The 57671-nt window shown below is 41.4% G+C and carries 34 protein-coding genes; 25 read left to right on the top strand and 9 right to left on the bottom strand.

The annotated features are described in order from the left end of the window. Nucleotides 1–142: 142 nt before the first annotated feature. The 4 genes from ACFEL9_RS09150 to ACFEL9_RS09135 all read right to left on the bottom strand — a co-directional run bounded on the left by ACFEL9_RS09150 (nt 143) and on the right by ACFEL9_RS09135 (nt 7352). Nucleotides 143–3670, bottom strand: a complete 3528-nt coding sequence (locus tag ACFEL9_RS09150) for a DUF2723 domain-containing protein (RefSeq protein ID WP_385888720.1) — start codon at nt 3668–3670, stop codon at nt 143–145. 188 nt (nt 3671–3858) lie between these two features. Then, the gene (locus ACFEL9_RS09145; RefSeq protein WP_385888718.1) at nt 3859–4686 is read right to left on the bottom strand and encodes an SAM hydrolase/SAM-dependent halogenase family protein; all 828 of its coding nucleotides are present in this window, start codon (nt 4684–4686) and stop codon (nt 3859–3861) included. Nucleotides 4687–4803: 117 nt separating this feature from the next. Beyond that, nucleotides 4804–5613 carry an SDR family oxidoreductase gene (locus ACFEL9_RS09140; protein WP_385888715.1) on the bottom strand — a complete coding sequence of 270 codons (810 nt, stop codon included), beginning with the start codon at nt 5611–5613 and terminating at the stop codon, nt 4804–4806. Nucleotides 5614–5819: 206 nt separating this feature from the next. Further along, on the bottom strand, nt 5820–7352 hold the full coding sequence (locus tag ACFEL9_RS09135; RefSeq protein WP_385888713.1) for a PAS domain-containing sensor histidine kinase: 1533 nt from the start codon (nt 7350–7352) through the stop codon (nt 5820–5822). Between the two features lie 1060 nt (nt 7353–8412). On the opposite strand from ACFEL9_RS09135, the gene ACFEL9_RS09130 reads away from it, so the two are divergent. The 22 genes from ACFEL9_RS09130 to ACFEL9_RS09025 all read left to right on the top strand — a co-directional run bounded on the left by ACFEL9_RS09130 (nt 8413) and on the right by ACFEL9_RS09025 (nt 46111). Beyond that, entirely contained in the window at nt 8413–11496 is a 3084-nt protein-coding gene (locus ACFEL9_RS09130) for a SusC/RagA family TonB-linked outer membrane protein (protein WP_385888711.1), read from the top strand. An 11-nt stretch (nt 11497–11507) separates the two neighbouring features. Continuing rightward, the gene (locus ACFEL9_RS09125) at nt 11508–13058 is read left to right on the top strand and encodes a RagB/SusD family nutrient uptake outer membrane protein (protein ID WP_385888708.1); all 1551 of its coding nucleotides are present in this window, start codon (nt 11508–11510) and stop codon (nt 13056–13058) included. Nucleotides 13059–13120: 62 nt separating this feature from the next. Next, nucleotides 13121–13843, top strand: coding sequence for a fasciclin domain-containing protein (locus ACFEL9_RS09120; RefSeq protein WP_385888705.1), 723 nt, complete (start codon nt 13121–13123; stop codon nt 13841–13843). Between the two features lie 20 nt (nt 13844–13863). Then, nucleotides 13864–14955 carry a hypothetical protein gene (locus ACFEL9_RS09115; RefSeq protein ID WP_385888702.1) on the top strand — a complete coding sequence of 364 codons (1092 nt, stop codon included), beginning with the start codon at nt 13864–13866 and terminating at the stop codon, nt 14953–14955. Nucleotides 14956–15104: 149 nt separating this feature from the next. Further along, nucleotides 15105–17672, top strand: a complete 2568-nt coding sequence (locus ACFEL9_RS09110; protein ID WP_385888699.1) for a glycoside hydrolase family 95 protein — start codon at nt 15105–15107, stop codon at nt 17670–17672. Between the two features lie 66 nt (nt 17673–17738). Then, nucleotides 17739–19907 (top strand): glycoside hydrolase family 31 protein, encoded by a 2169-nt coding sequence (locus ACFEL9_RS09105; protein WP_385888696.1) that lies wholly within the window; start codon nt 17739–17741, stop codon nt 19905–19907. Nucleotides 19908–19913: 6 nt separating this feature from the next. Then, on the top strand, nt 19914–21098 hold the full coding sequence (locus ACFEL9_RS09100) for an alginate lyase family protein (protein ID WP_385888694.1): 1185 nt from the start codon (nt 19914–19916) through the stop codon (nt 21096–21098). Nucleotides 21099–21374: 276 nt separating this feature from the next. Further along, nucleotides 21375–22577 (top strand): glycoside hydrolase family 88 protein, encoded by a 1203-nt coding sequence (locus ACFEL9_RS09095; protein ID WP_385888691.1) that lies wholly within the window; start codon nt 21375–21377, stop codon nt 22575–22577. 41 nt (nt 22578–22618) lie between these two features. Then, the gene (locus tag ACFEL9_RS09090) at nt 22619–23995 is read left to right on the top strand and encodes a polysaccharide lyase 6 family protein (protein WP_385888689.1); all 1377 of its coding nucleotides are present in this window, start codon (nt 22619–22621) and stop codon (nt 23993–23995) included. Between the two features lie 250 nt (nt 23996–24245). Next, a complete protein-coding gene (locus ACFEL9_RS09085; protein WP_385888688.1) occupies nt 24246–25670 on the top strand; it encodes an alpha-L-fucosidase in 1425 nt (474 codons plus the stop codon). A gap of 20 nt (nt 25671–25690) precedes the next feature. Next, complete coding sequence (locus tag ACFEL9_RS09080) at nt 25691–27289, top strand: glycoside hydrolase family 28 protein (protein ID WP_385888686.1); 1599 nt, start codon at nt 25691–25693, stop codon at nt 27287–27289. A gap of 136 nt (nt 27290–27425) precedes the next feature. Beyond that, entirely contained in the window at nt 27426–28574 is a 1149-nt protein-coding gene (locus tag ACFEL9_RS09075) for a glycoside hydrolase family 88/105 protein (protein ID WP_385888683.1), read from the top strand. 464 nt (nt 28575–29038) lie between these two features. Further along, on the top strand, nt 29039–32059 hold the full coding sequence (locus ACFEL9_RS09070; protein ID WP_385888681.1) for a SusC/RagA family TonB-linked outer membrane protein: 3021 nt from the start codon (nt 29039–29041) through the stop codon (nt 32057–32059). 111 nt (nt 32060–32170) lie between these two features. Further along, nucleotides 32171–33814 carry a RagB/SusD family nutrient uptake outer membrane protein gene (locus tag ACFEL9_RS09065; protein ID WP_385888678.1) on the top strand — a complete coding sequence of 548 codons (1644 nt, stop codon included), beginning with the start codon at nt 32171–32173 and terminating at the stop codon, nt 33812–33814. A gap of 88 nt (nt 33815–33902) precedes the next feature. Next, nucleotides 33903–35276 carry a 3-keto-disaccharide hydrolase gene (locus ACFEL9_RS09060; RefSeq protein ID WP_385888675.1) on the top strand — a complete coding sequence of 458 codons (1374 nt, stop codon included), beginning with the start codon at nt 33903–33905 and terminating at the stop codon, nt 35274–35276. Nucleotides 35277–35556: 280 nt separating this feature from the next. After that, nucleotides 35557–36912, top strand: coding sequence for a Gfo/Idh/MocA family protein (locus tag ACFEL9_RS09055; RefSeq protein WP_385888672.1), 1356 nt, complete (start codon nt 35557–35559; stop codon nt 36910–36912). An 88-nt stretch (nt 36913–37000) separates the two neighbouring features. Continuing rightward, the gene (locus tag ACFEL9_RS09050; protein ID WP_385888670.1) at nt 37001–38035 is read left to right on the top strand and encodes a DUF6807 domain-containing protein; all 1035 of its coding nucleotides are present in this window, start codon (nt 37001–37003) and stop codon (nt 38033–38035) included. Between the two features lie 110 nt (nt 38036–38145). Further along, nucleotides 38146–38811 (top strand): 3-keto-disaccharide hydrolase, encoded by a 666-nt coding sequence (locus tag ACFEL9_RS09045; protein WP_385888667.1) that lies wholly within the window; start codon nt 38146–38148, stop codon nt 38809–38811. 502 nt (nt 38812–39313) lie between these two features. After that, nucleotides 39314–42415: a SusC/RagA family TonB-linked outer membrane protein gene (locus ACFEL9_RS09040; RefSeq protein WP_385888664.1), complete on the top strand. Its 3102-nt coding sequence runs from the start codon at nt 39314–39316 to the stop codon at nt 42413–42415. A gap of 20 nt (nt 42416–42435) precedes the next feature. After that, nucleotides 42436–44163 carry a RagB/SusD family nutrient uptake outer membrane protein gene (locus tag ACFEL9_RS09035; protein ID WP_385888661.1) on the top strand — a complete coding sequence of 576 codons (1728 nt, stop codon included), beginning with the start codon at nt 42436–42438 and terminating at the stop codon, nt 44161–44163. 284 nt (nt 44164–44447) lie between these two features. Next, the gene (locus ACFEL9_RS09030; RefSeq protein ID WP_385888659.1) at nt 44448–44873 is read left to right on the top strand and encodes a globin domain-containing protein; all 426 of its coding nucleotides are present in this window, start codon (nt 44448–44450) and stop codon (nt 44871–44873) included. 422 nt (nt 44874–45295) lie between these two features. Beyond that, the gene (locus ACFEL9_RS09025) at nt 45296–46111 is read left to right on the top strand and encodes an ATP-grasp domain-containing protein (protein WP_385888656.1); all 816 of its coding nucleotides are present in this window, start codon (nt 45296–45298) and stop codon (nt 46109–46111) included. Nucleotides 46112–46140: 29 nt separating this feature from the next. On the opposite strand, the gene ACFEL9_RS09020 is transcribed toward ACFEL9_RS09025, so the two are convergent. The 5 genes from ACFEL9_RS09020 to ACFEL9_RS09000 form a co-directional block, all read right to left on the bottom strand. Beyond that, a complete protein-coding gene (locus tag ACFEL9_RS09020) occupies nt 46141–47829 on the bottom strand; it encodes a glycoside hydrolase family 28 protein (protein WP_385888654.1) in 1689 nt (562 codons plus the stop codon). A gap of 207 nt (nt 47830–48036) precedes the next feature. Continuing rightward, nucleotides 48037–49614, bottom strand: a complete 1578-nt coding sequence (locus ACFEL9_RS09015; RefSeq protein ID WP_385888652.1) for a hypothetical protein — start codon at nt 49612–49614, stop codon at nt 48037–48039. Nucleotides 49615–49792: 178 nt separating this feature from the next. After that, complete coding sequence (locus tag ACFEL9_RS09010) at nt 49793–52738, bottom strand: endopygalactorunase (RefSeq protein WP_385888650.1); 2946 nt, start codon at nt 52736–52738, stop codon at nt 49793–49795. A gap of 304 nt (nt 52739–53042) precedes the next feature. Continuing rightward, on the bottom strand, nt 53043–53924 hold the full coding sequence (locus ACFEL9_RS09005) for an AraC family transcriptional regulator (protein ID WP_385888649.1): 882 nt from the start codon (nt 53922–53924) through the stop codon (nt 53043–53045). 468 nt (nt 53925–54392) lie between these two features. Continuing rightward, on the bottom strand, nt 54393–55400 hold the full coding sequence (locus ACFEL9_RS09000; protein ID WP_385888646.1) for a LacI family DNA-binding transcriptional regulator: 1008 nt from the start codon (nt 55398–55400) through the stop codon (nt 54393–54395). Nucleotides 55401–55522: 122 nt separating this feature from the next. On the opposite strand from ACFEL9_RS09000, the gene ACFEL9_RS08995 reads away from it, so the two are divergent. The 3 genes from ACFEL9_RS08995 to ACFEL9_RS08985 are packed head-to-tail and all read left to right on the top strand — an operon-like array spanning nt 55523 to nt 57394. Then, the gene (locus ACFEL9_RS08995; protein ID WP_385888643.1) at nt 55523–55663 is read left to right on the top strand and encodes a hypothetical protein; all 141 of its coding nucleotides are present in this window, start codon (nt 55523–55525) and stop codon (nt 55661–55663) included. A 17-nt stretch (nt 55664–55680) separates the two neighbouring features. Next, nucleotides 55681–56964 (top strand): PQQ-dependent sugar dehydrogenase, encoded by a 1284-nt coding sequence (locus ACFEL9_RS08990; protein ID WP_385888638.1) that lies wholly within the window; start codon nt 55681–55683, stop codon nt 56962–56964. A 16-nt stretch (nt 56965–56980) separates the two neighbouring features. Continuing rightward, complete coding sequence (locus tag ACFEL9_RS08985) at nt 56981–57394, top strand: c-type cytochrome (protein ID WP_385888635.1); 414 nt, start codon at nt 56981–56983, stop codon at nt 57392–57394. Nucleotides 57395–57671: the final 277 nt, after the last annotated feature.

Below are 57671 nucleotides of genomic sequence, written 5' to 3'. Positions count from 1 at the left end.
GTCAGCTTCAGTAAAGAAAGTTAAACCCGGATTTTGCAGCCTGCTGCAAAATTTGGGTTAAAAACCCGATAGATCAATGACCCTCAAAAAATAAATCCCGCCGGGGAGCGGGATCTATTTCTAAATGATAGCAATCTTATTTTTATTTGGTACTGTCTTTCCCGGTTGCACTGTCTTTTGCGGTATTGATAATAGTGCCGCCACTTTCGTTAGGTGTTTGCGTTTGTCCCTGGGTGGCGTATTTCTTTTCTATCGCATCCAGTGCCAGCAACATCGCTTCGTTGAAATAAACTTCGGTTCCTTCCAGCGTGCCACCAAACAATTCCGGCCGGTTATTTTTCAAATAGTCGTAATATTTCTTCTGTTGTTCCAAATCCTTGCGCATCGTTGCTCGCACTTTTTCGGCCAGGTCAGTTTTGCCAGCTTTATAAGCCGATTCAAGATATAATAAACCTGTTTGGTTATGGCTGCTGAAACGGCTCACCATTGCATAAGGCAGATTGTCGGTATCAATTCCTTTTTCAACCCTGTCCAATAACTTCTGCGCTTCATCTTTCTTGCCCTCATCGGCCAGGTTACCGGCAGCTTCTGCGTACACTGCGCGGATGTTTAATAAATGACGACGGTTTTCTTCATCGAAATAGACTCCTTTTTTATCTGCATTGCCAAAGCCAAATTTCTCCATCAGGTTTTTGTACATGACGCCGCTGTTATTATCCCGCACCTGCGCTCCGCCCAACTGCATTTGGCGAAGTGCTTGCTCCAAAGCCCAGTTTCCTTGCGGGAATTTATTCCTGATCGGAACGAGGCGATAAGACAATCCATCTTTACGCAGGTATTGCGAAAAGCCCAGCTCGCCATAGGGAGAGGTGAAATAAATTGGTCGGTTCCATTTATTGGCCGCAATGATATTTAACACCATTAAATCACTGCGTGAAAGCCCCGCATCCAATTTATTTTTTGGTATTTCAAAAATCATCGGCGATACAATGCTGTCTTCAGGATTTACTGTCATATTTGCTCTTACAATGGCAGCATCTACCGGCACGCCCAGGCGGGATACAGGGAACACTGATTCGCCAACATCCCTGCCGGTTTCAGGGTCCAGCGCTTTTCTACCCAGTTCCTGTTTCATGATGCTATACAGGTCATAGAAAGTGCTTTGATCACCTTTGGCACGATAACGAACATATTCGCGGTTGTGTCCTTCAATTTGCTCGGGTGTCCAGATCACATCAACAGAATCTGCCTCATTTACTTTACGACGAAGCTGGTTGATGTACCAGTCGATGCCTAGCAGGCTTGTATTAATGATGCGGATATCAGGACGCACATTTTCCACTTCCTGCGCATACCATAGGGGATAAGTATCATTATCACCAAATGTGAAGATGATTGCCTTTGGTGCACAACTTTCCAGGTAATCTTTTGCCAGGTCCGGAGCCAGCAATTTGCTGCTGCGATCATGATCATCCCATTCCTGCTGTGCCATCATTAACGGAACAAGCAGGCAAAGAATAGACGTGGATATATTCGCAATATTCCAATTGCTACCACCCGATGAAATCGCCCTGACGAGATAGGTTATACCCATCATTAATACTGCGTACAATGCGGTAATAAAAATGCAGGTGAGCAAAGTAGTGCTGAATGATCCGCGCAGCGAACTCATCAGAATGATAAAGAATGTCAGCGCAGAACCGTACACCAACATATTCTGAAAAGTTATTTTATCTGCTTTTTCTCTTGCCAGTCTTACAAAAGCAACAACTGCCAATCCTATCCAGATAGCAAAAGCATAGAATGATCCTACATAAGCATAGTCACGTTCCCTTGGCTGGTTGCCCGGTTGATTGAGGTAAAGCACAACAGCGATGCCAGTAAAAAAGAATAGCAGGAAGCTAACGATCCAATCTTTCCTGTTTTTGAGATACTGGTACACACAACCAATTATGCCAAGGATAAATGGCAACATATAAAGCTTGTTATGTGCTTTATTGTTTTTAATGCTGTCGGGCATTTGAGATTGGTCACCCAGGCGTTTATTGTCAATAAAAGAAATACCGCTGATCCAGTTACCATCTCTCACACTTCCCATTCCCTGGATATCATTTTGTTTGCCGGCAAAATTCCACATGAAATAACGCCAGTACATTAATCCATTTTGGTAAGTAAAGAACCATTCCAGGTTGTCGGCATAAGTTGGCGCCTCAAATTTCCCGGTTTGCTGATCCTGTCCCAGTCCCAACCATTGCGCATAGAAATAGGCATGGTTTTGATCATTGCTTGGATCCCATACACGGGGGAATAATTGTTTGTCAGAGCTTTCATAATCATATTCACGGGCAGGGCCAACGGGGATATAGCTGTCGTTTCCTTTTACATACTTCATTTCGCCTTCTTTGATCACCGGGTAACCCGAATCATCTCTTGCAACTTCGGCGGCAAAATGAGGACCATATACCAGCGGAGCACTACCATATTGTTCACGGCTCAGATAGTAAACAAGGTTGATAGGATTATCAACATTGTTCATATCGATGACTGGATTGGCGTTAGAGCGAATGAGGGCGGTGAAATAAACAAAATAACCCAGCATCATGAACGCATAACACCACAAACTCAATTTCAACACCCGCAAGCCGCCGGGTTTCAGGAAGTAGCCTATGGTAGCTGCTGCGGCAGCCAGCAATAAGAACTTGGCGAACTTGGCGCCACCTGATCCTGTGGCCATAAAAAATGGAAGAGCAGAAAGACCCAGGAACAGGATAAAAAATAGGATCACCTTATTCTTGATAGTTTTTTCGGTAAAGGTCAACGCCCATGCGATCACGGCAGCCAGGGCAATAAAATAAATGGCAAAGCCTGAGAAGAACGGAAGTTTAAATGAATTGACAAAGAATACATCAAATAAACCGGCAGCCTTCATCGAGTATTGAATAACGCCCACCATCACCAGGCCGGTGATGACACAACCAACCAGGAAAGCGTAAATAGCGCTTTTAGTGGTGGCCTTATAGCGGCGGTAATAATAGATCATTACAATGGCGGGAATGGTCAACAGGTTCAACAAGTGAACGCCGATAGACAAGCCCATCATGAAAAACAGGAAAATGATCCAGCGATCAGATCTTGCTTTCGCATGCAGATCATTTCCGGCATGTTCATCAGCATGTTCCCATTTCAGCATGGCCCAAAAAACAATAGCCGTGAAGAAAGAAGACAAGGCGTATACCTCACCCTCTACAGCACTGTACCAAAATGAATCGCTGAAAGTATAAGCTAATGCACCTACCACGCCGGCAGCCATGGTTGTAAATAATTGCTGGCTGCTCAATGCCTCGCCAACACCTACAAACATTTTGCGGGCAAAGTGGGTAATGCTCCAGAAAAGAAATAATATAGTGGCGGCGCTGGCAAGGGCACTCATGAAATTCACCGCATTGGCAGCAGTCATTGGATTATCGCCAAACAGAATGATGAAAAAGCGGCCAAGCAATACGAAAACGGGTGCGCCGGGAGGGTGGGGAAGTTGCATTTTGGCTGCACTCGCAACAAATTCACCGCAATCCCACAAACTGCCTCTTGCTTCGCGGGTCAGCATGTAGGTAGCCATTGCAACAAGAAACACGGCCCATCCGGTAAGATTATTAACTTTTCTAAAGTTCATAAGAGTTTTGATTTTTATTCTTTCGTCATCCCGGGCAAAGCGAGGGATTGAAGGAGGCAAAAATAGGGGGAAAAAGGTTAAAAGAGGTTTAACAAGTTCAAGAGGTTCAAAAGGTTTAAGAGGTTGGGGAAATCTGAAAACGTCCTTCCTGATTTATTAAACCTTTTGAACATTTTAAACTGCTGGAACTATTCAAAGAACACCCTCACAGTCTGGTAAAAAAGCTGGTTTTGCAATATTCCATCTGCCTTACTGGCTTTCTCTGAAAAACCTTTCAACCCAAAAAGGCCGGCAGCGTTTCCTTTGTTAATAGCGATTTCCAGGTAGCCGGCACTGTTAAAGAGGGCCAGTTTTTCACCCGGATGAACGTCGGCATAGGATTCGCTGATGCGATCGATCACCTCGTCTCTTTTAAAAACGATCCGGAAACTTCTTCCTTTACGCTGCTGTTCAAATTGCTCACGGGTGATGTTGACGATGACGTTTTCAAAATTGTCGATAAAGATGATCTGCCCTTCGATCCAATTGTTGTCAAGCAGGGGTCTCAAATGATTTTTTTCGATATAGTTAATATCGGGAGTTCCGATGTTGACTATCGATTCGCCCTGCGCCAACTGGTTGATCACTTTTCCCATGACGCCGGCACAGTAAGTCGTGTTTTTATTGGCCGCTTTTTCCAGCGGAATACCCATGATCATTTCCGGTTTTTCTTCGAGGATCATATTTAGCAGCCCGTTGTCGGCACACAAATAATATTGATTGTTGTGAAAGGCCAGTAATAGCTGTTCTGGTTTTTTCTCAAAAAGGTTTACTAAAATGATATGATAGGTGTAGTCCGGGAAGTTTTTAAAAGCACTGCGACAGATATAGGCGGTTTGCGGATAATTAAATGGAGCAATGCTATGGGAGATATCGACAATAGTAAAACCCGGGTCTATTTGCAATAGCTGTGCCTTTATTGCAGCTACAAGATAATCCTGGTGGCCGATATCAGAAGTAAGCGTAAGTAAAGGCATGAGTTAGAAATCAGAAGTCAGAAGTCGGAGGTCAGAAGTTGAAAGCATGAAGTCCGAAGTCAGAAATCAGATTTTGAAATTTAACTCTTTCTGATATCGGGCCCCAGACCTCTGGCTTCATTTAACAAGTTCTCCGTCTTTAAAGAAAAATTTATAGGTTAATATATCAGCTAATTTGGGAAAAAATTTATTCAGAAAAACGGTTTGCTTTCCCTGGAAGGTCATGACCAGCGAACGTTTCTTTTTACTCACGGCTGATAAAATTCTTTTCGCACAATCCTCAGCACTCATCAGTTTGCCTTCATCCAGCGGCGTATCGCCATGCGACTGGGCATCTTTATTCAATGCTGCATTGCGAATGTTCGAAGTAGTAAAGCCCGGGCTGACCCACATGACATGCACACCGTCATGCAACAATTCTGTTTTGATCGCTTCTAACCAGCCTTGCAGTGCATATTTGCTGGCTGAGTAAGCGCTCCGGCCTGGTAAACCCCTGTAGCCGGCTATCGATGAGATACCAACGATAATTCCTTTTCTTTCAATAATGGAACTCAACGCATATTTGGTGCAATAGACAGCGCCGAAGAAATTTATATCCATTACTTTTCTCGTTACTTCCGTTGAAGCGTCTTTCAGTAAGGCTCTCATCGAAATACCTGCATTATTGATCAGCACGTCAATGCCACCGTATACTTTGATAGTGGTTTCGATAAAACGGCGACAATCATTTTCACTGCTGACATCAGCCACCATTGTATGCAAAAAAGAGGATGGATAACTGGATTGCAGCCGGTATAATTTATCATGATCCCGACCACAGGTCGCCACTTTGGCGCCTGATTGCAAAAGCTCGTCAACCAAAGCCTTTCCAATGCCATCTGTTCCACCCGTCACAACTACGACCTTATCTTTAAAAAAGGAAAACATATCCACGTTGAATTTGCGGCAAACCTACTTCAAATTTTTAGTATAGTGAGTATTAAGACATTAAAAAAGCCCGGGCAATGTCAAGGCTTAAGAAGCGGACCCTTGGGAGCAAACAAGGATGGCATACAAGGAGTGGCAAGATTCGGGATATCCGGTTTTTCTTTTGATTCCTATGCACAGGCGTTAGAGGGCAGACACCTCCAATCTTATGATAAAGGGAAATAGACATAAAAATCAGCGCCTTTCCCTAATTCGCTTTCAGCCCTGATAAACCCATGATGGTTTTCCATAATTTTTTTGCAAAGAGCCAGGCCAATTCCGGTACCTGAATATTCATGCCTTCCATGAAGTCGCTGAAAAAGAAAAAATATTTTCTTTTCATATTGAGGTTCAAACCCCAATCCGTTATCTGAAAAAAGAATTTGCAAATAGCGGCCGTCGCTGACATATTCCGGGATTTCTTTCATTTCCTCCTGGGTACATATGGCGGATGAAATTTTTATCAGGGGCTCGTTAGCTGAGAACTTCAGGGCATTACTAATCAAGTTGGCGAACAATTGATTGATCTGGACGGGAATAGCCCTAATTGTTGGCAGTGGTTCGCTTTGTATTACAGCTTTTTTTTCCTGGATAACCAGTTCAAAATCGATGCAGATATCGCTCAGTACCCGATTGAGATCAACTTCCATAAATTCTTCAGTGAGTGATAAGCGGCTGTAATCTAAAATGGAATTAATTTGGTCACTCATTCTTTTGGCACAAGAGTTTATTTTTTCAAAATACATTTTAACGAAGTCCTCATTCCCAAGGTTCCTTTCAATTAGATCTGTGAACGTTCTTATTTTGCGGAGGGGCTCTTGTAAATCATGAGAAGCGATGTAGGCAAATTGTTCCAGCTCTTTGTTCCGGTTCTCCATTTCCCGGAGATATTCCTGCATTTTATTTTCAGCCTGTTTTTTTTCGGTCAAATCGCGGGTGACCTTTGAAAATCCTATAATAGTTCCGTCCTTATCGTGCAGTGCTGTTATAACTATACTTCCCCAAAAGGTAGACCCATCTTTGCGGACCCGTAAGCCTTCATGAGTAGCTTTTCCTTCTTTAATCGCGGTGGCTATTAGCTTTTCGGGAAGGCCGTTTTCCCGGTCTGCGGGCAAATAAAAAATTCTGAAATTTTTCCCGATGATTTCCTCTGCGGAATAGCCTTTGATTTTTTCGGCACCTTTATTCCAATTCTGAATATCTCCCTGTTCATTTAGTAATATAATTGCATAATCCTGGACTTCTTCGATCATCTTATGATACTTCTCTTCGTTTTTCCGCAGTGCTTCATTACTTAACCGCAATTCGTCCGTAAAACTCTTCGCCTGATCGTCTGCTATTTTTCTTTCTGTCAGGTCCCGGGTAACCTTGGAATAGCCCATGATTTCTCCATTGGCCGTATGCAATGCTGTTAGGGTAATACTTCCCCAGAATTTTGTTCCGTTTTTACGCAAACGCCAGCCTTCATGGCTTGCCTTTCCCTTATCAGTCGCTTTTTTTAATAATTTTTCGGGCAGATTATTTACACGGTCTTCCGGCAAATAGAATATTCTAAAATGCTTGCCCACTATTTCGGATTCTGAGTAGCCCTTTATTTTTTCAGCCCCTTTATTCCAGTTTTGAACAATACCTTCCCGGCTTAGAAGAATGATGGCATAGTCCTCCACTTCATCTATCATCTTGTGGTATATGTCTGTCACTTCGGATTTTATACCGGGATCAAAAAGGAACGGGGTGTGGCTTTTATTACTCATTTCAGACTATCCTTCAATAATATTTAATGCTTCAATTAGCAAGCCAAAACTGGCTGGCTTTTTCAGGAAATGGCTGGCTCCAGGTTCTTCCTAATACTTAACGGGGTGTTCCCCGAAGGAAGTTGAAAACATGGTCACCTGTGTATCTTTTAAATGTGCCAATTTTTTGATTGCGAATCGTCATCGATAAGAAAACAGACTGTTCGGCTGTGATTTTTGACTGCTGACATTTTTACTACAAAAAATTTTATTGTGCTATTAGAGTGACCTCGTCCATCATATCCGCCTATCCATTAATCGACGAGCTATATTGGGTAACCGACTTGTTTATGTAAACCTGCCAGATGCATCACAGGTATTAAATAATAAAATGGACACTTACGGTTAAATGTGGTTTCATTTCTATTAACTGAAGCTGAAAAATCAAATGGGTTTGGAAGAGTCATTTGATTCAGAAATTCCAATTGCAGAAAGTTCAAACCGGCAGGATAAAGCCAACTATGGATAAAGATAACTGATTTTTAGCTTTTGCATATGGAAGAGCCCGTCCCTTAGCTATTCAAGGAAAATGAAATTCACCAATCTTGTAAGTTGCCGCAATTACTTGCTTTAAGATTGTATCGCAGCATATGCGTATACTAATAAAAATTCCCAACCCCCAAACTGGTTTGCTGGAGAAAAGAGATGGCAAATATCTTTTTCATGAAAAACCCAAAGGGTAGAATATGCGATTCATGGAAGATGAGACGTGCTGCAAATGGATGGCAAAATAGCTTATGATTATGATAATTTTTCAAATTCCGCATGAAAGGAAAGTTTGTTAATTGCATTGCATAGTTATTATGACCCGGATACGAACTGCAGTATCTCAGAAACCAAAACGGTCATGCTGGTTTTGATAAAATCGAAAAACGATTGCTTTATGAAAAAAAAAGTTTTCTTAACGGACCGCCGTCCTGGCAAGGTCCAATGCATCAGGTATTTGCTTTTTTCAATATTTCTTTTTTTGGCGTTTTGTTTTCAGGGATTGGCACAAACGAGCCGGATCACGGGTGTCGTTCGGGATGCAAAAGGCATCCCTCTTGAAGGAGTAAGTGTAAATCTGAAAGGCTCCGGTGCCGGCAATGTAACGGACGACAAAGGCGAATTCTCGTTAGAAGTACCGCGTACAACAGGTACATTGGTTTTTTCATTTGTGGGATATGCTGAGAAAGAAGAAGCTATCAAAGGAAGAAGCAAAATCGATGTGAATCTTGTATCCAGTATTGCAAACCTGGATGAGGTGGTGGTGATTGGCTATGCTACTCAGAAAAAACGTGATGTAACCGGCGCCATTAGCTCCATATCAGCAAAAAATATTGAAGAGAAACAGCCTGTCTCAGTTTTCGATGCTATCCAGGGAGCAGCGCCGGGAGTACGGGTTATGAGTGGGTCAGGAGCTCCGGGCGAAGAAGCTGATATTACCATACGTGGGCTATCTACTTTGTCAGATGCAGGTGTAAGGCCATTGTATATTGTTGACGGAGTTCCGCTGAAAAATATCAATAACATTAATCCCAAAGACATACAGTCGATGGAAATCCTGAAAGATGCCGCTTCGGCGGCTATCTACGGTTCCCGTTCTGCCAATGGTGTTATTATCATTACTACGAAACGCGGAGCGGAAGGAAAGCCACAGATTAATGTAGATTACCTGAGAAGTTATAGCAAACTGTCGAATAGGATTTCACAGGCCAATCGCCTGCAAAGGCAGATGTTTGATCGCAGAGGCAATTTAGGGCTTGATCCAAAGCCCGATGATTCAACTTCCTTTTCCAGGAATTCGGATAATGATTACCAGGCGCTGATTACCCAGGTTGCTGTCCGTGAACAGGTAGATGCAAGTATAAGAGGCGGCAACAAGCAATTAAACTTTTATAATAGTTTGCAATATTTAAATGAAGAAGGAATTGTTATCAACAGTTATAATAAACGGTTTACACTTCGTACTAATGTAGAATATTCGCCTTCCAAAAGAATAACTATGTTGACCCGTCTCAACTTTAGTTATCAAACTAAAAATAATATCAATGAAGGAAATGTAATTCAGCAGTCCTTGCAGCGGCCACCGGGTATGGCCCTTTATTTTCCTAATGGTGAATATATTTATTTTAATGGTGGACGCAGAAACCCATTGGCAGAAGCATACCTGCGAAAAGATATTTCGAAAATTTATAAAGGCGTGCTTTACCAGGGAATTGATTTTAAAATTTTTAACCCGCTTACCGTCCACGTTGATGGATCTGCGGACATAGAATTGCTGAAACGATCTGTATTCGCTTCCCGGTTTCTCAGTAGCAGTAATCCTCCAATAAGCGAAGGCAGGGATCTGACTGAAATTCCGATAAGGCTGCAGGGGAATGCTTACTTAAGCTATAGGCAAACCTTTAAAGAGGTACATAATGTAACTGCATTGGCTGGAATGAACTATGAAAAAAACCGGAAGGATGATGCAAATCTTGAGGGAAGATTTTTTGTAACAGAAGTTGTAACTACGCTTAACGCAGCCGGTCAATATACGCTTAGCAATTTATATTCCAGGGGAGGTGCGTCCACGTTGCTTGGTTTTTATGGAAGGTTGGGATATGATTACGAAGGCAAATATTTACTGAATGCTACAGTAAGAAGAGATGGGTCCTCTGTGTTTGGTCCGAATGATCGTTGGGGAACCTTTCCTTCTGTTTCCATAGGGTGGAGATTCAGTGATGAAAGTTTTATGGACAAGTTTAAAGGCGTATTAACGGATGGAAAGATCCGCGCAAGCTGGGGAGTTACAGGTAACCAGGAGATAGGCGATTATGATGCCGTACAGCAATTTGTCTTCGGACCCTATATTTATAATGGAGTGAGCGGGGTGCGTACCAACCCAAGAATGGGAAATAACTTACTTAAATGGGAAGAGACAACGCAAAGCAATATAGGGCTGGACCTTACTTTTCTTAATGGAAGAATAAGTTTTATCGGAGATTATTATGTTAAGGAAACCAGTGATCTTTTGTATGATGATCCGCTTCCGTTAGAAAGCGGCTTCCCTGAAAAAGTACGGATCAATGCGGGTTCCATTCAGAACAAGGGACTGGAATTAATGGTCACGGCATATCCTGTCCGTACAAAAAATCTTAGCTGGCAAACTTCTGTGAATTGGTCGATGGTGAGAAATGAAATTACCAGTCTTCCCAGCGATTACATCGATGATATATGGAGCGTAGAAGAAGGTAAAGAGGCCGGCAACTTTTTCGGTTATAAATACCTGGGAATTTATGAATATGATGAATCCAACGCCTATACCGGAGATTATAAGACAAGATTAATTCCGCAATTTCAAAAGGATGCGCAGGGTAATATTATAATTGAAAAAAACATGAAACCTGTTTTGACAGGTTATACATTGCCGGATGGTACGCCTTATACAGGTACTGTTAAGCAGTTAACGGCTGCGGGTGTTGTTTTAAAAGGCGGAGATGTTATCTGGGACAATCGTCCGGATTCAAAAGGAATTCTCAATGGAGACATCGGAAATGAAGACAGGCAGTTTTTAGGACATGGACAACCAAGATGGAGTCTTGGATGGAGTAATAGTATTGCCTATAAGAATTTTGCATTTTCATTTAACTTATACGGAAACATTGGTGGTAAGGTATACAATGAGAATAGAAGAAATTTGGCTTCTTTCTCTAATAGCAACACAACGCCGGATGCCTATTTTATAGAAAATATGTGGAAATACCCGGGACAAATCACAGACACTTACAGGGGCGGTGACAGAGCTGCTGATAACATGCGTCGCGGCGGCAGCCAGTATTTGGAAAATGGTTCATTTGTCCGTTTGCAAAGTGTACGGTTGAACTATTTACTTCCCGAAAGATTGAGTAAAAAAGCTGCTATGCGAAGCCTGGGTATCTATGTGTATGGAACCAACTTGTTAACATGGACAGAGTACACTGGTTTTGATCCGGAGGTAGGTCAACGAAGTGTTATAAAACCTGGTGATGACCCCGGAAGATATCCCCGCAGACGGGAAATAGGAATGGGACTTAATATATCATTTTAATTAAACTATTTATGAAAATAAAACTTGCTGCAATACTATTGGGCTTCGCAGGGATCATTGTTGGTGGTTGTGACAAAGCGCTGGATGAAACTCCTATATCTACTATTGCACCTGACAAATTCTGGAAAGATAAAAATGATGCCATTAACTGGGTGGCGGGCATCTATAATTCGATGCAATCAACTTTAAGAACAAACTGGTTCGATTGGGGTGAAGTTCGTTCTGACAATGTAAGAGTAGGTGGTACAGGAAACGCACAGCTCACTATGATCACGAATACATTGTCTGCCAATGATGCTGATATAAATGGCACTACCCGCTGGACAGATATGTATACAACCATATCCCTTTGTAATTATGCGATAAAATATTTGCCTCCAATGATTGATCAGAACCTGGATGGGGGCGCATCTGTATACCGGGAGCTTTTAGGTCAATGTTATGCAATACGGGCACTCATGTATTTTTATGGACTTCGGGTATGGGGCAAATTGCCTATTCATACCATACCCATTGAATCAATCAGTCAGCCCAATGAATTGCCCCGGTCTCCTATAGCTGATGTAAAGCAGCGTATAATGGAGGATATTACTGAATCGCTAAAGACGATCGGGAGTTCTACTTCTCTTAAGTATAATATTCAAAAAGCTGCTGTATACGCCTTGAAAACCGACGTGCATATGTGGTTCCAGGAATATGACGAAGCATTGACCGCTTCACAAAGTTGTATAACTGCAAGTAAGTGTACATGGGTAACCTCGATAGCAGACTGGAAAAAAATTTTCCTCGAGCCGCTGACGTCTACCGAAACAATATTTAATCTTTATTGGTCAAGCGTCGAAAGAGGGAATGGTGTAGGTGTTTGCCAAAAACTGGGATCAAGTTCCAATACAAACCAGTATGAGATAGTAACTCCTATCTGGCAGGAATTGAAGGACAGGGTTGACCCGGTAACCGGCACCTCTATTGACGGACGCTATTGGGCTCTTTGGGATACGCTTACCTATAATAATCCAACTACCTATGATGATGCGGTAGTTCAGCTGGGAAAATTTTATCCATGGAAACCTAACGCCCCGCTGGGTACTGGTTTTGTTTTGGAAGGAAATAATGATTGCAGTGCGAAGCTTCCTATTTATCGTTTTGCGGATGTTATGTTGCTCAGGGCCGAGGCATTGAATCGGAAGGGAAATCATCAGCAGGCGTTGGATATCGTAAATGCGGTAAGAAGCCGGGTTGGCTATACCGTGCAGGCCTTGTTAACTGATTACACGGGTGATATAATGACAGGAATTGAGCGTACTATTCTCAAAGAACGTCAACTTGAATTGCTGGGAGAAGGAAAAAGATGGTTTGATATGTGCCGGATAGGAACGATATACAATTACACTTCAGGGTATGAATATCTCCGGGAAATTATGAATCCAATATTGGCTACACGGTCAGGTGCCATTCTCTACGAAGGTGAAAATATGGGAAGGATACTCTATCCGATCAATTCTGATGTAATTAAGGCAAATGCTAAATTAAGCGGCGATCAGAACCCTCCCTATGATGAGTAAAAATTAGGAAAAAGATGGTATCGATTCTGGAAATGTGACCCAAAAACAACAAAAATTAAGACATGAAAAATAGTAAACAATTTATAGGGCTGGTGTTGGTCCTTTGCAGCCTTATATTTTTTAGTTGTAAAAAATTGCAGGATGGCTATGATTACAATTCGTCTTTCTATGATACCGATTTAAAGATGAGTGTGATGGATTTTATGAAATCACGTCCTGATTTATTTTCAGGAATGATGGCTGCGATTGAATATGTTGATCAGGACCCTGCTTATAAAGATGTAAAAGAAATGTATTCCACTACGGGAAATACCTTTTTGCTATTGCACAATAATGCACTGACTAACCTGGAAGATGCCAATAGCTACTGGGTATTGAATAAGCTGATGGGCCCCGATCCTTACGATCCTACAAAAACGATAGCGCTGCGCGGATCCGACTGGTCGCAATATAACAGGGACACTATTGCCAATCTTTTAAGATATCATGTGCTGAAAGGAACACAAACTTATAGTACGCTTAATTCCATTCCAAAATGGGTGGAAACTTTTGCCAGCAGCGTAACCAACGATTCGGCTAAAGTATTTGTCTATCTCGAAAATGTACGTGAGGCCAATTTGAGATTGAATAATTATATAGGTATTCCTACTGTTTATAAGGGCACAACTGTAAACTGGACAAACATAGCTCCCCGTACGCCTGATCTGCATGCTACTAATGGTGTTGTACATGTTATGAACAGGTTTTTGTTTCAACCCACAAGAGAGGCAATCGATAAAAATTAATCAACCAATTCTAAAATTTTATGTGGAAAATATATAACCTCCTTTCGTTAGTTGCCCTGAGCGTTTTTACATTCTCCTGTAAAAAGGATATTGATGTAAAAATTGAAAGCCTGAATAAAGCCGGCCAGGAATTTTATTTTGGAGAAAAAGTTCCGGTATGGACCTCCACCAATGGTGATAAGCAGGGGATATCTTATGAATGGACGGCTACAGGCGGCACCTTCGATGGCTTCAGAACGCAAAATTTATTTGAAAATTTGTGGATCGCTCCAAACGTTGCCGGTGACTATACGATAACGGCCACGGCGAAAAATGATGGAAGTTCATCATCAAAGTCTACCAGCATGAAAGTGACAAGGTATTATTTTGATGAATTTCAGAGCGCCTACACATTAAATGGTAATGGATGGAGTATCAGTAACGTCGACGCCAGCGGTCAGAAATTGATAACGAATGTTGATCCGGCTAATTCAAGATTGGAGCTTACTGCCACATCAACAAGTGCTCCTAATATCCGCAGAACGCTTAACCTGGCTGAATTAAAAATACCTTTTTCAATCAGAACCAAATTGGGCTGGAAAAATTATTTTAGATCAACATCGGCGATAACCATCAGCTTATTTTTTAATCAACCTTCCGATCCAACTATTCCCTACCTGCGGGAGATCAGGTGGGAAATTTGGCCCACTGAACCCTCTGCTACAAAAGATAATTACCAGGTAAGGTATGAAACATTTATTCCTGCGAGTAATACGTCAAAATTTAGCTCTGCTTCCAATACGGCCGCTACATTACCACTTCCATTACCGCTGATTGATCCGGTAAAAGGGAAAAGAGCTGACCTTGAAATGACGGACGGAACAATAAAGAATCTAAGTTTTTCTGTTGATGCAGGTAATGTGTTTCATGCGTATATAGACGGACAGTTATGGTTTACAAGCAATGGTATCAAGGATTGGCTGGCTTATGCCAAAACTACTTATGCCGGTTTCCAGGATCCGGTTGCAAAAGAATTCAGGGTGGCATTTCCGGCTAAAGAATCCGGTAAACCAGGCTCTACCATTGTTTTAAAAAGCGTTTATATCAATAACGACGGCGAGATTTTAAAATGATAGCGTTGGGAATCGGACTAGTCGGTAACAAAATATTGATCAAAGCAGAAATAGTAAACCAACGTTAAATGTTATTGCAACATCAATTGCAATAACATTTTTATTTAAAATAATTTCTCCTGAATAGTAAATATATTAACCTTTAGTCCATGTTGAGATTTAAATTATTCTTTTTAATTGTCAATTTTATTTCTTGCGTTGTTGTTGCACAGCACCCAACAAAAACCGATTTAAAGCTTTGGTACAATAAGCCCGCAACAGTATGGGAAGAAGCATTACCGTTGGGAAATGGAAAAACAGGAGCAATGGTTTTTGGCGGTGTGGAAGAAGAAAGATTTCAATTAAATGATAACACATTATGGTCAGGTGCACCAAATCCCGGCAATGCGCCTGAAGGGCCATCTGTATTATCGCAAATAAGACAACAGGTTTTTGAAGGTAACTATGATAGTGCCGCAACATTATGGAGAAAACTACACGGGCCTTATTCCGCACGTTATCTTCCCATGGCTGATCTATGGTTAAATTTTCCAATAAAAGACACCGTAACAACAAGCTATTACCGCGATCTTGATATAGATAATGCAACAGCTGTTGTAAAATATACTATTGCAGGAGTTACTTACCGTCGCGAAACATTTATCAGCTATCCTGATAAAATAATGATTGTACGGATCACTGCCGATAAAAAAGCAGCGCTTGATTTTTCTGTCGGTATCACAAGCAAATTAAAAAACACGACTAAGACTACAGCAAACGATTATTTGGTATTGAGAGGTAAAGCCCCAAAGTTTGTGGCCAACAGGGAAGCAGAGCCGCAGCAAGTGGTATATGATGAGAATCCTGATGGCGAAGGAATGAATTTTGAAGTGCATGTAAAACTTGTAGCACAAGGTGGAACGGTGATTCAGCAAAACGACAAGCTGGTTGTAGCGGATGCAAACACGGTTACAATTTATCTTTCAGGGGCAACAAGTTTCAATGGTTTTAATAAATCACCCGGTAAAGAAGGTAAAGACCCATCTATAGAAGCGAAAGCGAATTTGCAAAAAGCAATAACAAAATCATATACACAGTTAAGAATAAATCATATTGCAGATTACCAATCTTTGTTTCATCGTGTGTCGCTGGATTTGGGCGCCGATCCTTCACTATTAAAATTACCCACTGATCGACGCTTGCTTGCATTTACAAAAGGTCCCGGAGATAATCATCTCGCTATGTTGTATTACCAGTTTGGCCGTTATTTGATGATCGCTGGTTCAAGACACGGTTCACGTCCAACTAACCTGCAGGGTATCTGGAATGATCATGTACAACCGCCATGGGGCAGTAACTATACCACTAATATCAATACCGAAATGAATTACTGGCTGGCGGAGAACACCAATCTTTCCGAATGTCATCAGCCTTTGTTTGATTTCATGAAAGAGCTGGCAGTAAATGGTGCGGTTACTGCCAAAACGAATTATAATATCAAAGAAGGATGGGTAACACATCATAATTCTGATCTGTGGGCCAAAACATCACCACCGGGCGGACAAGGCTGGTATGATCCGAAAGCTATGCCACGTTGGAGCTGCTGGCCGATGGCTGCAGGATGGTTCAGCACGCATGTATGGGAACATTATTTATTTACCGGGGATCAAAAATTTTTAAGAGAAGTAGGATATCCTTTAATGAAAGGTGCTGCTCAGTTTCTTTTGCATTGGTTGATTGAAGACCCGAAATCGGGATATCTTGTTACCAATCCATCTACATCGCCGGAGAATACGATCAAGATAAAAGGAAGAGAATATCAACTAAGCATGGCTACTACGATGGACATGTCCATCATCCGTGAGTTATTTACAGCCGTTATTAAATCTGCTGATATTTTAAAAATAGATACGGAGTTTAAGAATAAACTGATAAAAGCAAAAGAGAAATTATATCCTTATCATATCGGTCAATATGGCCAGTTACAGGAATGGTTCAATGATTGGGATGATCCGAATGATAAGCATAGGCATCTCTCGCATTTATTTGGCTTGTACCCGGGCAGCCAGATCTCTGTAAAGACAACACCTGAACTGGCAGCAGCGGCAAAACAATCATTGATCCTTCGCGGTGATGTAAGCACCGGCTGGTCCATGGCCTGGAAAATAAACTGGTGGGCCAGGTTACAGGATGGTGAACATGCGTATAAAATTTTAAGCGCAGCCTTTGCTTATATCAATCCGGCTGAAATCAGGGAAGCGATGGGTGGAGGCGGGACGTATCCGAATTTATTTGATGCGCATCCACCGTTTCAGATTGATGGGAACTTCGGCGCAACTGCTGGTATAACGGAAATGTTTTTGCAAAGCCATGAAGGTGAGCTTTCGCTTTTACCCGCACTGCCTTCTGTTTGGAAAAAGGGATCCATCAAGGGTATAAAAGCCCGTGGCAATTTTAAAGTGGGTATTGCCTGGGACAATGGAAAATTAAAACAAGCTAAAATAGTTTCCAATAAAGGAGGTAACTGTCGTGTACGTACATCACAGCCGGTTAAGGTGGTAGAAGTAAAATGCATTAACGCATCAGGCGTAAATCCTAACCCCTTGAATACGTCATATGGGAATCCGCCGTATCAAAAAAATACGAATGCAAAGTTGGTTGACATAGATGAACCGAAAGGATATACTATCGATTTTAAAACAGAGATAGGTAAAACGTATACGATTGTTCCTTTGTAATTAAACGCGGTCCTGGACCAAATGACCTGATGGGGCTTTGGTAGGGAAAAAAATATTATTCACGATATGAAAAAATATAGATATATAAATTCTCTTTTTGTTTTGCTGATCTTATCCTTTACTGTTTATACACAGGAATTAAGCTGGACCGAAATGGCTCCTGGCATATGGAAAGGTGTTGTCGGAAAACCTGAAGCGTATGATCTACTAAAAGCATCAGGGTCTTCTCCTAACAATGAGGCTTTAGCAAAATTGGGCACTGCTGTTTTTCCCGTTTCCCAAAATGATATTGCTGGAATAATTACCGATGGAAAAACAATATTGCGTTTTCCACTGGAAAGAGAAGAGCAACTCTACGGTTTTGGACTAAATTTTCAAACGGTACATCAGCGGGGAAAAATCTTGCAATTGCACATGGATCATTATGGGGGTAAGGATAACGGACGTACCCATGCACCGGTACCTTTTTATGTTTCCTCAAAAGGATATGGGGTATTTATTAATTCCGCACGGTATATCAATGTATATGCCGGTACTGGTGTAAGAAAGGACAGCAAAAACCCACCGGTAGAAAAGGACCGTAACACAGATAAAAGCTGGAGTTCACGACCCTATTCCGATGCGGTGGAAATAGTGGTGCCGGCTGCAGGTATAGAAGTATATGTATTTGCCGGGCCGACAACATTGGATGCAGTACGAAGATTTAATTTATTCAATGGAGGCGGTGTATTGCCACCAAGATGGGGTTTGGGTTTTACTCAACGTGTCAAATCATTATTTACCGCGAATGAGGTAGAGCAGGAAGCCAATGATTTTGCAGAGAAAGGATACCCGTTAGATTTTATTGGTTTGGAACCTGGCTGGCAAAGCAAAGCTTATCCCGGCACATTCGAATGGGATAAAAATCGTTATCCTGAGCCCGCAGCGTTTGTAAAAAAAATGATGGATAAAAATATCCGCCTGAATTTGTGGATCAATCCTTATGTATCAAAACAAGCTTCGTTTTATAAAAGCATTACACCTCATACCGGTTCGCATACCGTTTGGGTAGGTGAAGTGCCCGACTTTACAATTCCCGAAGCAAGAAAAATTTTCTTCGGGCAATTGCAGAAAGACCAGGTGGATATTGGTGTGAGCGGATATAAAATTGATGAGGTGGATGGATATGATCATTATCTCTGGCCAGATGCAGCAACCTTTCCGTCAGGATTAAGCGCTGAACAAATGCGGCAAACCTATGGAGTGTTGGCCATGCGCTACAGTGCGGAAATGTATCATCAGCGTAATCAGCGTACGTATGGATTAGTTCGTGCATCCAACGCAGGCGCTGTTTCTTTTCCTTATGTGATCTACAACGATTATTATAATCATGAAGATTTTATTACGGCTTTGATCAATAGTGGCTATGCCGGTGTGTTATGGACGCCGGAAGCAAGAGCTTCAAAAACCGGTGAAGAATGGTTGCGGCGGTTTCAAACTGTTGTTTTTTCACCAATGGCCATGATCAATGCCTGGTCGAGCGGAACAAAACCCTGGTCCTATCCTGAAGTAGCAGATCAGATAAGAGAGTTTGCTTTATTGCGTATGCAGATGATGCCTTACTGGTACACTGAATTTGCGAAGTATCATTTTGAAGGTACGCCACCATTCAGAGGTATGTCATTGGAAACGGGCTTCAAACAGGAAGTAAAAAAGGAAGCGGGCAGTACTAATCTTGAAGAGAACCCTTATGCCGAAGCAACCAGCAAAGAGATCAAGGATCAGTATATGGCGGGTGAATATTTATTGGTTGCACCAGTGTTTACGGGTCAAACAACAAGAAAAGTTGTGTTGCCAAAAGGTAAATGGTATGATTTCTATACAGGTGCTTATGCGGGAGATGGCGAAGTAATAACAGTTACCCCAGGCTTGAATAAAATTCCGGTATATGTAAAAGACGGGGCGATCATACCGATGATGCCGCCTTTATTACATGCGCCAAAAGCGGGAGAGAAGGTAGAACTTGAAATAAGACACTATGGTGAAAAGCCCGGAACGTATTTATTGTACGATGATGATGGGGAAACATTTAATTATGAAAAAGGAGAATACAGTTGGCGGGAGATAAGAACAGAGAAAGATAAAAAAGGAAAATGGAAGGGAACAATATCAGCAGCAGAAAAAGGAAAACCTAATACGATCGGTAAAGTAAGCTGGAAGTTTATGAACCCCCAGCCCCTAAAGGGGAGTAATTGAGTCAATATGAGAGTCATTCTTTTTTTAATAACCATCACGTTGAGTTCTTGTTCTGCCCAGAGAATGAGTAGAAAAACCAATTCATCTTTTAATGATGTAGTAAAGGAAGTGCTTCGCAAACAGATAATGGAAAAAGCTGCGTGGGCATTAGAGCAACAGCCTATAACTGTAACTGCGCAAAGCTCGCCGCGGAGTGCAGGTGGAAAACATGATTTTTTCTCAGAAGGAGATTACTGGTGGCCTAACCCCGTAAGTGTTGATAGTCCATATATACAAAAAGACGGAATGACCAATCCGGATAATTTTGTTGCGCATCGCCATGCAATGATACGGTTGAGTCAAATCGTTGGTGCGTTGGCCTCCGCTTATAAATTAACCGGGGATGAAAAATATGTACAGCATGGGCTAAAGCATTGTTTAGCCTGGTTTGTTGACAAAGAAACCATGATGAATCCAAACCTCTTGTATGCTCAGGCGATTAAGGGCCGTTTTACCGGCAGAGGCATTGGTATTATCGATACGATCCATTTTATAGAAGTGGTGCAGGGTTTGCTCGCTATGGAAAATGCGAAAGGGATTAATAAAGATGCATTAACAGCGATCAGGAGTTGGTTTGAACAATATCTGGAATGGTTGACAACACACAAGTATGGCAAGGATGAAATGAATGCCGAAAACAATCATGGTACTTGTTGGGTAATGCAGGTAGCGGCATTTGCGAAATTTACCGGCAACCAGCAACTATTAAAGTTCTGCAGCGACAGGTATAAGACTGTTTTACTACCCAACCAGATGGCAGTTGATGGCAGTTTTCCAAGAGAAATAAGAAGAACAAAACCTTATGGCTATTCCATTTTCAATCTGGATGCCATGGCAATTATCTGCCAGGTTCTTTCATCTGAAAAAGATGACCTCTGGAATTATCAAACGGCTGATGGAAAGTCAATTAAAAAAGGAGTTGAATATTTATATCCTTTTATAACGGACAAAAAGAAATGGCCGCATAAGCAGGATGTGATGTATTGGGAAAATTGGCCGGTGGCACAGCCGTTTTTAGTATTTGGCGCTAATGCATTTAATAATAAGGAATGGTTGGAGACATGGAAGGCATTAGAGCATGACCCGAAGGTGGAGGAAGTGATAAGGAATTTGCCGGTGAGGAATCCGTTGATATGGCAAAGCCCCCTCTAAATCTCCCCTAAAGGGGAGACTCGCAAGTACACAGCCCTCGCTTTTCGGAGAGTTTGATTGAGTAAAGCTCTTCAAAAATGCTGAGCAGAGATATATAGGTGATATGGTGGTTATGCAGTGTGGATTTGCAATACAGCACCGTCCCTTCTCTTTGGAGAAGGGAAAGAAGGTTGAGGCTGGGTTTGTCGAATAAAAGCTTGTACCGGTTACAATCAGTAAGGAAGAACTGATGAAACTGCTGAAAGTGCCATTAATCTCTTTAAATAAATAACTGAAATGAGTAAACAAATAATCGGAAGTGTAATAGTAGTATGTGTATGGATATGTACGGGCTGTGCCCAAAATATTAAGATGGCCAAAGTATTTGCCGATGCGGAAAAACAAACAGAAATAATGTTGCAGGAAATACCGAAAGCATCTAATGCCGGCAGCGATCAGTTTTCGCCAAGAACATTACATAACGGTGGCCAATTACGATTGGTAGCCTCCCGTGACTGGACCAGTGGTTTCTTTCCGGGTGTACTCTGGTTTTTGAATGAGTACACAGGTGAGGAACAATGGAGGTCGCAAGCCAGGGCATTTACTGCAAAAATGGAAAGGGAAAAAACAAATGGAGGTACGCATGATATGGGGTTTAAAATTTATTGTAGTTATGGAACAGGATATCGATTAACGAAAGATCCCGCTTATCGCGATATTATCATTCAATCCGCCAAAACATTAAGTACACGTTTCCGTTCTATCACAGGAACTATCCGTTCATGGGATCATAGCGGTGACAAATGGGCCTATCCCGTCATCATTGACAATATGATGAACCTCGAATTATTATTCGCGGCTACACAACTTACCGGAGATTCATCTTTTTATAAGATTGCTGTTTCCCATGCAAACACAACGATGAAAAATCATTTTCGACCGGATTATAGTTCTTATCATGTGGTAGAATATGATACACTGACAGGTAAAGTAGTAAAAAAGAATACACACCAGGGTTATGCGCATGAGTCAGCCTGGAGTCGCGGGCAGGCCTGGGGTTTGTATGGTTATACGATGTGTTACCGGTTTACAAGAGATGTAAAATATTTAGAGCAGGCGGAGAAGATCGCGGCATTTATGCTGAATCATCCCAACATGCCAAAGGATTTGGTTCCTTACTGGGACTATAATGCGCCCAATATTCCCAACGAAGAAAGAGATGCGTCAGCAGCTGCTGTGCTTGCTTCTGGTCTTTATGAATTGAGTCTTTATAGTAAAAAATCAAAATATTATAAAACTACGGCGGATAAAATTGTTGCGTCGCTGACCAATAATTATCGTTCGCCGGTTGGTGAGAGCAAAGGGTTTATTCTTTTGCACAGTACGGGATCAAAACCCGGCAAAAGCGAGGTAGATACGCCATTGAACTATGCTGATTATTATTACCTGGAAGCCTTGCTGCGTTCTAAAAAGTTGAAGGCGAAGAAAAGTTTGTTTTAGTATGTAGTTGGGAATACAGGTAACGATTAAAATAAAAGAGCATGAAAAAATATTTAATAGCCATTTTGTTTGCCGTTTTTTTTATTCCGGGAAAACTTTTGGCAAAAACGATTACCGTATCGTCGATCACCGAGCTTCAAGAGGCGATCAATAATGCAAGACCGGGAGATAATATTTTTCTGAAAAGCGGAGTATATACCACCACAGCTGACATTGTCATTAACAAAACGGGAACAAAATCCCAGCCGATAACAATCGCTGCGCAGACCGAAGGTGCTAGCGAGATCACAGGTAGTGGGGGATTCAGTTTGGTTAGTCCTGCGGCTTATATTATTATCCGCGGTTTTAAATTTACACATGCGGCGGGCAAAGCAAGATTAAATGCAGGTACGAATTTTTGTGAATGGACGAACAATATTTTTGAAACACCCGGAACAGGTGATTATCTTACGGTTGCAGGCAGTGACCACCAGATTGATTATAATACCTTTCAGAATAAAGATTCGCTGGGAAAATTTATTGCTATAAAAGGCACCGGTAGCCAGATAGCAGAAAGACTTTGGATACATCATAACTATTTCAAAAAACATAAAAGCCAGGGAGGGCGTAACGGTGCTGAAGCTTTACAGTTTGGATTAAGTGGTTTTAGTCTTTCATCCAGCAACAGCATTGTAGAGTATAATTTATTTGAGGATTGCGCCGGTGAAAACGAATTAATTTCCGTGAAGGCGTCCGGGGTAACACTGCGGTATAATACTATTCGCAATTGTCCGGCTCAATTCACCCTGAGGCATGGGAATTTCAACCACGTATATGGCAATTACTTTATCAATACGCCTGGTCTGCGGATCTTTGGAGATGACCACCTGGTCTATAGCAATTACTTTGAGAATTGCAGTATCGCTATTAACATTGGCAATGGCGGTGCTGAAGTAGCCGATGGTGCTCCGCTTACTTCACATGATCGTCCTGATCGTGTATTGATTGCTTTTAATACATTAGTTAATAATAAGACCAACATTGTACAAACTGCCAGAAACAATGGCTTGGGTTCTACCTTTATTACAATTGTAAATAATATTGTGCAAGGCGGAGATGTTGCTGCAAGCGTCGCGGGCCCTGCTTCCAATCATGTATGGGAAGGAAATGTAATTTTTAATACAAATGGTGCTGGCAATATGTCTGCAGGAACGTACACAGTAACAGATCCGAAATTAATGAAGGATGCATCAGGCGTATTTCATCTTCAAAAAGGAAGTCCCGCTATCAATGCTGCCAAAAAAAATTATCCAAATATAACTGTAGATATGGATGGGCAAACAAGAACTTCAAAGTTGGATATAGGAGCAGATGAATTTTCTACAAGTGCTATAAAAGCGAAGATCTTAAATCTTTCGGATGTTGGAGCGGGGAGGTAAATACTTTGTCGTGAGATGATCAGAGAGTGAAAAAGATTGCCAGTAATCACGAATAAAGAGTAACGAAAAAACGAGAAAGGTTTATAACGGGAAACGGGCAGCCTAAACAGACTACCCTTCGTCAAGCTCTGGGTTGTTGCCAAAATAGATGAATAGAAAGCGAGTTATCGGGAAAAAACCGGTCATAATAATTGGTTAGTTGCAGATGTTAACCCTACTGATTTCTTTATGTAACGATCAAGCTTAACACATGAAAAAAATTCTTTCTATTATTGTCGTATGTAGTTATTCATTTTTTCAATTAAATGCACAAACCAGTGTGAAGGATGACCGGATGGAATGGTGGCGGGAGGCCCGTTTGGGTATGTTTATACATTGGGGCGTCTATGCCGTTCCTGCCGGTACGTATAAAGGACAAAAGATCAATCGCATTGGTGAATGGATCATGAACCGGGGAAAAATTCCGGTTGCCGAATACCAACAATTCGCTGAAGATTTTAATCCTGTAAAATATGATCCCGATGCATGGGTAAGAATGGCAAAAGATGCCGGCATGAAATACATCGTAATTACTTCCAAACATCATGATGGATTTGCCTTGTTTGATTCCAAAGCCAGTGAATGGGATATAGTGGATGCTACTCCTTATAAAAAAGATCTGCTGAAACCATTGGCGGAAGCATGTCGTAAGCACGGTATTAAGCTTGGATTTTATTACTCTCAGGCGCAGGATTGGAACAATCCCGGTGGCGCTGCTGCACGTAAAGTAGCAAGTGAAGGATGGGCGAATCCTGATTCCGCGAAAATTGATGCTTATACCCAGACGCATAGCGGTCATTGGGATCCGGCGCAAACAACAAAAACAATGACGCAATATATTGATGAAATAGCTGTACCGCAGGTAAAGGAACTACTGACCAACTACGGTGATGTTGCTGTGCTTTGGTGGGACACACCAACCGGTATGACGGATGAGTACGCGGAAAAGTTAAATGCGCTATTAAAAATGCAGCCGAACATTATCACCAATGATCGGTTGAAACGTCCCAACTATCCCGGTGATTATAAAACGCCGGAACAAAGAATACCCGACTTAAGTGAGCTGGACGGAAAAGACTGGGAAACCTGCATGACGATGAATGAAACATGGGGATATAAAAGTTATGCGCATAACTGGAAAAGCCTAAAAACACTTATTCAAAATACAGTTGATATTGCTTCAAAAGGCGGTAATTATTTATTGAATGTAGGGCCGAAGGCGGATGGCACGATTCCTCAAGAGAGTATTGATTTACTCAAAGGAATGGGTAAATGGATGAAAGTAAATGGTGAATCTATTTATGGTACAAAAGCAAGTCCATTCGGATTATTTCCCTGGGGTCGTTGCACTAAAAAAGAAAAAGGCGATAACACGATACTTTATTTTTCTGTCTTTGAATGGCCGAAAGATGGTAAGCTTTCCATACCGGGTTTGAAAAATGAAATAGTATCAGTTAAATTATTAGCCAATAATACAACACTGAAAACAGAAGCTACCAATGATGGTCTTGTTATCAATGTGCCGGAAAACGGATTGGATCCGAACGCAACCGTCATAAAGGTTGAAGTAAAAGGATCTGTAGCAGCCGGACCAGCTAAGCCAAAAGACAAAATGAAAGCAGGGGAGCTCGATTGATCAATTTTTAATTTTTATCAGTGATTTCGCTTAAAAAAATAGCTATCTCTCTCGCTGCTATTGCAGGTTGTTTTTGTTTACATGCAAAGGATGTAAACATAAAAGATCATGGTGCAGTAGGTGATGGACAAACGATGAACACTGTATTTCTTCAAAAGGCAATTGATGAATGTAGTGCAAGTGGTGGGGGAAAAGTTATTTTTCCCGAAGGGATTTATCTATCCGGTACGATTGCGATGAAAGATAATGTTACGTTGCACTTTCAGAAAGGATCCCGCTTGCTGGGAAGTACAAACATAGAAGATTACCGGAATCTCGATCCTTTTACGGAAGGCCTCGGCATTGATGTAGGCTGGGCATTATTGGTAGCCATTGATCTCAAAAATATCGGTATAGAAGGTGAAGGAGCCATTGATGGCCAAGGTTCCAAATTGAAAGCGGAACATATTATAAAAGATACAAGACCGGAAGGTCAGCGCTGGGGCCGTCGCCCTTTTTTAGTGCGCATTGTCAGGTGTGATGGTGTTACGGTAAAAGATATCACATTGAATTATGCCGCAGCCTGGACATCGCATTATTTTCAATCAAAAAATATTCATATTGAAAATGTAAAGATCGTCAGCGTAGGCGTAGCACACAACGATGGCATCGGTATCGACGGTTGCCAGGACGTTCGTATAAAAAATTGTGATATAGTGAGTGGTGATGATGCATTGGTTTTTAAAACTACATCCAGCACGATGGGTTGTAAAAATATTGTAGTAAGTGGTATGCGATTAAAGAGCCGCCAGGCCGGTATAAAGATGGGCACAGAATCGATGGCGGCTTTTGAGGACATTAAGATATCCAATTGCCATATTTACGATACAAGAAATGGAGGGATCAAATTATTTTCTGTTGACGGCGCTCACCTGCGGAATGTAGAAATTTCAAACATCACCATGTCTGAAGTAAGAACACCAATGATCTTTCGTTTGGGCTCGAGATTGAATGTGTTCCGTAAAGGACAGGATTCAAAGCAATCAACAGGTATTTTTGAAAATGTTATAATAAAAAATGTAAAAGCAAAAGCCGCTGATTCTGCACAATTAAAACCGCCTTCCGGTATTTTGATCACAGGTGTTCCCGGGCATTACATAACTAATCTTACACTGGAAAATATTGAAATAGATCTTTTAGGAACAGGTACTGCGGAAGATGCAAGACATGCTGTTCCCGAAGCTATTGATCAATATCCCGAAGTGAAAACATTCGGTCCTGTTATTCCTGCATATGGGGTATGGGCCAGGCATGTAAAAGGATTGAAGTTGAAAAATATCAGCTTCCGTTTAAAAAATAATGATCTGCGTCCTGCTTTTATTTGTGAGGATGGGAAAGACATTGAGATTTCAAACTGCGATATACCTACTACCCATGGTGCTCAATCGATCATTCGTTTAGAAAATGTAGAAGGAGCTGTTGTCAATAATAATAAGATAAAAGGAACCGCGGCTGCTTTTGTAAGAGTTGAGGGAGCGAGTTGTAAAACTGTACAGTTGTTGAAAAACCAAACGCCTGGTGTCAAAAAGGAAATTGAATCAGTACCTGCAGTAAAACGTGAGGTTGGAGCAGCTGATTAAGAATAACCTGTCAAAGTGAGAAGAACAAGAAGTTATTCTCAATTGTATGAACGATCAGGTAAACAAGCCTTAACAAATATTGGCTATAAATTGAACGATTTAAGCAAACCATAATATGCACAAAACCGATTGTAATATGCGACGCATTTTTGTAAAACCACTTTTAATAATGTCTCTTACATTGTTGAGACCGGGTATTGATTTTGCCCAATCAAAAAATGAAAGTTCAGATCTCAGGACCTGGCCCAAAGGAACATCACCGCAAGAGATCGGTATAAGAGTGGCGGAACGTTTTATCGCTATACCGCATAGTAATTTTAACCGTACCACACCACCGAAAGTGATCACTTATCCCGAAACATGTACCTGGTATGGTGCTTTGACATTTGCTAAAGAAACAGGGAATAAAAAATTGGCGGAGCAACTGGCACAACGTTTCGAACCATTATTTGGCAGCCGCGATACATTGATCCCGGTGCCTGATCATGTCGACTATACGGTATTCGGTGCCGTTCCCCTGGAATTATACCTGCAAACCAAAGAAGAAAAATATTTGAAACTGGGTAAACATATTGCCGATAAGCAATGGGGCCCGCCGGAAGGGAAAAGAGTGACTGCGGAGTCGCATCGTTTTTACAATAAAGGATTGACATGGCAAACACGCTTATGGATCGACGACATGTTTATGATCACGGCTGTACAATCACAGGCGTATCGTGCCACAGGCGATCGTAGATATATAGATAAGGCTGCTAAAGAAATGGTATTTTATCTTGATTCACTGCAACAACCCAACGGACTTTTTTATCATGCACCGGATGTTCCTTTCTTCTGGGCAAGAGGTGATGGTTGGATGGCGGCAGGCATGAGTGAACTGTTGCGTTCTTTACCAAAAGATAATCCTGATCGACCACGCATTATGAAGGGATATAAAATGATGATGGCAACACTGCTTAAACACCAGGCTGAAGATGGTATGTGGCGTCAATTGATCGACGATCCTGAATCATGGAAGGAAACATCAAGTACCGGTATGTTCACTTTCGCTTTTATTACCGGTGTAAAAGAAGGCTGGCTGGATAAAAAAACATATGCACCTGCCGCACGTAAGGCATGGTTGACGCTTATTACCTACCTCAACGACAAAGCGGAGATCAGCGAAGTATGTGAAGGAACCAACAAAAAAAATGACCGGCAATATTATCTTGATCGCAAAAGAAATGTAGGCGATCTGCATGGACAGGCGCCGGTATTGTGGTGTGCAACAGCATTGCTGAGAAAATAATAACCGGTGGTTATCTTTTACGCGGATAAAAGCAACACACTATTCTCATATTTTTCAATCAGAACATAAAAGCAGGGACTTTTCCCGTGCCAAACCAGTTTAAATAATTGGCAAACTATTCAGCTATTTTGGCAAAGCTTTTCGTGTGTCCCAATTTGCCAGAACATTACAACAAGGATTTAATGTGAAGTAGGGTGCCAATAATAATTGTGGCCGGAATTCTCATTTTAAATCAGCCTAATATTTTCACGAAGTAGTTGATTTTGGGAATACGGTAACGATTGCGTAGAAAGAGGGATGGTATTTGATGATGATGGTATATTTTACGTTTGCTTAAATCAATTGAGGGCGTAGTCAGCTGTTTTAGAAAGGCTTGAAAGGCATTCAGCAATTACAAGCTGACTCTAAATATTCAGTGATTAAGCTGTATTTACCATTCATCTAACAAACTAAAACTGCTTGCCATGCTTCGAAAACCCCTACAAGGGATAGTGCTGCTTAAAAGCGCTTCCTTAGTTTTTTCCGTTCTTTTTTTCAGTTCAATAGTCTTTGCTCAAAGTATATCTGTCGGGGGCAAAGTATTATCATCTAAGGAAAGCGGTCCTTTGGCCGGCGTATCTGTTACCATAAAGGGCTCACCTGAGGGTACTACCACCGATGATAAAGGCAATTTTCAAATTTCTGTTCCCGGCAGTACCGCTATACTGGTATTTAGTTACCAGGGTTATTTGTCGCAGGAGATTACTGTGGCAAACCGTACCTCTTTTACCATCGGGTTGGAGGAGAATATTAAAAAACTGGATGAAGTGATAGTAGTGGGTTATGGACAACAAAAGAGAAGGGACGTTACCGGGGCTATTTCTTCTGTAGCTTCTAATGCTCTTAGGGAAGTACCGGTAAATAGCCCCGGACAGGCATTGCAGGGCCGTGTGGCTGGTTTGTATGCAGTAACTCAAGGTTACAGTCCTGGTGCCGATGTTACCATACGTATCCGTGGTAACCGTTCTTTTTCTGCCGGCAACGACCCGCTGTATGTAGTGGACGGTATTCCTATATCCGGTGGCCTGAATGATATAAACCCCAATGATATTGAATCAATGGAAGTATTGAAGGATGCATCGGCAACAGCTATCTATGGTTCCAGGGGCGCTAACGGTGTAATCCTTATTACTACCCGGCGGGGCAAAACAGGGGCGCCAACAGTTACTTACGATGCATATATAGGTGTGGTAAAAACCCTTGGAACGGCGGACATTTTCAATGGCGCTGAATTCGCAGAGTATAAAAGAGAATCACGCCGTACCAGTGGTAAGTATAAAGATTCCAATAAGGATTCGTCCGACAAGGCATTGTTTGAACCGGTTGAACTAAAATCAATAGAGCAGGGCAGATATACCGATTACCAGGATTTAATGCTGGAAGATGGTGTTCAGCAAAGCCACCAGCTTGGTGTATATGGGGGCGGGGAACAAACAAAATATGGTATCAGCATTGGTTACTTTAACGATAAAGGCGTTGTGCCGGTACAGGATTTTACCCGCTATACTTTGCGTCTTAATATAGACCAGCAGATTGGTAAAAGAATAAAGGTTGGATCTTCCGTTTTAGGCACTTATAGCACAAGGAACGGAGCCAACCTGAACCCTATTGATGATGCCCTTGCCGAAAACCCATTGGGAGTACCTTATGATTCTGCAGGCAATCTTATTTTTCTGCCTACAACGGATGGCCTTCGTACCAACCCGCTTTCAGAATTAGTAAAAGGAGCACAGGTTGATAAAAATAAACGCTTCCGGTTATTTGCCTCTTTATATGGTGAAATAGAAATACTGAAAGGCCTTAAGTACCGGATAAACTTTGGCCCGGATATAATACAAAACCGGAATGGAAGATATATCGGCCAGTTTACCAATGACCGGCGCGGCGGCGACCCTACTGCCAGCACCTCCGAAGATTTTGTTTTTGCCTACACACTGGAAAACATTATTACCTACAACAAAACATTCAACAGAAAACATGCTCTCAATTTTACAGGTTTGTATGGTGTGCAAACCAGGGAGCAGGAGGGTACAAACAACGGCGTACAAAATGTACCTATCCAGGATATGCAGTATTACAACCTCGGCGCAGCGCCAATCATAACAGGCGTCGGTAGTTTTTTTGAAAAATGGACCATCCTGTCTTATATGGCCCGTATCAATTATGTGTTCAATGATAAATACCTGCTTACTGTTACCGGCAGGTCTGATGGGTCTTCACGATTTGCCTCCGGTCAGAAATGGGGTTTCTTTCCCTCTGTAGCAATTGGCTGGAATATGGCGAATGAAAATTTTCTTTCCAACAGCAATATAATAAGCAACCTGAAACTAAGGGCCAGTTATGGAGAAACTGCCAATACAGGCATCAACCCTTATCAAACATTGGGAGGTCTGGGCAGAACAACTTACGCATTTGATAATACGGCAGCATACGGCTACCGCCCTGTTACCATCCCTAACCCCAGCCTGAAATGGGAGTCAACAGGCTCTTTCAACGCAGGTATTGATTTTGGTTTTTTTAATAACCGCATAACAGGATCTGTAGAAGTGTACCGGCAAAATACTCACGATTTATTAATGCAGCGGCAATTGCCCATTACTGGTGGTTATGGTAGTATTTTAGAAAATATCGGTTCCACCCGCAATACAGGATATGAAGTAACAATATCAACCGTCAACATAAAACATAAAAACACGGAAGGCGGATTTAGCTGGAGTACGGATTTGAATTTTTTCCAGAATAAAGAAGAGATCGTGGAATTGTTTGGCGGAAAAAAAGATGACATTGGAAATGGATGGTTTATCGGCCAGCCATTAAGCGTAATATATGATTATGAAAAAATTGGTATCTGGCAAACAGCAGAAAAAAATGCGGCACAACTATTTTCCCAAAAACCAGGGCAGATAAAAATCAAAGACCAAAACAGTGATGGTTTTATTAACGCAAGCGACCGTGTTATTTTAGGATCCAATGTCCCGAAATTTTCAGGCGGTATTACCAACCGCTTTTCTTATAAAGGATTCGATCTTGCCATATTTATATTTGCAAGGTTTGGCAATAAAATTACAAGTGGTTTTCACAATGGTGCCTGGATGCAGCTGCAGGGCAGATACAATAATCTGAAGGTAGATTACTGGACAGAAACAAATCCTACTAATAATTACCCCCGCCCCGATGAAAATTCTGAAAGACCCATTTATAATTCAACCCTGCAATATTTTGACGGCTCGTTTATAAAAATCAGGAATATTAATATTGGATACAACCTGCCCGAACGTTTTGTAAATAAAATAGGCATAAAAGGTTTGCGGTTCTATGCATCAGCACAGCAACCATTGATTTTTGCTCCTTACAGGCAGAAAGAAAAAGGAATAGACCCGGAGTATCCCACCGCTAATACACCGGCTACCTCCATGTATTCCTTTGGTTTCAATGCAAAATTTTAATCGCTAAAAAATCAACAAATGAAATGAGACATAAAATTTTTCGGCCTATTATATCAACAGTGATGAAAATTTTATTTCAAATTCTATGTGACTAAAAACAAAAATTAGCAAATGAAAAAGTTTTTAATTTATATCATACCCGCCCTTCTGTTTACCTCCTGCAACAAAATGCTGAAAGAAGAAGTGCATTCACAATCACCATTGGAATACATGAAAACAGTAAATGGTTTTGAGGACGGGGTTAAGGCAGCCTACTCATCTCTCCGTAATTTTTATGCAACAGAAAGAGGGATGTCGCTTACTGTATTTGGTACAGATACCTATACCATGGGGGCCGATGGCTCTTTCAAGTTCGTAAACCAATATACCCCGGGATTGGATGCCCGGGTATCTATTATCAGGGAAATATGGAATGAATTTTATTTAGCTATCAACACCTGTAATATGATTGTGGACATTGCCCCGGAAGTAGCTGGATTAGCGGAGAAAACAAAAAATATCAGAGTGGCCGAGGCTAAGTTTTTACGGGCACATTACTTTTTTGTACTCGCCCAGATGTTTGGCCCTATCCCTTTGCCATTAAAAGGCAATACTTCTGTAACCACAGAAGCCAACCGTGAGTCATTGGATAAAGTATATCCGGCTATTATCGCCGACCTGGAAGCCGCCCTTCCAAATTTAGAAGTAAAACCCACCGACTATGGACGGGCTACCAAAGCAGCAGCCGAACATTTATTGGCAAAAGTTTATCTTACCAAAGCCACCTCTGTAGCCAAACAGGCTACAGACTATGGCAATGCCTTGCTGTATGCAAAAAATGTAATAACCAACTACACACATAAGTTGCTGCCGGATTTTGCAAGGGTGTTTGAACAGGGCAGCGGTGAAAAAAATGATGAAGTTATCTGGGCGGTACAATACACCAATGATGTACGTACCAATAGCACGGGTAATAACGCCCATGTTTTTTTCCTGATGGAATATGATGTATTGCCGGGAATGCAAAGAGATGTGGCCAATGGCCGTCCTTTTAAACGTTTCAGGCCTACAAAATTCACATTGGATTCAATATTTAAAGACAGGGTTAATGATGCCCGGTACGAAAAAAGTTTTAAGCATGTATTTTATTCCAATAATGCAGCCACCATTCCAAAGGATGCCAGCGGAAATCCAAAGTACAGGGTAGGTGACACCTGTATCTGGCTGCCCGGCGTAGAATTATCTGCGGCCGAGATCAACAGTAAACCTTATGCGGTTTATCCGCCCAGTAAATACACGGCCAAAATCTACCCTTCACTAATTAAATTCCTCGATCCTTTGCGCCCCGACAGGACAACTTTTGAAGGCTCCCGTGATTATCTTGCCTTCCGTTTGGCCGAAACTTATTTGATTGCCGCAGAAGCTGCCATGTATAGCGGCGATAATATAGCAGCGGCTGATTTTATTAATGCAGTACGCTGGAGAGCTGCCCGGATTACTACAGATGCTGTGCTGAATGCTGCGTACAGAACGGCAATGACTGCAACACCTGATATGCTGAATATTGATTTCATCCTGGATGAAAGGGGCCGTGAATTATTAGGTGAGCAGGACAGATGGTTCGACCTGGTACGTACCGGCAAGCTGATAGAGAGAGTAACAAAATGGAACACGGATGCGGCAGCAAATATCAAAGACTTTCATGTGTTGCGGCCCATTCCGCAAGAACAGATTGACAGGACAACAAATGCTTTTCCGCAAAATACAGGGTACTGATTATTAAAATTAAAGAATAACAAAACCGATGGGAGGGGGCTTATTCCAAAGCCTCTTTCTATTTATAAAAAACTAAAAACAGGTATTGATGAAAAGAAATATTTTATGTGCTGTTCTTTCTTTTTTCAGCACTGGCTTGTTGGCGCAATCACCCGAAAAAGGCTGGCAAAATCTTTTTAATGGAAAAGATCTGACTGGCTGGAAAAGGCTTGGCGGTACTGCTGATTTCAGCATTGAAGATGGTGTTATTGTTGGACGGACTGTAATGAATTCAAGAAACACTTTCCTGGTTACTGAAAAGGAGTACGCAGATTTTATTCTTGAAGCAGATGTTTTTGTGGAAGATGAAGAAGGAAATGCAGGTTTGCAAACACGCAGCCATTTCAATCCTGATGCGTTTGACGGGCAGGGCCGTGTGTATGGCCGGCAATGTGAAATAGATCCAACGCCCCGCAGGTGGACCGGGGGTATTTATGATGAAGGAAGACGGGAATGGCTTTATCCCATGCAATTGAATGCCCGTGCACAACATGCTTACAGGAAGGGAGAGTATAATCATTTTAGAGTAGAATGCATCGGCAATGAAATGAAAACATGGGTGAATGGAGTGGCAACCGCTTATGTGGTGGATACTGTAGATGCAAAAGGGTTTATAGGATTACAGGTACATGGCATTAAAACAGCCGACCCTGCAGGAAAAAAAGTTTGTTACAAAAATGTCCGTATCAAAACAACGGGCCTGGTACCAACCCCGTTTCCTTCCAATGTGTATGTTTCTAATTTTGCTGTTAACAGTTTAACAGCTTATGAAAAGAAAGATGGCTGGCATTTGCTATTTGACGGAAAAACAAACAAGGGATGGAAAAGTGCAAAGGGCAAAGTGTTTCCGGAAAAAGGATGGGTTATTGATAACGGAGTTCTCTCCGTGGCCCGTGCAGAAGGTAAGGAGGCGACAAACGGCGGCGATATTGTTACCACCGAACAGTTTGCTGCATTTGATTTATCTTTTGAATTTAAACTTACTCCCGGGGCTAACAGCGGTATCAAATATTTTGTTACGCTGGCCGAAGCAAGCAGCGGTTCAGCGATAGGATTAGAGTACCAGGTATTGGATGATACGTTGCATCCTGATGCCAAACTGGGCCGTGATGGTAACCGCACATTGGCATCTTTGTACGATTTGATAAAAGCGGAAAAGCAAAAAAGATTCGTACGGCCAATTGGTCAATGGAATTTCGGAAGAGTCATCGTTTATCCAAACGATAAAGTGGAACATTATCTTAACGGAGTAAAGGTTTTAGAATATATACGGAGTTCAAAAGCATACAAAGACCTTGTCGCTATCAGTAAGTATGTAGTTTGGAAAAATTTTGGCGAAGCGCCGAAAGGTCATATCCTGTTGCAGGATCACGGCGATGCTGTTTCGTACAGGAGTATTAAAATAAAAGAGCTGAAATGGTGAGATAAATGGTAATAAGTTGTAAGTAGTAAAAGACGATTCCAAATTGTCGCTGTATAAACAGGTAAGAATAAACCACGGGGAACACTGAGAAGGCTCGAAGCTCACCAGGAAATCTTTGTGTCCTCTGTGATAAACTCTGTGAATCTCTGTGGTTAATGAGTGCGACAATTCGGAATGCACACAGTATCAAATTGTATTTAAAATTAATAAATAGAATTACCGAAAGCACAGTGTGTTACTTCCGGTTCATATTTTTTTAGCCAAATAAATTAAAATGTATATGTCAGTATCACGTCGTCATTTTATCAGGCAGTCGGCAAAAGCTTCTGCCGCCGTTTATGCAGCTGCCATGGGTTTCAGTGCAAAAAGCTATGCCAATATCATCGGTGCTAATGATCGTGTAAGAGTGGGGGTAGTGGGCTTTTCAGACCGTCATAAAAGTTCGCATATGCCTTGTTTTATGAATCACTACAAGGAGTTGAATTTTGACCTGGTGGCGGTATCAGATATATGGAAAAAAAGAAGGGAAGAAGGCACGGCTGCCTGGAAGGAAAAGATGGGCCACGATATCATTGCCTGTCGCAACAATGAAGAAATGTATGATAAAAAATTAGTGGATGCTGTATTTATCGGCACGGCTGATTTTCAACATGCGTTGCATGCGATAGAAGCAGTGAAAGCAGGTTGTGATGCCTATGTTGAAAAACCTTTTGCAGAAACGATGGAAGACAACCGTGCTGCATTGAAGGCGATAAAAGCAACAGACAGAATTATAACAATTGGTTCGCAAAGAAGAAGCGGAACAAATTATCATTCGGCGAATGAATTTATACGTTCAGGAAAGTTTGGGCCTATCACAATGGTTGAACTAACATGGAACGTGAATCAACCGGGTCGCTGGCGAAGACCTGCCTTGCTTAGTCAATTGAAAGAAGAAGATACAGACTGGAAACGTTTTTTAATGAACCGGCCGAATGACTCATTTGATGTAAGAAAATATTTAGAATATCGGTTATTCTGGCCTTATTCATCCGGTTTGCCGGGACAATGGATGAGTCACCAGATAGATACCGTTCATTGGTTTAGTGGGTATGATCACCCAAGATCTGTTGTCGCCAACGGAGGTATCTATATGTGGAAAGACGGAAGAAAGAATTGGGATACCATCACTGCTGTATTTGATTATGGCCCTGCCAATGATCCGTCAAACGGCTTCCAGGTTACGTTTGGTTCGCGCATGCACAACGGCGATGAAAAGCCGGCGGAGATCTATTATTCCAATGGTGGTGAATTGAATCTTAATACGAATATGGTTTCACCAAAAGGTGGGTTGACAAAACGATTTGCAGATGATATGAATATGCAGCCTAATTTATTGGCTGAGCAAAAATTATCTACTGTGGAAACAGTAGTTGCTTCGGCAAACACCGGAGGCGACAGGCTTACTTCCAATCATATTCGCAACTGGATGGAATGTATCCGCAGCCGTAAACAGCCGAATGCGCCAGTGGAAGCAGGTTATAATCATTCCATTGCGACTATCATGACGAATGCGGCGGCACGTACAGGCGCCAGGGTAACGTTTGATGAAAAGACGCAGGAAGTAATGGCGAATGGTAAAGTTTTTAAGTATTGATATGCAATAAACAACAAGCAATGGGCAATATGCAATGTTTCAATATTTAATATTTCAATGCTCAACATTCAATGTTCAATTCCTTATTATGTATAAACTATTTTTGATCGCTATCTTATCAGAATTATCTTTCGCTGCTCTTTCCCAGACAAAAGGGTTTGCAATAATCGAGAGACCGGATAAGAAACAGGTTGATGTTTCATTTAATAATAAATTGCTGACAGCTTACTGCTACTATGATTCCAGCAGGAAGCCTTTTCTTTTCCCTGTGAATACGGTGGATGGAAGTACAGTTACAAGGGGCTATCCTTTTCATCCTGTAGCGGGTGAAAGAACCGATCATCCGCATCATACCGGTATCTGGTTGAACTATGAATCGGTAAATGGTCTCGACTTTTGGAACAACTCTACGGCGATTGCGCCGGAGAAAAGAGATCATTACGGTACTATCGTTCATCAGAAAGTGCTTAATAAAAAAACAGATAGCGATAAAGCTTCGCTTACTACTGCTGCCACATGGATATGGCCCGATGGTAAGGTTTTATTAAATGAGGAAACTGTTTTCAATTTCAGTATACAGGATAATAACTTTATCATTGACCGCAGTACTACATTATCGGCTGCAGATATACCAGTAGTTTTCAAAGATGTGAAAGATGGCATGTTTGCGATTCGTGTAGCAAGAGAATTGGAACTGCCTTCAAAAGAAGCATCTAACTTTATTGATGATAAAGGAAATGTTACAAAGGTGCCGGCCTCTGGTAATAATGTTACCGGCATGTATTACAGCAGCACCGGATTAAAGGGAGATTCGGTTTGGGGCAGCAAAGGTCCATGGGCTATGCTCGCAGGGAAAAAACAGGGTAAGGAGATTACTATCGGAATCATTGATCATCCTTTGAATGTTGGCTATCCTGCCTACTGGCATTCGAGAGGATATGGATTATTTTCCATTAATCCGCTGGGAAGAAAAATATTCAGCAATGGAAGAGAGGAACTTAATTTTTCATTGGCGCCTGGGAAATCAACAACTTTCAGGTATCGGACAGTTATACATTCCGGCCCTGTGTTGACAAGCGACCAGATGAATAAGCTGAGTGATGAGTTTGCTAAAGAAAAATAAAGAAATAATATCTCACAAAGATACAAAGAGCACAAAGGGATTTTCTTCGTGGGCTTAATGTCTGTCCTTGTGGGAAAATCTCTTAATATAGCATTCATAATATGATCAACATGAACAAGAAATATATTTTGTTAGTGATCCTGGTCGCTGTTTTTTTTGCCAGCAAATCAACTGCACAGGATTTTAAACCCTTGTTCAATGGAAAAGATATCAGCGGATGGTATACCTTTTTAAAAACAAAAGGAAAAAGCAATGATCCGGATACCGTTTTTTCAGTGCGAAATGGATTATTAAAAATAACGGGAAAAGAATTTGGGTATATTGTCACAGAAAAAGCGTTTGATAATTTTCATTTGGTTGTTGAATTTAAATGGGGAGAAAAAAAGTATCCACCCAGGGAAGATAAAGTGAGAGATAACGGCATTTGTTATTACGTGGTGCCTACCGATAGAGTATGGCCCCGGTCCGTAGAGTGCCAGATACAGGAAGGAGATTGCGGTGATTTCTGGTTGATAGATAGTGTGACCGCCGTAGTGGATGGAGTGCAACAGGGCCCCACCAAAAATACCCGTGTGATAAAGAAAAAAGATAATGAAAAACCCAGCGGTGAATGGAACAAGGTGGAAGTGATAGCCAACAAAGGGAAATGTACACATATAGTTAATGGCGTTATTGTAAATGAAGCAACGGATGCCAGTCTCCGCACGGGAAGAATACTCATACAATCCGAAGGTGCCGAAATTTATTACAGGAAGATTGACATAAAGGAACTGTGATCAACTTTTATGGAAGTAGATACCAGTTCGATAATTTCCCAAACAAAAGACTGCGATACAACTGCTATGCGTAGTGTTTTTTTAAAAACACACGTCACTATTTTCCTTTCTTCATTATAGGAAAAATTCCACTGCTAAAATTGTTGAACGTTTTGCTAATACGCTGAATCGTTCAGGCAATAATTATTATTTACTTGCTATCATTATTATTCTGAACAGCAAATTCAGAATTGATTAACGATATACAAGTTGTATGAAGAAAAATGTACACATTGGTTGTGCTGCGGTTTTTTTATTTTCTACACTTAGTGATATCCCCGCTATCCATACAAGTCTCCTGCGGTTACTCCGCCCGGTTGAAAATTACAGACCATTTAAACGAGATCAATTTAAAAAAATCAATGCTTCTATCTTCTTAAATTAAACTGCTATCATGAAATGCTTTCATTCTGAAATCCAAGCCGGGGCACACACAAAGGTTTTGAAAAAAGACCTGCTGCTTATGTGCCTTTTTTTTAGTTGTTTGTTTTTTACAAACCTTACCTATGGACAATCCGAAAAGGTAGTTACTGTTAAAGGAACAGTTGCCAACCAGGGTGGTGAACCATTACAGGGTGTTACTGTTCAATCTAAAGCAAATGGTAAAGCAACTACTACACTGCAAGACGGTTCTTTTCAGTTGGAAGTTCCCCAAAATAGCGTATTGACTGTTTCTTATGTTGGCTTTATCAGTAAAGACATTAAAGTAGGGACAACTGATCAATCAAATTTAGGATTGAACTTAATAGCTAATAAAAACGAGATGGAACAGGTAATAGTAGTGGGTTATGGAACAAGAAAGAAATCGGATGTGACCGGTGCCATCGTTTCTATCAGCGAACAATCTATTAAAGATATACCTGCCGCTAATTTGGCGCAGGCTTTGCAGGGCCAGGGCGCTGGTATAGATATTCAAAAAAACGGGGGCAATAGTAAGCCGGGCGCAACACCTTCTATTTTAATAAGAGGATCAAGATCAATAAGTGCTACAAATGAGCCGTTGATTGTTGTGGATGGAATTCCATTTAATGGAAATTTTAACGACCTCAACCAGGATGATGTGTCTTCGGTAGAAGTATTGAAAGACGCTTCTGCTACGGCTATTTATGGTTCAAGAGGAGCGAACGGCGTTATACTCGTTAGTACCAAACGGGGTAGGCTGGGAAAGCCAGTGGTTACTTATAGCGGTTACGCAGGTGCATCAAAGATCCAGGATCAATTTCCTGTTATGAATACACAGGAGTTTTTTGAATTTAAAAAATGGGCGTTATATAATGGACGCTTCACTGGTAATAACCGTACGTACTCTGGTATTGATGACCCTGATCTGTTAACGGATGCCGGCAATTTTTCTCCTGAAGAGCTTGATGCGGTTAATAATGGCAGAAGTACCGATTGGCAGAAACTGATTTACCAAACGGGTCTTGTTACCAATCACCAGATAGGGTTTTCAGGTGGACATGATAAAACTCAGTACGCTGTGTCAGGCGGATATTTTAAAGAAACAGGGATCTATTTTGGGCAGGCTTTTGAACGGTTTACTTTAAAGGCCAGTGTAGATCAGCAACTGGGTAAGATAGTTAAGATCGGTATCAGCTCATTAAATACCTATAGTATTACCGATGGCGAAGGCGCCAACCCATTGGGACAGGCATTAAGAGCAAGCCCGTTGGCATCACCGTATAATGCTGATGGAAGTTTGTTAAATGATTTTGTCCCCGGTAGTGCCAGCCAGGTATGGAACCCGTTAGCAAATTTTGTAGATGGTGCCAGTGTCCAAAAAAGAAAAAGATTTGGAACTTTTACTACATTTTTTGCCGATGTGAATATTCTGAAAGGATTGAAGTATCGCTTCAATACCGGCATTGAGATCAGGAATGATGTGTACGGAGAATTTTTTGCAAGCAAGACTACCAATAATCTTGGCGGCTTATCCACTTCTCAAAACCGCACTGGTTTCCGCACCAGTTATACACTGGAAAACATTCTGACTTATGACAGAACATTTAATAAACATAAAGTAAACGCTACTGGTTTATTCAGTATACAGGAAGATGAGTCGCAAAGCAATCAATTTCGTAATAATACAATCGCGGCGGATCTGTTGCAATATTTTAATCCAACGTATGGAGCGAATTTAGTTGGCGAGGGTGAATATGGAAAGTGGGATATTCTTTCTTATATGGGCCGGCTAAACTATAGTTTTAACGATCGTTATTTATTAACGCTTGCTGTTCGGGTTGATGGCTCTTCAAGATTAGCTCCGGGAAATAAGTATAATACGTTTCCATCGGCGGCTGTAGCATGGAACCTTAGCAAAGAGTCTTTCCTGGAGAATAGCCATATTTTCTCCAATTTAAAATTGAGAGCAAGCTATGGAAGGGTAGGGAGTACTGCTATTGATCCGTACCAGACTTTGGGAGGGTTATCATCTTTGCCATATAATTACGGCGATGTCACCACCACGGGTGTTTACCTGAAAGCCGCAGCCAGTCGTAATCTCACCTGGGAATATACTTCTACTGCTAACCTGGGTGTTGATTTCGGTTTGTTCAATAACCGTATCTCCGGATCAATTGAAGTATACAAGCAGTCAACCGAATCTTTATTATTACCTAAAAATTTGCCTTCTACATCTGGCATTCCCGATCCTGTAACAGTTAATGTCGGCAAGACGGAAAATAAAGGAGTCGAACTCCAGTTAAGTACCATTAATATACAAAGCAGGGGAAGAAATAGTTTTAGCTGGACCACCGATCTGAACTTCTTTATTAATCGCGGTAAAATAACTGCGTTGGCAAACGGTGTTACAAAAGATGTAGCTAATAGCAGGTTTGTGGGCCAACCGATTGGAGTTTTTTATGATTGGAAAAAAGCAGGTATCTGGCAGGCTACTGCTGCCGATACAGCCTTAGCTATAAGTCTTGGACAAACAGTGAATGGTATCAGTTCTGTAATCGGTAATATAAAAAGAGAAGACATTAGCGGACCCGATGGAAAACCTGATGGAAAACTCACTGATACTTACGACAGGGTGATACTTGGATCAAGTCAACCCAAATGGGAAGGTGGTATGACCAACCGTTTTTCTTATATGGGATTTGATCTGACCGTCGTTGCATTTGCAAGATGGGGACATATGATCAGGAGCGGTTTACATGGAGCCGGTTTTGCCAATACATTCCAGGGAACTTATAACAATATCAAGACACGGTACTGGACACCAGTGAATGGAGAAAATGAATATCCTAAACCAAATGCTAACCAGACCAATACTCCCAACAATTCATTACTGGGATATTATGATGGATCTTTTGTAAAGATCAGAACCATTAGTGTGGGTTATAGGTTACCCGCATCCTTTCTTAAAAAACTGGGCGCCGGATCTGTAAGAGTATATGCAACAGTAGAAGATCCGTTTATTCTTTTCTCCCCGTTCGTCAATAAATATGGAGGGCTGGATCCGGAAGTAGCCGGCAGTGCCAGGAACCCTTCTGTTGCCATATTGAACCTGGATACACCTTCCAACTGGTCAATGATTTTTGGTGTAAATATTTCATTTTAATGAACATTTAAATAGTAGTCATGAAAAAAAGATATTTGTTTTTATATATAGTGCCCGCAATTTTTTTCTTTAGTAGTTGCAGTAAAAAGCTTGTCGAAGAGCCGAAATCGATTTTAACACCCGCTTTTCTTTCCACCACACAAGGTTTTCAGCAGGGATTGGATGCAGCTTATTCAGGGGCCCGGTTGTTTTGGGGTAGCCAGGATTATTTTACCGTTACAGTGATCGGAACCGATGAATTTAAAAGAGGTATTGATGGCAACAGCGATATCAATAATTACAGCAGTGGTTATACTCCCTCTACGGGCGTAGTAAATGCCAATTGGAGAAACGCCTACATTTTCATTAATGCCTGTAATGGCGTTATTGATAACGCTCCTGATGTAGCATTGCCGGAAGCCACCAAAAAAAGAATGGTAGCCGAAGCAAAATTTCTTCGTGCCAATTTCTATTTTATATTAGTACAATTTTTTGCGGATGTTACGTTGAATAAAAATTTTCAATTCGAGCCTACCACTTCTGCAAAACGTGATCCCCTGGCAGATGTGTATAACTTTATCGTGCAGGATCTGAAAGATGCTATGGCGGACTTATCGCAGGGCGCAATAAAAGATGTGTTACCTGGTAAAGCCACAAAAGCTGCCGCAACACATGTACTGGCAAAAGTATATTTAACAAGAGCCGGATCCCCTGCCGCTCAGCCAACAGATTATGAAGATGCCTACAATACCGCAAAAGAATTGATAGATAACAAAGCAGTTTATGGCTTGTCGCTCCTGCAGGATTTTGGAAAAGTATATGAAGAAGGAAATGAAGCTAACAGCGAAGTGATCTGGGCGGTGCAGCATACTTCCAATCTTGCTTTTAACGGTCCAAACAATAGTGGAGTTTCCAATTTCAATGCAGATAATGTTTTAAATCATATGTGGGTGCCTCAATATGAAAAGCAACCGGGAATGGTTCGTACCACTCAATATGGGCGGCCTTATATCCGTTGTACGCCTACACGATGGTTAACCGATGTGGCGTTTGCCGACAAAACAAATGATACCAGGTATGGAAAGACTTTTCAAACTGTCTGGTACGCTAATAATCCTGATCCCAATGGCTATCCTAAATGGACCGATCCATTACCACCCGGCGCCCCCGCGAATGCAGTAGTCGGTCAACCCAAATTTGCCTTTGGTGATACGGCGATCTATATGCCCGGCTTTGATGTAAGCGATGCACAGATAAAAGCAAGCCGTTATCTGCTTATTCCACCCAGGAAATACAGCAATGCCTTGTCGCCCGCGATGTTTAAATATTTCGATACAAAACGTGCCAACCTGAATTTCCCCTCTATACGTTCAGTAATCACTTATCGCCTGGGCGAAACCTACCTGATTGCCGCTGAAGCTGCATTCAGGACGGGAAAACTATCCGAAGCCGTAGGTTATATTAATACGATCCGTGAAAGAGCGGCTTATCCAGGCGGTGATCCGGTAGCCATGCATATAACCGAGGCTGATCTTTCCATAGATTTTATTCTGACTGAACGGAGTCGTGAGTTGTGCGGTGAACTGATGAGATGGCTCGACCTGGTAAGAACAGGTAAATTGGTAGAAAGAGTGACAGCCTATAATCCTGAAGCAGCGCCTAACATACAGGCAAAACATATACTGCGTCCAATTCCGCAGGCTCAACTGGATGCAGTAACAACAGATGAGCCTTATAATAATAGTATGCATTTTCCGGGTTGGAATTAATAATTAATAACAGAGGTATTTTTCTTAAGCAGGCAGTTTTTTAAAAAAGAGATCGGTAATGTTCTCATTACTGATCGGTAAGCAATCGTTAGTTTAAAGTACATCACATCATGGTGTACTTTTTTTTACCTTATTCGCCATAGGAGTTTGCATTAAAACCATTCACTCAAAAATTTCCGCCATTCACTAAACGAATATCGTAGGCGCCGGCAACGTCGGTTATTTTAGCGGTAGTAAATATCATTCTGCCTTTTGCGGATGTACACCCTTTAATAATCAATAAAATGACAACACATCAAATCGAAATGGTACAGCAATCCTGGGAAAAAATAAATCCGGTAAGACAGGCGGCCGGGGAACTATTTTATCACAAATTGTTTAATAAAGCTCCGCAAATACGGCATCTTTTTGGTAAAGATGTGAACGAACAAGCCGGAAAGTTAACCTATATGATTACGTACGTGGTGAGCCGGCTGGATAAATTAGACACTATACTGGAAGATGTTCAAAAGCTCGCTGTCCGCCATAACAAATATGGAGCTGAACCGGAACATTATATGATCGTAGGACAATGCCTGCTCGAGACGCTTGAAGAGGGCCTGGCTGGTGACTGGAACGAACAGCTAATGCAAGCCTGGGCTTCTGCCTATGGTGTCCTTGCAAATGCGATGATACAGGCGCAACAGGAATCGGCAGAAAAAAGAGCCTGATATCCGGTAAAAGTTTATAGTAGAACAATTTTTGTAAGGAAAACTGCTTAAACTTTGTTTCATTTTCTGAACTACTTATCGATTGCTCTATCTTTTACACCCGGGTCAAAAAAATAAAGAAGAATACAGCGATCTGCAACGATAAGGTCAACAAGTAAGGTTAACGATAAGCTGAAATTTCTTTGTAAACAACATTTGCTTAAGTACACTACAGAATGCGGTGTACCTTTTTGTATAACAGGTTGCCATTACTACTATCCCGTCCGTTCCACCAACCAGCGGATTCTTATGCTGGATGAATTCTACTGAGCTCTGAGCTTGTTGAGAAGTCGAAGTATGAGCAGAAATTCAGCATCCCGATTCCTATCGGAAATTCTGTTGCTACTGTTGCTGACAAGCCTCATTTATTTAACTTTGAGTTCATGAATAAACAAGTGAAGGATGTGCAATGGATTGTTCAAAAAAATCTAACGAGTCAGGAAGATTTGAATGGTTTAAGGGAAGCTTGTAATAAGCATAATGTTAATTGTATTGAAATAAATATTATTCCTTTCACAACAGAGTTGCCTGATTTTAAAGTAAACCCCTGTAATATTTATTATGGGTCAACCACTTTTAATAAGCTGATTTATAAAAATGGGAAAACAAAAAATGGATTGTTTTTTAACCCCGACACATTTTCAATTGAAAACTATATAAAAAAATGGGGAAGACACATGTTAAATTATGAAGCGTCTGTTACCACTTTTAAGGATTTAATGAATTGCAGGTATGATGGTGGAAAGTTATTATTCATCCGTCCAAATGATGATAATAAGTCATTCGCAGGTGAGGTTAAAAAGTTTAACGAGATAGGGGAATGGTACGAAAAACTGAAAACTGTTGGAAATATAGATTTGTCGTTGGAAAGCAAGATAATTGTATCAGAGCCTTACAATATAAAGTATGAATGGCGTCTTTGGATTGTTAATAAAAAAGTTGTTGCAGCGTCAAAATACCGTGAATATTTTCAATTAAGAAAAGAAAGAGGATGCCCACCAGAAGTAGTGGCGTTTGCTGAAAACAGATGCCAGGAATATACACCACATGATATCTTTGTTATGGATATTTGCTTATGCGGTGATGAATATTACATTGTAGAATGTGGGTGTATGAATGGAGCAGGGTTTTACAATGCAGATATTGAAAACATTGTTAAATCAGTCAGTGAATATTTTAGAGAAGCATGCTGCAACTAACTGAGACGTGTCCAAACCTTGCAAGGCAATTATACTCTCATCTTCATCGATTCTTTCGCCGCACCATTTTCAATTAAAATAACCTGTACCGCTTTTCTCAGATCACCGCCATCTACCATAATGCCCTCACTCGATGCACCCTCCACCCGAAGAAAAGTTGCAGCAGGTGTCAATACTTTTGTTGCAGTCAGCAAAACATCTTTTGAATTGATGAAACGCAACAACTCATTTGTTGAACTTCCCTTTGCACTCAAACCATTAATGGTGGCGTCCTGGACATTGTCAAAAATAATGGCGGGTCTCGCATCCGGTTGGTCATATTCAAATCGGACGTTTTGTAATGTGAGGCCTTTTACATTGCGGGCATACAAACCATAAGCCGGTGGTCCGCCGGGAGCAGGATCCCATACGCCAAAATATTCCGCCGCTATCTGTGGCACCGCCTTAGCCGCTTGTGCCGCTGTACCGCCACCGGCATAGCTTACATGCACATCAGTAAAACTGATATTTTCCAGGTAATATTCTCCCATCGCATTTAAGGTAATGCAGGAATTCTTTTCACCTTCCCGTATACTTACCCCAAAATGTATATCCGGGTGATTGATTGGTTTAGCCACTACCGTTGCACGAATGCCATTGAATGAGATATTGCGGATAAAAGGTTTTGTGGTTGACTGGTTGTTGTTATTTGAATTATTATTCGATGGGCCGCTGAATCCAATTCCAATTGGTCCTGTAACATTCCGCATGATAATATTAGAAAAACTAAAATTTTCAATGCTTGCCCTGCCTGCACTGATCTTGATGGGGCAACCGTAGGTATCATAGATCAAACAATTGGATACTACTATATTCTGCGACTCACCGCCACCAAAACGAAAGATGGACCAGCGGGTACTGAAGCTGCAATTGGTGATCGTTACAAATTTATTGCTGCCAAACAAAGCACAGGCATCATCCTGGCATTGCACATCGCAATTCATTATATGCACATATTCGCTGTTGTTAAAATGAAAACCATCGTTGTTCCTGTTCACCCGGTTATAAATTCTTACGCCATCAATGTACACTTGTTTGCAACTGAGTATGCGAAAACAATGATAGGCACTGGCGGTAAAAAAAGTATCCTGCATGCGTAGGTTATCGCATTGATAAAAGATAGCCAGGTGCGGCCGATCGAAATTACCGCCAACACCATTTTGGCCCGGACCTGTATTATCTCCTTTTCCATTATAAAAGGCGAGACCATTGCCATCCATCGTTCCTTTTCCTTCAATGGAAATATTATGCGCATTCACAGCAAACAAGAAAATGATATTGCCATTGCCCGAAGGAACTCCCTTACCGGCTGTATAATCTTCGCGTTTGGGACTACCTAATAATTTTCCTGCAGCAGCTATATGTATCGTAACATTGGATTTTAACTCCAATGTACCTGCAATAAAATCACCGGCAGGGATCAGCACCGTACCACCTTTATCTTTATGACAGGCATCGATGGCCGATTGTATAGCAGCAGTGTTCAATGTTTTGCCATCGCCTTTAGCTCCATAATCCTGGATATTATAAATGCGGGTTCCCGACAGTTTATCACCATCCGGTACGCCAGGTGCTGCCACAGCTTTTACACCAATCATACTTGCACCGGCTACGGTAAGCGCCGGAACAGTGACACGTCCCAGCCATTGACGGCGGGAGAGAGAATTTTTTTCATTCATGAGAATTGTATTTATAATATTGTGGTTTGGTTTTTCACGCAAAGGCGAAAAGTAAATAAGGCGCTGAGACAGTTCTTTCTTTGCGACTTTGTGCCTTATGTGGCTTTGCGTGAAATCAAAGGAGTTTACAAAGATTTATGGTATGGTGTCACGAAGGCCCAAAGCAAATCCGACGCTAAGGAAGTTCTCCCTTTGCGACTTTGCTCCTTATGTAGCTTTGCGTGAAATCAAAAGAGTTTTTTTCCTATTGTATCTATTGTATGAATTAATTTTTTTTCTTGCTTTCAATTGTGCCTTATACAACGATTCCGGTTGCAACCCATCTTTATTCTGTCCTTCCCATTCCGCATCCGGTCGGCCTTTCAGTCGACCTTCATATTTTTCACCCTTCAAACCGATGCAATAGTTTTTTCCTGAGACCCACGGGTTTTGTACCGCCGCCCGTCTCGCGGTGCAGTTCCATACTATCTGTGTTACGCCTGCCCAACCATGACCGCTTCCCCAATTGCCTCTATCTTGTATATTGATATCGCCATCGGTGGTTATGTTATCATACAAAGTGCCTGCCGCCCAGCGATGGTGCGGACCAATGTCAGCATTTGTTTTTACAGCCGTACAATTATAAAATACATTCGGGCCACATACCCTGGCGCCTGTTACGTAATCATGACGTCCTTCTTCCGCATGACAGTTGGTAAAAAGATTCATCTGCCCGTTATTGCAAAATGAATAACGCCGGCCACCCGTGATCACAGATTTTGGTTCTAAACTTTTACAATTGTCTACGGTAATAAATTTTGCATCACCCAGGAGGTTGACACAGGCGAATGCGAAAAAACGTGATGTTACCTGTCGAACCCAACCGTTTTCTATTTTATCAAATCGCACTGCATCCCAGGAGTGATCTTCCGCTGTATCACTGATAAAAGTTGATTGGCATTGCAGGTTTTCAACGCCTGTATGCGATATGCGTCCCGTGAACTGGTATTTATAGACAAAGCCGCCACCATATTTTTTTTCCATGGGCATCATGATGGGATTATCAATCGTGATAGTATTGCCGTTTATTTTCGTGATCACTCTTTCAAACCGCAGATCGTATTCCTTAGCCTGCCATTGCCGGGTGCCACCCCGGTTTTCTATCTGGTCCATCTTCAGGTCTTTGATCCACGTATCAGTGCCGGGCCGTTCTACAATTATTTTATCGCCTGTGACAAATCCTTCAACTGAAGTTAGTTTGAAACTTGTGGCGCCGGTTGCGATATGTTCATCTGCGATTGCTACGCTGGCGCCGGTTTTCTCCATTTTTCCGGTGCCTGATACATTGATAAGTGGTCTTCGCTGGTTGCCTTCGGCGATAAGAATGGTTTCATCGCCTTCGCCGCGCAATACAATACCGGAGGATTGGATTTTTACAGAACCAGGAATTTTATAAACGCCTTTCTTTAAAAGAATAGCTCCTTTAAAACCATTGGCATCCGCATTTTTTTTCGACACTTCATCTATGGCTGCCTGTATGATAGCTTCACTGCTGCCATCCGGAGCCGGCGATATTGTTTTTACAACAGTTATATCCGGTATTTTTTTATCACCCCGGTAGTAACCTACCTGGCTGAAATCAGGAATGATATTCCCATATTCATCCGGTATAGATTTAAGCGAGCCATCTTTATTTGTTTTTACAAATGAGGACTGCCACGATGGGCTATGAAGTTGTTTGAACGAACAGGCACAGACAACACAAAAAGTGACCAGCAGTTTTCGTTTATACGTGAAGATTGGCATAGCAAACAAAAGTTATAAAGAATAAATATCCATTATAATATTCCGACTTTTTTTACAGAGAAAAACGTCTGTGCCAGAATAGCTGAATAGTTTGCTAATGTAAAAGCTTCAGTCTCTGCCGCACCTGAGGAACTTAGCCAGCTACATCTTTAATCGCTTGCTGATTACCTGGTCGCAATTATTTCTGTGTAGATAAGGTTGGGGATTTACGCTGCTCATTCTGGTAATAAACTGCATTCTCAATAGAAACAGCTGATGAGTTTTTAAGCTTTATCGCATTATTAATTTCCGTTGACTTTACCATTTTTATACCTGTGATTGTTGCACCTATCACATCATCAAGAAAAAGCGCATAGCGATTGTCGGGTTTCTCAAAATTAAAGCTGCAGTTCATTACAGTGAGTCCCATTACATGTCTTGCCCAGAGCCCATACGATGGCTGGACCTTCAGGTTAGATGCGTTATATTGTCCGACACCTAATTCGGGAGGGCTGGCGGCTGTGTCAGATAGTGGATTTCCCCCTTTCACCAACAGATTCATATCATTGAAAACAATATTTTTAATGTAGCCCGTATGCTTGCCATTGGGTAACTGAAACGTTAAACCGCCTTCTATATTTTTTGTATCAGGCAAGCTGTAGCCTGCAACAATAGGAGTAGCTCTGCGTTGCGAACCATCATAAGCTTTCCAGCGGGGTTTGTTGACGCCATAAGAACTTCCGCCATATACTTCGCTAATGTCAATACCATTTAAAATAATATTTTCTACCACGCCGATATTGACGTTAGTAACGAGCAATTCATCATGTTTTGTCCCATTTTCATCAAATTTAAACCGGCTAACGCCGGCGCCTAATATTCGTCCACGGTTTGAAATTGAAATAAAAAAAGGAGTGAACGTACGAAGCATCCTTGATCTCGAATGAAGGATACCGGTGTGCCCGCAATTGAGATGAATATCTTTGATGTGGGCCCCATCATTCGTAGAGATAGAGAAGCCTGCCTTGTTAGCGCCCAGCACATAGATATTATCTACATGAATATCCATGATATCATCGGCCGTTTCAGAACCGATTTGAAAAAGATTGCAATTGGTATCACCTATGATGTTCCGCACTTTGTAATTTTTTGCTGGCCGGGTGAAACCGAGTGAACAATCTGAACCTGGTTTTACTATATCATCTGAACTTACTTTCGAATAAATATTGGTCACGGTTACATCATTGCAACCCATGAAATCATAAATGTCGCGGGCATTAGAGGAGTTGTCTCTGCCAAAATAGGTATCGTGCACATTAATATGGTCAGTCCCCGTGGCTAATAAAACAAAATGTCCGCCGCGATCTATCTTCAGCATATTATCCGTATCAAAATCCCGCGATCCATCTTTCCTGATATAGTATGGTTCATCCCGTGTCGAATCATACCAAAGATCATTCTCCCGGTAAATACCACCTATTTCCAGGTTTGTACAGAGTTTTAATGTAAACATTTTATCAGCACGATTATCCGGGGCATTATTCATCACTTTGTCGCTGGTAACCAGGTTGCCGTTGCCGGTGATATAACCATTGCCAATGATCTTGACATTATCCAGCCGTTCTCCGAAAAACATAGTATTACGAAAGTAATGATGACCTACATCTTGTTTGGTCAGGTAGTTTTCCGGATCAGCATATGGGCCAACGTCAGTGGGTGATAATCCTGAACGATATTTTTTATCACTGAACCAGGTAGATTCAGGTGTATCCGCACCCTTGATCGCTTTGATCGTTGCTCCTTTATTGATAAACAGGTATACATTACTTTTCAAATGGATCGTTCGCACGTTGTAGATTCCATCGCTGAATAGAAGAGTGCCGCCACCCATTTCGTGAAGCCGGTTGATTGCCTGGTTTATTTTTTCAGTATCATCATCATCGCCATTTCCTTTAACACCGAATTTTTTAATATCTATTTTGCCGGAATAGAACTGTACTATATTGGAATATCCTTTGCAGGAGCCTTCTTTAACAAAGATCCTGAAAGTATAGAGTTGATCAGGAGTCAGGTTGCTGATGGCGGCCATTGCTTTTTGTGTATCGATCACAGCATTTGCTCTAGTCCAGGTTTTGCCGTTATCAATTGATTGCATTACCTGGACACCTGGGGTGCTCACATTACTCCATTTAAGGTAAAGCTTTGTATAGGTGTCAGTTGTTTCTTTATAATGAAGGGATTTGTCAGTTAATCGCTCTAAATCAGAAATATTTTTTGTTACTGTCAATAAGGCTGTTTCCGCACCGACGCCAGGGCTGGTCAATACTGCCGGTTTTGACGTAGTATAGTTTGCTTGAAAAAGATAATGACCAATCCCCGAGATGTTAATATCCCGGATAACGATTGTAAGATCTGCGCCATTGACAGGTCGCAAATCAAGATGATTGAATACAAGTGAAGTGCCGCCGTCTGCAGATTTTCGTAAGAGAACTTCGCCAACAACTGTATACGAATAGTTGGTACCGGTGCGACCAATAGATTGCCTAGCCAGGTCTTTTAATTTGACTTCTCCGCGGCCAATAACATTTACGGTTGTATTGTCCATATTTACCAATATACCAGGAGGAATATTTATACTCACAGTAGCATCGGGACTTCGCTGACCTGCCGTAAAATGGAGAGTAATATTGGTCGTGCCATTGACGGTGATAGAATCCTGTTCTATTCTAAGCTGACCGCCTATCGCACCAGGCCTCGTATTAAGATAATAGGTCTTTCTTTTTTTACTGGTCGGTATCGTTACCACAAGACGGTCACCAGTGTCAACGTCACCGCTGTTTTTGATCCTTCCATTTTGATCAATTACATGGTATTGTTGTTTCGTTCCAACTTTGGAGCGAACCTGGGAAAGAAGATCTTGTATGCTTGTTTTTAGGGATACCAATCCCTCGTCTTCCGGAGTGTCTACGGTGAACGAATAAGTGGAACCAGTGAGTACGATAATACTATCAGGAGTGATACGGCTGATATGCGTAGAACGGTTTGGGACAATTTCAACACCTGCCCGGGATATCTTGTTTTGCTGAGCTGATGCAGATATAATTAAAACTACAAATGTTATGATAAATAAGTGCATTTTCATCATGCGCAGTAACGTTTGAGTAAAGAGTAAAGTTATTTCAAAGCCCCGCAGGCAAATAAGGAAGAATTACTATCAACTAACCTCAATTAGCAAAATGTGGTTGATATAACCAGGTGTCTGAACCACAGCAATAGTGATGTGACTATAACAAGCGATAAGCTGCTACCGTTTTGCCGTTCCAATGCGACCTTATACGGTGAAAAAATCAGGAATATGCAGATGATGCAAAAAAAGAGAATATAGCAAACAGGCATCCCGAAGGTTGCCTGTTTATTCAATCATCTTAACATGTACAATCGAATAGGATCTAGGCTTTAGCCATTTCTCCCATAAATTCTTTTTGATAGGTAAGAGGGCTTTTGTTGGTGATAAGCTTGAAATACTTATGGAAACTGGTAAAATTATTAAAGCCACTTTCGTAACAGAGCTGTTTTACACTAAGGTTATTTTCAATCAGCAATTTGCAGGCATGACCTACTCTGATTTCAATTAAAAATTGTGAATAGGTCTTTCTTGTTTTTGATTTAAAATAACGACAGAAAGAATTAGGGCTGATATTAGCAACGCTTGCAATCTCTTCCAGTTGAATAGGACGTTTAAAGTTTTTGATGCTGTATTCATAAATGGCCTTGATACGGTCTTTCTCATTTTCCACCAGGTCATATTTAAAGCCGATGGAAGATAAAGGTTGCAGTTGTTTGCAATCAGCTATCAGGGTGAGTGCCTCCATTAATAAAAGAATACGGTAATTATTATCCGTTTGTAATAAAGCTTCCAGGAGTTCAGCCACTTTGTATCGGGTCTTGCCGGTTATTTGCAAACCTCTTTTAGCTCTATCCAGGAGTCCCTTGATGTGAACGTTTTCGGGCAGTTGGAGAAACTGGGAGCCCCAGAAGTTTTCGCAGAAATGCGCTACTCTCACATCAGCTTTTTCTTTTGCTTCTTCTTCAAAATACGAATCATCAAATCGCCAGTAATGCGGCAGGTTGGAACCAACCAGTACGACATCGCCGGCTTTAAATTGTTTGATGCTGTCACCGATAAACTGGGTGCCTTCACCCTTTTTAAAATGGATTAACTCAACTTCGGCGTGATAATGCCAGCGATTGTTAACATATGGAACAAGATCCTGGCGAACACTGAAGGAGTACTGCGGTTCATTGCAGACTTTTAATAATTGGGGTCGCATATGCAAGCGTTTTCGTTAATAAGCAGTCTTTACGTGGAAATTTTGTAAAAACGAATTTCTACTGCCAATTTAGCTTATAGAAGGTGGGCGTTTATCATAATCTTACGCAAACGTTTTCGTGACTGGGTATGCGAAGTAATCAATATGTAATCAATGATTTAATGACGAAAAGTAGATGAAGAGTCTTAGTATTTTTAGCCTCTTCTGGTATGCTTTTCCGGAGTATAAAATCGCTACCTGGAAAGCAAAAAACAGGTTTTCTGAATGTCAAATTAATCGATCTTCGGGAACTGTAATAAAAAAATTACGCAATCGTTCCCGGCAAAGTCTATGCAAATATTCTCTTAAAAAATATTCCACTATAAACCAGTCATCCTGGTTTTCGTTTTTAAAAAGTTCTGCAGGTAAAATCAATGACATGGAATGTTAAGCAGTGTAACGTTATTAATTATGCGGATTTTTTAACGGCTATTTAGCCGTAGATCTTCTATCAATTATTTGAGAAGGAATTATCATTTTCCTTTCAGTGGGTAAAATCATCTTTTTCTCAATGATTTTAAAAAGTATGTTGGCGGCTTCTTTGCCGATATCGTATGCAGGTTGGACAATAGTAGAAAGGGGTGGATCAAACAATGCAGCCGCAGCCAAATTAGAAAAGCTTATCACTTTAATTTTCTTCGGTATAGTGATGCCTAATTCCTGGCAGACCTGGTAAGTATTGACAGCTAATTTTTCCACTGCAGCAAATATGCCATCCACATTTTTTTCTTTTTCAAGAAAGTCACGGATGATTTGACGGTTCTCATCATCACTGGTAGTACACTCCAGTGTCAGATCATTTTCAAGGCCATACATTTCCAACGCTCTTTTATAACCCAATTTTCGCCTGGTGCTGATAGAAAGTGTTCCGGCCATAGATAAAAAAGCGACCCTCTTGCAACCTGCTTTCAAAAGGTGTTCGGTTGCTTTGAATGCTGCGTCTGTATCATCGGTTGTTATACGGGGAACGTTCATACTTTCGCATACCCTGTCAAAAAGAACCAAGGGTGTATTGCCTTCCTGGTATGCCTGCAGGTGCTCAAAACTGTTAGTTGTATTCGAAACAGATATCATTAATCCATCTATTCTTCCGTTTCTTAATAGCTGAAGGATATCTTTTTCCCTGGTATGGTCTTCATGGGTCAGGTAGATCAATACATGATAACCTTTCTTTTGCGCAACAGCTTCTACGCCATTCATCACTTGTGAAAAAAAGTTATTTTCTATTTCAGGTACAACCACAGCGATGGTTTTGCTCTTGCTTTTCCTGAGGCTGCTGGCATGGGGGTTGGGTTGAAAGCCCAGCTTTATTGCCAACGCTTTTACCCGTGCTGTTGTCTCCGGGCTTATTTCATGGCTATCTCTCAATGCCCGTGATACCGTCGACACTGACAGCTTTAATTCTTCAGCCAGTCTTTTTAAATTTATATTATCCATCCGGTGGTGTACAGATTTTATTTTTAAGCAGCTATCAAATTTCAGTGACAATTTCCAGAGGTAGATATTTCAAATATAGTGGCTAAACGGTATGCTAATATAGTTGAATAATAGGACAATTTTTGAAAGTGGTCCGTCAGCAATATATCTTTATTTGCGATGGATTAAAGCGAACTTCAAAAGGGTATGTACATGCTCTTACCCGTCGTGCCAGTATTGAAAAACTGGCGGGACTGATGGATGGGGTAGGCCCTTGGTTATAAATTACAAAAAAGTTAGTATGATAAAACCTTTTTTAAGTGTGTTATTGATTTCTTTAGTAGCAATTATTTCCTATGCAAACGATTCAACCAGGGCAACTAAAGGAATTGTATGGCGTGATAGTAACGCAGGTTTGAAATTACCCACAGGATTTGGGGCGTCGATTGTTGCTGACAGTCTTGGTAAAGCCCGTCACATCGTGACAACGGCGCAGGGAGCCATCTATGTTAAATTGGATAGACTGTTAGGAGGAAAAGGAATTGTCAGGTTGAAAGACACAAATGGCGACGGCAGGTTTGATGATGCAAAAAGTTTCGGCACTTATAGAGGCACCGGCATCACCATTAAAGAGGATTATTTGTATGCTTCTTCCAATGATGAAGTATACCGGTATAAGTTGGATGAAAATGGCGAGGTAATAAACCCTGATGCCCCGGAAAGAATTATTAAAGGCTTGGTCAACGGCAGGCAACACAATACCAAATCAATTGTGCTTGATGATAAAGGGAATATTTACGTTAACATTGGCGCTCCTTCCAATTCATGCCAGGAACAGGATAGGGGGAAGGGATCAAAAGGAAAGGATCCCTGTCCGCTTTTAGATACCGCTGCAGGTATCTGGCAATTCAGGGCAGATAAAGCTGATCAATCATATAATGATGGAGTTCGCTATGCTACAGGCTTGCGCAACGTAGTGGGTTTAGATTGGAACTATCAAATTAATGAATTGTTTGTAGTACAGCATGGACGTGATCAGTTAGATATGTTCCCGGAATATTTTACGGCGCAACAAAATGCAGTGATACCCGCGGAAGAAATGTTTATGATTAAGAAGGGTGCTAATTGTGGATGGCCCTATTGTTATTTTGATGTACAGCGGCATAAAAAAATGCTGGCTCCTGAATATGGCGGTGATGGTAAGACAACAGGCCGGTGTGAAGGAATGGAAAAACCGGTTGTAGCTTTTCCTGCACATATGGCGCCGAATGCATTGTTGTTTTATACGGCTGATATGTTTCCTGAAAAATATAGGAACGGGGCCTTTGTTGCGTTTCATGGATCATGGAATCGTTCGCCGGAGAAGCAGGAAGGTTTTTATGTGGCATTTGTACCTTTCAAAGACGGAAAACCCAGTGGCGATTGGGAGGTTTTTGCAGATGGCTTCGCTGGTGTTGAAACGGTAATGTCTACCCGTGAAGCAAAGCACAGGCCGTGTGGACTAGCGCAGGGGCCGGATGGCTCTTTGTATGTGAGTGACGATGCAAAAGGAACTATTTATAAAATTGTTTACAAGGGAAATTAAAAAGCAGCAGTGAAATATGAAAAAAAGAGTTATTTTTTTGATACCGGTGTTATTGATTGCATTAATTGTTTTTGCTGCGTCGCAGTTACCAGATAAAGCAACCATGGAAAGAGGCAAAAAAGTGTATAACAGTTATTGCATTACCTGTCACCAGGCAGATGGGGGCGGAGTACCGCAGCTTAATCCACCGTTGGAAAAAACATCTTATGTATTAGGGAGTAAAACAAAATTGATCCGGGTTGTGTTAAAAGGGATGGATAGTCATGAGGAAATAGACGGGGAAATATACAGTAATACAATGGCGCCCTTCAATTATCTTACTGATCAGCAAATCGCTGATGTACTCACTTATATCCGCAATAGTTTTAGCAACAGAGCTACATCTGTTACACCAGGTGATGTGAAATACGTTCGGGCCAGGACGAAATGATGTTATCTATTCCTGAAATAGGCTTGGAAATCTTCTTTTGACTTTGCGAGTAGAAAGACTAAATGATAGATTAAAAAGAAAAGGTGCCTGATTTTCAGCGACTCCTTAAGGATGTGTGCAGAGGCTGTAGCCCTAATTGCGTTGGCAGGGCACTGTGATTTAATCACTCACTTAGGCACTCTGAACTTAAACAAATTAATTTGGGAACATCAATATTTTTTACTCTTTAAAGGGTGTAACTTTAAGTGTTAGCAACATCCTTGCGGTAGCAAAAAGG

This window comes from Terrimonas alba, assembly GCF_042434975.1.
Lineage (GTDB): Bacteria > Bacteroidota > Bacteroidia > Chitinophagales > Chitinophagaceae > Terrimonas_B > Terrimonas_B alba.
Note: the sequence above shows the minus strand (reverse complement) of the source record. Positions and strands in the feature narration are given on the sequence as shown.

Bases quoted from the DNA above. Each gene is read 5' to 3' on its own strand.
- ACFEL9_RS09075 (WP_385888683.1), top strand. From the start codon at position 27,426: ATGCGACGCATTTTTGTAAAACCACTTTTAATAATGTCTCTTACATTG.
- ACFEL9_RS09110 (WP_385888699.1), top strand. From the start codon at position 15,105: ATGTTGAGATTTAAATTATTCTTTTTAATTGTCAATTTTATTTCTTGC.
- ACFEL9_RS08990 (WP_385888638.1), top strand. From the start codon at position 55,681: ATGATAAAACCTTTTTTAAGTGTGTTATTGATTTCTTTAGTAGCAATT.
- ACFEL9_RS09005 (WP_385888649.1), bottom strand. From the start codon at position 53,924: ATGCGACCCCAATTATTAAAAGTCTGCAATGAACCGCAGTACTCCTTC.
- ACFEL9_RS09115 (WP_385888702.1), top strand. From the start codon at position 13,864: ATGTGGAAAATATATAACCTCCTTTCGTTAGTTGCCCTGAGCGTTTTT.
- ACFEL9_RS09060 (WP_385888675.1), top strand. From the start codon at position 33,903: ATGAAAAGAAATATTTTATGTGCTGTTCTTTCTTTTTTCAGCACTGGC.
- ACFEL9_RS09125 (WP_385888708.1), top strand. From the start codon at position 11,508: ATGAAAATAAAACTTGCTGCAATACTATTGGGCTTCGCAGGGATCATT.
- ACFEL9_RS09025 (WP_385888656.1), top strand. From the start codon at position 45,296: ATGAATAAACAAGTGAAGGATGTGCAATGGATTGTTCAAAAAAATCTA.
- ACFEL9_RS09150 (WP_385888720.1), bottom strand. From the start codon at position 3,670: ATGAACTTTAGAAAAGTTAATAATCTTACCGGATGGGCCGTGTTTCTT.
- ACFEL9_RS08985 (WP_385888635.1), top strand. From the start codon at position 56,981: ATGAAAAAAAGAGTTATTTTTTTGATACCGGTGTTATTGATTGCATTA.
- ACFEL9_RS09095 (WP_385888691.1), top strand. From the start codon at position 21,375: ATGAGTAAACAAATAATCGGAAGTGTAATAGTAGTATGTGTATGGATA.
- ACFEL9_RS09145 (WP_385888718.1), bottom strand. From the start codon at position 4,686: ATGCCTTTACTTACGCTTACTTCTGATATCGGCCACCAGGATTATCTT.
- ACFEL9_RS09035 (WP_385888661.1), top strand. From the start codon at position 42,436: ATGAAAAAAAGATATTTGTTTTTATATATAGTGCCCGCAATTTTTTTC.
- ACFEL9_RS09140 (WP_385888715.1), bottom strand. From the start codon at position 5,613: ATGTTTTCCTTTTTTAAAGATAAGGTCGTAGTTGTGACGGGTGGAACA.
- ACFEL9_RS09085 (WP_385888688.1), top strand. From the start codon at position 24,246: ATGAAAAAAATTCTTTCTATTATTGTCGTATGTAGTTATTCATTTTTT.
- ACFEL9_RS09010 (WP_385888650.1), bottom strand. From the start codon at position 52,738: ATGATGAAAATGCACTTATTTATCATAACATTTGTAGTTTTAATTATA.
- ACFEL9_RS09015 (WP_385888652.1), bottom strand. From the start codon at position 49,614: ATGCCAATCTTCACGTATAAACGAAAACTGCTGGTCACTTTTTGTGTT.
- ACFEL9_RS09055 (WP_385888672.1), top strand. From the start codon at position 35,557: ATGTCAGTATCACGTCGTCATTTTATCAGGCAGTCGGCAAAAGCTTCT.
- ACFEL9_RS09000 (WP_385888646.1), bottom strand. From the start codon at position 55,400: ATGGATAATATAAATTTAAAAAGACTGGCTGAAGAATTAAAGCTGTCA.
- ACFEL9_RS09070 (WP_385888681.1), top strand. From the start codon at position 29,039: ATGCTTCGAAAACCCCTACAAGGGATAGTGCTGCTTAAAAGCGCTTCC.
- ACFEL9_RS09020 (WP_385888654.1), bottom strand. From the start codon at position 47,829: ATGAATGAAAAAAATTCTCTCTCCCGCCGTCAATGGCTGGGACGTGTC.
- ACFEL9_RS09045 (WP_385888667.1), top strand. From the start codon at position 38,146: ATGAACAAGAAATATATTTTGTTAGTGATCCTGGTCGCTGTTTTTTTT.
- ACFEL9_RS09040 (WP_385888664.1), top strand. From the start codon at position 39,314: ATGTGCCTTTTTTTTAGTTGTTTGTTTTTTACAAACCTTACCTATGGA.
- ACFEL9_RS09065 (WP_385888678.1), top strand. From the start codon at position 32,171: ATGAAAAAGTTTTTAATTTATATCATACCCGCCCTTCTGTTTACCTCC.
- ACFEL9_RS09050 (WP_385888670.1), top strand. From the start codon at position 37,001: ATGTATAAACTATTTTTGATCGCTATCTTATCAGAATTATCTTTCGCT.
- ACFEL9_RS09105 (WP_385888696.1), top strand. From the start codon at position 17,739: ATGAAAAAATATAGATATATAAATTCTCTTTTTGTTTTGCTGATCTTA.
- ACFEL9_RS09030 (WP_385888659.1), top strand. From the start codon at position 44,448: ATGACAACACATCAAATCGAAATGGTACAGCAATCCTGGGAAAAAATA.
- ACFEL9_RS09100 (WP_385888694.1), top strand. From the start codon at position 19,914: ATGAGAGTCATTCTTTTTTTAATAACCATCACGTTGAGTTCTTGTTCT.
- ACFEL9_RS09090 (WP_385888689.1), top strand. From the start codon at position 22,619: ATGAAAAAATATTTAATAGCCATTTTGTTTGCCGTTTTTTTTATTCCG.
- ACFEL9_RS09120 (WP_385888705.1), top strand. From the start codon at position 13,121: ATGAAAAATAGTAAACAATTTATAGGGCTGGTGTTGGTCCTTTGCAGC.